This window comes from Thioalkalivibrio sp. ALJ4, from assembly GCF_000377225.1.
Lineage (GTDB): Bacteria > Pseudomonadota > Gammaproteobacteria > Ectothiorhodospirales > Ectothiorhodospiraceae > Thioalkalivibrio.
Genome location: NZ_KB897919.1, coordinates 267,130 through 323,692 on the forward strand (window position 1 = coordinate 267,130; position 56,563 = coordinate 323,692).

Here is a 56,563-nt window from a genome sequence, read left to right on the forward strand (position 1 = left end):
TCGTTCACCTCTCGGTGAACATGTTTGCCGTCTGGATGCTGGGAGTGCAGATCGAGAACGCCTGGGGTTCCAGGCCCTTCGCCCTGTACTTCCTCATCTGCGTGATCGGCGCAGGGCTGGTACAGCTTATGGTCACCGCCTATGGCGACAATGGGATGGTCTATCCCACTGTTGGGGCATCCGGCGGCGTGTTCGGGGTCTTGCTGGCGTTCGGGATGATGTTCCCCAACCAGCGGCTTTATCTGTTCTTCCTGCCGATCCCCATCAAGGCAAAGTACTTCGTCATCGCCTACGGCGCCCTGGAACTCTACCTGGGGATCTCGGGCACCCTCGCCGGTATTGCGCATTTCGCGCATCTGGGCGGGATGGCGTTCGGCTTCCTCGCCATCCAGTACTGGCGCGGAAGGCTTCCGATACGTCCGCGTCAGCGGAGGTTCTGGTGGTGAGGCTTCAGGAGGTGGTGGCGCGGGATTTCAGATAGGCGCCAAAGTCGTCCTTCAGCTCCGGGTGCATCAGCGCGAACTCCACAGTCGCCTCCAGATAACCCAGCTTGCTTCCACAGTCGAAGCGGCGACCTTCGAAATTAAGGGCAGTTACACGCTCTTCCTGAAGTAACTTGGCAATTGCGTCGGTCAGCTGGATTTCGCCCCCAGCACCGGGCTCCTGCTCGGCCAACAGCTCGAAGATGCGCGGGGTCAGGATATAGCGGCCCACGACCGCGACATTGGAGGGTGCGTCCGCCGGCTGCGGCTTCTCCACAATCCCGCGTACGTCCCAGGTGCGCGGGCCCGTTTGCACCGGATCAATGATGCCGTACTGATGGGTGCGGTCCGCCGGCACCTCTTCCACGCCCAGCACGCTGCATCCATGCTGGTTAAAGGCCTCGACCATCTGCTTCGTGGCACCGCCCTGCTCTTCTTCGATCAGGTCATCGGCCAGGATCACCGCAAAGGGCTCGTTGCGTACCACCGGCCGCGCGCAGGCTACCGCATGTCCCAGACCCAGTGCCTCGGCCTGACGCACGTACACACAGGTCACGTTGGACGGCACGATATTGCGCACCTTCTCCAGCATCTCCGTCTTGCCGCGCTCTTCCAGCTCCGTTTCAAGCTCGTAGGCCTTGTCGAAGTGATCGGGGATGGAACGCTTGTTGCGACCGGTCACGAACACCAGGGTCTCGATACCCGCACGCACGGCCTCCTCGGCCGCGTACTGTATAAGCGGCTTGTCGACAATGGGGAGCATCTCTTTGGGGTTGGCCTTGGTGGCCGGAAGAAAGCGGGTGCCCATGCCCGCGACAGGAAAAACAGCGGTGCGGATCGGTGGCGTATTCGGGTTCATCCTGACTCCAGGTGGGAAAAGACGACGGGGATCGGCCCCGTCGTCCTCGATCGGGCTACTCGACCTCGATACGGTCGAGATTCATCTCCACCGTGCGCTCGCCGACGCCGGATACGTCCGTCAGCGCCTGCACCGAGGCAAACGGACCGTGGGCCTCGCGATGCTCGACGATCGCCTCGGCCTTGACCTGGCCGATGTTGTCCAGCGTCGCGAGTTCATCCGCCGATGCCGAGTTCACATTCACCGGCGTCTGCCCGCCTGATGCCGTAACCAGCGCCAGCGGCAGCACGCACAAGGCGGCGAAGAACCAGCATTTCACACAGTAGATGGCATTTTTCATGTTAACTGCTCCATGTTGAGTGATAACCGGCGCAACCCTTGCGCCAAGGTCATCCTAACGGGATCAGTGGCTCTGGAAAACCCTCTCCAGGCGATGTGCGAAATCGGTCGCAGCTGCCGCCGGATCGACCGCCCGGGTAATGGGTCGCCCCACCACAATGGCGCTGGCACCGGCCTTGATCGCGTTCTCCGGTGTCATCACCCTGCGCTGATCGTCTCCTTCGGCCTCCGGAAGCCGGATTCCGGGGGTCACCAGCATCGGGCCAGAGCCCAGCTCCTCACGCAGCAGGCTTGCCTCCTGCGCAGAACACACCAGCCCCTCCAGCCCAGCCCGCGCGATGGCCAGATTGCCCAGCAGGCGCACCTGGGCCTCCGGGCTGCGCTGAACGCCAATCTCGCGCAGCGTGTGTGCGTCGCTGGAGGTCAGAACCGTAACCGCCAGAACGGCGGTGTGATCATTGACCTCGCGGACCGCTTCGTGCGCCGCCTGCATCATCTGCAAGCCACCACTGGCGTGCACATTTACCAGCCATACGCCGGTTCGCGCCGCTGCCCTGCAGGCGGCGGCCACTGTGTTGGGGATATCGTGAAACTTGAGATCGAGGAATACCCGAAAGCCGAGATCGTGCAGTCTGCCCAATAAATCGGGCCCGGCCACGACAAACAACTCGAACCCGACCTTCAGGGCGCACAATGACGGATCGAGACGCTGCGCCAGCTGGATGGCACCGTCGGCATCGGCAAAGTCGAGTGCCACGATCAGACGCGGGGCTGGGGACTGAACGACTGCTCGCATGGCTCTTCCTGATTAAATGGGTTTCAGCGCGTCCCTTCGCGGACCAGCGCATCTTCAGCCTCCTCGGTAGAGGCATCGAGTTCAAAATCCAGCCCCCGCAGGGTATCCCATCGGCGACAGCTCGGACATTGCCAGACGTGCGCTCGACCCTGGTAGCCACAGTTCATGCACTGGTACAGATGCTGGCTTCCGAGCTGATCCGAAAGCGCTTTCTCGAACGCGGCGAACTCCACACTGTATTCCTGCACCGCGGGGAGAATCTTCATCCAGCGCACGGCCTCGAGCAAGCCCGATGTCGGCACCGGGCGTTGCGAAAGGATCATCCCGAGTTCGGAGAGTGCGGCATCCAGCCGCCCGGTGCGACGGTACAACCGCATCAGTGCGATCCGCGCCACGGTGATACCGCGGCTGTTCGCCAGATCTTCCAGGGTTTGCTCCAGCTGCCCCAGGCGGTTCTCACCTGGCAGTGCCTGGTGCAGCCGCTCGAGGCGCGGCACGACCAGGGGTGCCAGCGGTGGCGTACGGGCCACGGCCTCACGGCCGCATGCAATCGCATCGGCGATGCGGTCTTCGCGTTCCGCGATCTCGGACTTGATCAGCAGTGCGCGCGACAGCCCAGGGACCAGCCCCTCTGCTTGTGCCGCTCGCTCGGCGGAGGTTGAGCGGTCACCTTGCTCCAGCGCAATAGTCGCCAACTCACAGTGATAATGCGCGATTCGAAGATGTTCATTCGGCACGTTATGCGCTTTCAGTCGTGTGCCGACCTCGATCGCGCGCTCCCATTCACGCTGGGTTTCATAGACATGCTGCAGGCCCTTCAGCGCCTGCACCGCCTGATGCGGCGAGTCCGCAAGTTCGCGGAAGACCGCCTCGGCCCGATCGAGAACGCCGGCTAGCAGAAAGTCCTGCCCGAGCTCGTTCAGCGCCTGGGCCCGCTGCTCGTCCTTCAGAGAAGGACGCGCCACCAGGTTCTGATGGATCCGGATCGCCCGATCGACCTCGCCTCGACGCCGGAACAGGCGTCCAAGAATCACATGGGTCTCAAAGGTTTCGTGGTCGACCTCCACCATCTCGATGAAGGCCTGCAAGGCATCATCGGTACGGTCGTCCAGCAGATATCGGACGCCCTCAAGGTAACGGTGAAGGGAAGGTTCCTGGTCCCCCGGGTCTTCCGGGTGGACGCGACGGGCTACCCACCAGCCGCTTGCCGCCGCCACGGGCAACAATAGCCAGAACCAGTCGTTGATCACAAGACGCCCCTTGGCCCGGACAACGCCGCCAGGTATACCCGTTTCCACACCCTGCAACATGACCCACGAGAAGGGCCTGGCCGACCAATCTTGTTACATCGGGTGATCAATAAACGAGCGTTCACGGGAGAGGAAACGAGCCATCCCCACCATATGGTCGATCGATTCTCGGACGTAGCGGAAGACATGGCGCGTCGTTTGTGCCTCAAGGCTAGCCTTCACCGGCTGCACTGTGCGCGTGGGCGAAATGGACTCCAGCGCGGGCATGCACAGTGATCCGCATTGCACTAATAAAACTCCCGCATCGGGGCCGTTCGCATCTGCTCGACCTCGGTCTTCAATGCGCGATTCTCCGCGCGCAGGTCCGCCACCTTCTGGTTCAGTCGGCGGATACGGAGAAGCAGAATGGCGGCCGTGACGACCACACCCACGAGCGCGGAAATGCCCAGCAGGACTACCAGGGGCGCTTGCACGTCTACCCATGGCAGGCTCAGGGTGACCTGGCCCTCGTTGAACACCACAAGAATACCGATCGCCGAAGAGATCAGGATCAGCAAGGCAAACGCGACTGCGTTGCGGACCTGCTGGCGCCGTCGATCGGACATGCCGATTACTCGTCGACAACCGCGGGGCTATTGACCCGCTCGCGCAGTTCCTTGCCGGGTTTGAAATGCGGGACATGCTTGCCCGGCAGTGCCACCCCTTCCCCGGTCTTGGGATTGCGTCCAAGACGCGGCGGGCGGAAATGCAGGGAGAAGCTGCCGAAGCCACGAATCTCGACTCGCTGACCATGCGCCAGGGCCTGACTCATCCGTTCCAGCAACGCCTTCACGCACATCTCGACATCCCGTGCGGGCAGGTGAGGCGATTTCTGGGCGAGGCTTTCGATCAATTCCGATTTGGTCATCTGACGCTCGTCACAGACAGAAGAAAGAGATCCGCAGTGTGCGGATAAAAAAACAGTCCACGGCATCCGTACGGACACCGTGGACTTTATTGTGACGGACTTAGTCGCTCTTGCCCATCTGTTCCTTCAGCAGATCGCCAAGGGAGGTCGTCGCACTGCCGCTCGCGGAGTAGTCGGAGACCATCTCGGCCTCTTCGGCGCGGTCCTTGGCCTTGATCGACAGGCTGATCGCACGGGTCTTCTTGTCCACACCCATGAACTTGGCCTCGACCTCTTCGCCAACGTTCAGCACGGTCCGCGCATCTTCCACACGGTCCTGGGAGATATCGGCCGCACGCAGGATGCCGTCGATACCGTCAGCCAGCTCGATCACGGCCGCCTTGGCGTCCACTTCCTTGACCGTACCCTTCACGATGCTGCCCTTGGTGTGCTCGGCCACGAAGTTGGAGAACGGATCGCGGTCCAGCTGCTTCAGACCCAGGGAGATACGCTCGCGCTCCGGATCCACCGACAGCACCACGGCCTCGACCTCGTCGCCCTTCTTGAAGTTGCGGATCGCCTCTTCACCGGCCTCGTGCCAGGACAGGTCGGACAGATGGATCAGGCCGTCGATGCCGCCATCCAGACCGACGAACACACCGAAGTCGGTGATCGACTTGATCTGGCCACGGACCTTCTCGCCACGGTTATGGTTAGCGGCGAAGTCGTCCCACGGGTTGGACTGGCACTGCTTCATACCCAGCGAGATGCGGCGGCGCTCTTCGTCCAGGTCCAGGATCATCACCTCGACCTCGTCGCCGATGGCCACGACCTTGCCCGGATTGACGTTCTTGTTGGTCCAGTCCATCTCGGACACGTGCACCAGGCCTTCCACGCCGTCTTCGATTTCCACGAAGCAGCCGTAGTCGGTAATGTTGGTGACCTTGCCGAAGATGCGGGTGCCGGTCGGGTAACGGCGGGTGATGTTCTCCCACGGATCCTCGCCCAGCTGCTTCAGGCCCAGCGAAACGCGCATGCGTTCGCGGTCGAACTTCAGCACCTTGACTTCGACTTCCTGGCCGATCTCGACCACGTCGGAGGGGTGCTTCACGCGCTTCCAGGCCATGTCGGTGATGTGCAGCAGGCCGTCGATGCCACCCAGATCCAGGAACGCACCGTAGTCGGTCAGGTTCTTCACAATGCCCTTCACGACCGCGCCTTCCTGCAGGTTCTTCAGCAGTTCTTCGCGCTCGGCGCTGTATTCCTGCTCGACCACGGCGCGGCGCGATACGACCACGTTATTGCGGCGGCGATCCAGCTTGATGAGCTTGAATTCCAGTTCCTTGCCTTCCAAGTACGCGGTATCGCGCACCGGACGTACATCCACGAGTGAACCGGGCAGGAACGCACGGATGTCTCCCAGCTCGACGGTGTACCCGCCCTTGACCTTGCCGGAGATCTTGCCGGTGACGTACTGCTCTTCTTCCATCGCACCTTCGAGACGATCCCAGGCCTTGGCGCGCTTGGCCTTCTCGCGCGACATGCGCGTCTCGCCGAAACCGTCTTCGGGGGTTTCGAGGGCCACTTCGACGACATCGCCGACCTTGACCTCGAGCTCGCCCTCGTCGTTCATGAACTGCTCGGTGGGGATGACCCCCTCGGACTTCAGGCCGGCATTGACCACGACCACATCCGGGGTGACCTCAATGACGGTGGCACTGAGGATGGCACCCGGCTGCATCTGGGTGTAGGCCATGCTCTCTTCGAGCAGTTGCGCGAAACTTTCACTCATGGATTTAAAAACCTGTGATTAAACAAACTCTTGGAGAAACTTCCTACAAGAGGGTTTGAACGTTAATGTACCCGCTTCGAGGCTATCCCTCGATTCGGGGGCTTTGTTCCGGGAGTACGTCCCGGAGGCGCTCCAGGATCATGTCCACCACGCTGACGATGTCGAGTTCCGTGGTATCCAGCACCCAGGCATCTTCGGCGGGCTTGAGGGGAGCCACGCTACGCTCGCGGTCACGGCGGTCGCGCGCCTCCATCTCATCCTGAAGGGCGGAAAGATTAGCACTAAGTCCTTGTTCCTTCAACTGCATGTAACGCCTGCGCGCCCGCTCCTCCGCCGAGGCCGTCAGGAAGATCTTGAGGTCCGCATCCGGGAACACCACGGTGCCCATGTCGCGCCCGTCCGCGACCAGCCCCGGGGCCTGAGCAAACCATCGCTGGCGATCGAGCAATGCCTCGCGTACAGCGGGCAGCGCGGCGACCTGCGAGGCATCGGAACCCGCCTGTTCGGTGCGCAGGAGCACGTCCACCGGCTGGCCCTCAAGCAGGGTCGTTACCCTTGCCGCATCGCCGTCGATCTCGAAGCTGACGTCCAGTGCGCCGGCCAGGCGTTCGAGTCCTTCGATATCGGTCAGCTCCACCCCATGCTGGCGCGCCGCAAGGCCCAGCAGTCGGTACAGGGCCCCACTGTCGAGCAGGTGCCAGCCCATCGCCGCGGCGACGCGCATGCACACCGTCCCCTTTCCGGCACCACCCGGGCCGTCAATGGCGAGCACCGGGATCGCCGCCGTCATGCCGCCTCCAGCGACAGACCGGCATTACGGGCAAGGTCCACGAAACCCGGGAACGATGTCGCCACATTGGCGCAGTCACGAATGCGAATCGGGCCACTGGCCCGCAGCCCGGCCATCGCGAACGACATCGCGATACGGTGGTCGCCATGGCTGTCGATCTCTCCGCCGGCGAAACCCTCGCCGCCCAGAATGCGAATGCCATCGCGCTGCACCGAGCACTGCACACCCAGCGCCTGAAGCCCATCGGCCATCACCTGAATGCGATCGCTCTCCTTGACCCGCAGTTCTTCCGCGCCCGTCAGGACCGTCTCGCCCTCGGCGCAGGCCGCGGCGACAAAGATGGCCGGGAATTCGTCGATCGCCAGCGGCACCAGCTCGGTCGGGATTTCGATCCCCTTCAGGCGCGTGGCATGTACCTCGATGTCGGCCACCGGCTCGCCGCCGGCTTCGCGTTCGTTCTCCACGCGGATATCCGCGCCCATCAGGCGCAGAATGTCGATCACACCGGTCCGGGTCGGATTGATGCCGACGTGTTCCAGGCGCATCTGCGAGCCCGTCGCGATGCTGGCGCCCACCAGGAAGAACGCGGCCGAGGAAATGTCCGCCGGGACATCCACCGAACTGGCCTGCAGGCGCCCGCCACCGGTCACACAGGCCTTGGGACCATCCCGGGTAACGACGCAGCCGAAGCCATTCAGCATCCGCTCGGTGTGGTCCCGGGTGGGCGCGGGCTCGGTCACACAGGTTTTCCCGTCTGCCCACAATCCCGCGAGCAGGATCGCGGACTTGACCTGTGCGCTGGCCACCTGCAGCACATGATCGGTGCCCCGCAGGGGTGCGCCGCCACGGATGCGCAAAGGCGGCGTACCGGCCTCACTGGTCTCGATCTGTGCACCCATGAGCGCCAGGGGCTCGGTGACCCGGCGCATGGGGCGACGCGTCAGGGATTCATCGCCGATGAGCTCGCTATCGAACGACTGCCCGGCGAGCACCCCGCAGAGCAGCCGCATGGCGGTCCCCGAATTACCCATGTCCAGCGGGCGATCCGGGGCCTGCAGGCCCTGCAGGCCCCGGCCCTGGATCACGACCTCGCCTGGCCCTTTGCGCTCGATCGGCACACCCATCGCGCGAAAGGCCTCCAGCGTCGCCAGGCAATCGGCCCCTTCGAGAAAGCCGGTGACACGCGTCTCGCCCTCGGCCAGCGCACCCAGCATGATCGAGCGATGGGAAATGGATTTGTCGCCCGGCACACGGGCGACACCGGAGAGCGTGCCCCCCGGCTGTACGGTAAAGGTGTTCATCTGTCAGGTATCCAGTTGTGCATCCGCCGGGTCACAAAAACGATCCCGGGTTTCCTTTGCGTGCCGAAAGCGCGTCTCGATCGCGGGCCCGTCCGCCGATTCGATCATCCCGCGTAACTGCTCCAGGTCACCCTGGTAGCGTTCGATCACCTCGAGGATGGCCGTGCGGTTGGCCAGGCAGATATCGCGCCAGACCACCGGGTCCGACGAGGCAATGCGGGTGAAATCGCGAAAGCCGCCCGCCGCATAATGAAAGATCTCGTCGCGCTCGCTCATGTCCGACAGTGACGCCACCAGCGTGTAGGCCAGCACGTGAGGCAGATGGCTCGTCGCCGCGAGCACCCGGTCGTGGTGGGCGGGTGTCATGAATTCCACCCGCGCACCAGTCGCCTGCCACATCTGTGCAATGCGATCGCTGGCCATCGGGTTGGTCGCATCCGCCGGGGTCAGGATCACCAGCCGGTCCCGAAAGAGGCTGGGGAATGCCGCCGCCACCCCGCTCTTCTCGGTCCCGGCAATGGGGTGACCGGGCACAAACTGGCGCGGCGTGGTGCCAAAGCCCTCGGTCACCGCGTCGATCACGGCCTGCTTGCTCGAGCCGACGTCCGTCAACGGGCTGTCGTCCGGCCAGCAGCCGGCCAGGTCGCGTGCCAGCGGGCCCATTGCCCCCAGCGGCACTGCCAGTACGCCGATATCCGCCCCTTCCGCGGCCTCCGCCACCGAGGTCGTCCAGCGGTCGATCACGCCCAGACGCTCGGCCTCGCGCAGGTTGTCCGCATTGCGCGAACAGCCCACGATCTCGCGTACCGCTCCCGCCTCGCGCAAGGCGAGCGCGAGCGAGCCACCAATCAGGCCAACCCCAAAGATGACCAGCCGCTCGATCATGCCAGGGCCCGATCCAGCGCCTGCAGGAAGCGTTCGTTGTCCTCGGCCGTGGAGACCGTTACCCGCAGATGCCCGGGCAGCCCGTAGTTCTCCACTGGACGGGTGATCACGCCTTCGAGTTGCAACGCCTCGTACACCGGCCCCGCATCACGCCCGGTGTCAAAGGTAATGAAGTTGCCCACCGACGGGATCACGCGCAGTCCCCGCTCGCGGAGACCTTCGTCAAGCTGCGCCAGCCCCTCGCGGTTGACGCGCACCGAACGCTCGATATGCGCGGAGTCCCCCAGTGCGGCAAGACCTGCGGCCTGTGCAACCGCATTCACATTGAACGGCTGGCGCACGCGATTAAGCAGTTCCGCGACCGCGGGCGAACTGACGGAATACCCCAGGCGCAGACCGGCAAGGCCCTGAATCTTTGAAAACGTGCGGGTCACGATGAGATTCGGATAGCGCGCGACCCACTGGGTGGTATCGGGATAGTCTTCCTGCTCGACGTACTCCGCATACGCCTCGTCGATCACGACCAGCGTAGTGGCCGGCATCGCTGCCACGAAAGCCTCGAGTGCTGCGCGCCCGACCCAGGTCCCGGTCGGGTTGTTCGGATTGGCCACGAACACCACCCGCACGGTGTCATCCACTGCTTTCTGCATCGCAGCCAGATCATGCCCGTATGGCTGTTTCAGGTCGGCCGCAGGCAGCGCTTCGACCACCCGGGCCTCGGCCCCCACCGCCTGGGTAACCAGCGGATACACGGCAAAGGCATGAGCCGAAAAGACCGCGGCCCGACCGGGCGCCAGCCACGCCCGCGCAATCAGCTCCAGGATCTCGTTGGACCCATTGCCGAGGGTAATGGCATCCGGTTCGACAGCATGCCGGGTGGCCAGCGCGGCCTTCAGTTCGAAGCCTGCCCCATCGGGATAGATGTGGGCCTCGCTCATCGCCGCGCGTGCGGCCTCCACCGCCTGGGGCGAGGGCCCCAATGGATTCTCGTTGGAGGCCATCTTGATCGCCTGCTGGATGCCCAGCTCCCGCTCGAGCGCCGCGATCGGCTTGCCGGGCTGATAGGGCGTGAGGCCCCGAACGCCATCCACGGCAAGCGCGGCGGCATCAAAACCACCCGGGTTCTGGTCGGACACGGGGTTGCGTGAAGCCATGGGATACCTCGGTTAGGGGAACACTAATTCATGCACGCGCTCGCGCTCGAGTCGCTTTTGCGTGCGAACAAGGCGCGGTGACTGCCGTGCAGTCATTCTGCACAAGGGAGCCGCAACGCCGTTCCCGCGCCCGCCTTTGATAACAACGGGCGGCCGAGCCGCTTGGGGTTGGTACCCCAGGTTCCCCGATCCTGCGTTGCGCCCCTTGCGGGTAGAACCACTACCCGCTGCGCACCGCGCCTTGTCTCGGGAAACCTGGGGTATCAACGCGAGCGTGTGCATGAGTCAGTGTTCCCCTCAGGTAGCGGCCTGAGGATAGCTCCCCAGCACCTTGACGGTATCGGCGGTCTGGCGCAGCTGCTCAAGACAATCCTGGATTGCCGGATCCTTCTGGTGGCCCACCAGATCCAGGAAAAACACATAGGTCCACTGGGTACAGCGCGAGGGCCGGGACTCGATCCGGGTCAGGCTGATGCCGGCCTCTGCGATCGGCTTGAGCAGTGCATACAGCGACCCTGGCCGGTTCGCGGTACTGAGCATGATTGAAGTCCGGTCCGCACCACTCGGCTCGGTGGACGCGGTGCCAATAATCAGGAAGCGCGTGGTGTTGTCCGCGCGATCCTCGACATGCTGCACCCGCAGTGGAACACCATAGTGCTCGGCGGCCACGCGGCTGGCGATCGCCGCGCTTTCCGGATCTTTCGCCGCGACCTCCGCCGCCCGCGCGTTGGAGGACACCGCCTCGCGCTCCGCGTGTGGGAGGTGGGTGTCCAGCCACTGCCGGCACTGGGCCAGCGCCTGGGCGTGCGCGCGGACACGGCGAACCTGGCTCAGGTCTTCGGCCTGCGCCAGAAGATGATGATGGATCGGCGTCACGGCCTCGCCGCAGATCTGCAGCGGCGAATCGAGGAAACAGTCCACGGTATGCGTGACCACGCCCTCGGAGCTGTTCTCGATCGGCACTACACCGAACTGCGCCCGCCCGGCTTCCACCGCGCCAAACACCTGATCGATCGAGGTCAGCGGGGTGGTCTCCACCGCATGACCAAAGTGCTTGCGTGCCGCCAGGTGGGTAAACGTACCCTCGGGGCCCAGATAGGCGACCGTCAGCGGGTGCTCGAGCGCCAGGCACTCGGACATGATCTCCCGGAACAGCCGGACCACGGCCTCGCCGGACAAGGGTCCGGGATTTTCCTCGCGCACGCGTCGCAGGATCTCGGCCTCGCGCTCCGGCCGGTAGAAGACCGGATTCGGCTCGAAGTCGCGCTTGACCCGCGCGACCGCCTCGGCGCAGCGTGCACGCTCGCTGAGAAGCTCCAGCAACTGCCCGTCCAGCGCGTCGATGCGGTTGCGCAAGGACCCGAGGTCTTCCGGCCCCGTAGCGGCTTTCGGCGATGGCCCCTTCTTCGTCACGATCTACAGCACCCGTGCGCGCAGCACGCCATCAATCTGCAGCAACGCATCCAGCGTGGACGGGTCGGGCTTGCCGTCCACGTCCAGAAGCGTATACGCGAGATCCCCACGGGAATCGTTCATCAGGTGCAGGATGTTCAGGTTGGATTCGCCCAGGACATGCGAGATGCGCGCCACGCGATCCGGGAGATTGCGGTTGACCACCGCGATGCGGGTGTCGCCCTTGCGGTCCAGCACCAGGGTCGGCAGGTTCACCGAATTGACCACATTGCCGTTCTCGAGATAGTCGCGCAGCTCGTCGGCGATCATCACCGCGCAGTTATCTTCCGACTCGGTCGTCGAAGCCCCCAGGTGCGGCAGCGTGATGACCCGCGGGTGGCCCAGCATGTTGGGCACCGGGAAGTCGGTAATGTAGGCGTGCAGCCGCTCGGCATCGAGCCCTTCGCGCACGGCCTCGTCATCGACGATGCCCTCGCGCGCCAGGTTCAGCACCATCGCGCCTGGATTCATACCAGCCAGCCCCTTGGCATTGACGATATGGCGAGTGTTCTCGGTCAACGGTACATGTACCGTCACCGCGTCGGCACCCTCCAGGGCAGCTTCCACGGAGCGCGCCCGCTCGATGTCCGAATCGAGGCGCCAGGCATTCTCGACCGTGACCTTGGGGTCGAAACCCACGACTTCCATGCCGAGGGCCTTGGCCGCATTAGCCACGCCGACACCGATGGCGCCCAGTCCCAGCACGGCGAGCTTGCGCCCGGGCAGTTCGAAGCCCGTGAACCGCTTCTTGCCGTGTTCGACCGCGGCCATGAAGTCGTCCTTGCTCGGGTCCAGCTCCTGCACATAGCCGGCCGCCGGGAGCAGATTGCGCGCGCCCAGCAGCAGGCCGGCGATCACCAGCTCCTTGACGGCATTGGCATTGGCCCCGGGCGCGTTGAATACCGCAACCCCACGGTCCGACAGCGCCGTGACCGGGATATTGTTCACCCCGCTGCCAGCCCGCCCGACGGCCAGCACGGACTCCGGGATATCGACATCGTGCAGATTGAACGAGCGCAGCATCAGCGCGTCGGGCTGATTGATGTCCGAGGCGACCTCGTAACGGTCCCGCGGGAAGCGATCCAGCCCGCGTATGGCGATATTGTTGTAGGTCTGTATGCGGTACATCCGGGTCCTCCGTGATCGGTTACCCCAGGGGGACACGCTCAGGCGTGGCGGTTCTCGAAGTCCGCCATGAACTCGATCAGCGCGTCCACAGCACTCTCCGGCACGGCGTTGTAGATGCTAGCGCGCATACCGCCCACCGAACGATGCCCTTTCAGCGACGACAGCCCGGCGGCATCGGCCTCGTTCAGGAACGTACCATCCAGCGAGTCGTCCGCGAGGATAAACGGCACGTTCATCCACGAACGCGCATCCGGCTCAACCGGGTTGCGATAAAACGCCGAGTTATCCACGAAATGATAGAGCTTCTCGGCCTTGCGCTGGTTGATCTCGGCCATCTTGTCCAGCCCGCCCTGCTCCAGAAGCCACTCGAAGACCAGTCCCGCCAAGTACCAGCCGAAGGTCGGCGGCGTGTTGTACATGGAGTCGTTTTTCGCCTGCAGCGTCCAGTCGACCACCGCCGGCAGATTCGGATTCGACTCTTTGTCCAGCAGGTCATTGCGAACAATCACCACGGTCAGCCCGGCGGGCCCGATGTTCTTCTGCGCGCCCGCGTAAATCACGCCAAATTTCGACACGTCGATCGGGCGCGAGAGGATGGTGGAGGACATGTCCGCCACCAGCGGCTTGCCCCCGACATCCGGGACCTCGTGAAACTCCACGCCACCGATCGTTTCGTTCGGGGTGTAGTGCACGTAGGCGGCATTCGGGTCCAGATTCCAGCTGTCGCGCGCCGGGATCGAGGCGTAGCCACTGGCCTGCGAGCTGGCGACGATGTTCACCGGCCCGAACTTCTGGGCTTCCTTGATCGCCTTGCCCGACCAGGCCCCGGTGTCGATGTAGTCCATCGGTTTTCCGCCCGAGTGCAGGTTCATTGGGATCGCCGCAAACTGGCCGGTCGCCCCACCCTGCAGGAACAGCACACTGTAGTCGTCCGGAATGTTCATCAGCTTGCGCAGGTCTTGCTCCGCCTTCTCGGCAACCTGCATGAACGGCTTGCCGCGATGGCTCATCTCCATAACCGACATCCCGGCGCCATGGAAATCGATCAGTTCTTCGCGTGCCCGTTCCAGGACCGCCTGCGGCAGCGCAGCCGGCCCCGCACTGAAGTTATGCACTCGGCTCATTCCGGATCTCCGTTGTCCATGGTGTTCTGCGTGGATTCGTCGTCCTCGCTGTCGCTGTCGTCGTCCAGGTCTTCATCCTCGCCCTGCAGCTTTTCGACCCGGGCCAGTTCCACCAGGCGCTCGCCCTCGTCCAGGCGGATCAGCCGCACACCCTGCGTATTGCGCCCGATCAGCGGGATCTGGTCCACCGGTGTACGCACCAGCGTACCGCCCGTGGTGATCAGCATCGCCTCGTCGTCTTCCAGCACGCGCGCGGCCCCGACCAGTGGCCCGTTGCGCCCCTCGGTCTGGATCCCGATCACGCCCTGGCCGCCACGACGGTGGACCGGGAATTCGTCGAAGCGAGTCCGCTTGCCGTAGCCGTTCTCGGTGGTCAGCAAGGCGGCACCCTCGGCGACATTGAGCAGCGCAATCACGCGATGATCCGATTCCATGCGCACGCCGCGCACACCGCAGGCGGTACGGCCCATCGGCCGCACGTCGTTCTCGGAGAAGCGCACTGCCTTGCCGGCCGTGGTAACGAGCATTACGTCCATCTGGCCATCGGTAAGCGAAACGTCCACCAGGTAATCGTCGTCGCGCAGATCCACCGCGATGATCCCGGTCGAGCGGCGGCGCGAGAAGTCGGTCAGCGGGGTTTTCTTGACCGTTCCGCGCGCGGTCACCATGAACACATAGTGGTCCGGGTCGTACTCGCGCACCGGCAGGATGGCGTTGATTCGCTCGTCCGCTTCCAGCGGCAGCAGATTCACGATCGGCTTGCCACGCGAGGCGCGCGAACCCTGCGGCAGTTCATAGACTTTCAGCCAGTAGACCCGCCCGCGGCTGGAGAAACACAGCACCGTGTCGTGCGTGTTCGCGACCAGCAACCGGTCGACAAAGTCCTCTTCCTTGAAGCTCGCGGCCGCCTTGCCGCGACCGCCTCGGCGTTGCGCGCGGTAGTCGGCCACCGGCTGGTACTTCACATAGCCGGCGTGGGAGAGCGTCACCACGACGTCTTCCTCGCCGATCAGGTCTTCCAGGGTGAGGTTCGCCTGGCGCTCGCGGATCTCGCTACGGCGTTCGTCGCCGAACTGCTCGGCCACGGCCAGCAGTTCGTTGCGGATCTCCTGCTGCAGGCGCTCCCCCGAACCGAGAATGTCGAGCAGGTCCTCGATCAAGTCGAGCAGCTCGCGGTATTCGTCGAGGATCTTGTCCTGTTCCAGCCCGGTCAGACGGTGCAGGCGCAGATCCAGAATCGCCTGCGCCTGGGCCTCGGACAGGCGATAGCCGTCGTCGCCCACGCCGTAGTCCTCTGCCAGATCCTCCGGACGCGAGGCGCTGGCCCCGGCCCGGTCGAGCATGTCGCTGACCACGCCCAGCGGCCAGCTGCGCGCCAGCAGGCCGGCCTTGGCCTCGGCCGGGTTGGGGGCGGCACGGATCAGTTCGATCACCGGGTCGATGTTGGCCAGCGCGATCGCCAGGCCTTCCAGGATATGGGCGCGCTCGCGCGCCTTGCGCAGGTCGAAGATCGTGCGGCGGGTAACCACCTCGCGGCGATGCCGCAGAAAGGACTCCAGCACCTGACGCAGATCCAGCACCTTCGGCTGGCCGTCAACCAGGGCGACGATGTTGATGCCGAAGACGTTCTGCATCTGCGTGTGCATGTACAGGTGGTTCAGGACCACCTCGGCCATCTCGCCGCGCTTGAGCTCGATGACCAGTCGCATGCCGTCCTTGTCCGACTCGTCGCGCAGCTCCGAGATGCCGTCGATGCGCTTTTCCTTGACCAGCTCGGCGATCTTCTCGGTCAGGCGGGCCTTGTTCACCTGGTACGGGAGTTCGGTGACGACGATCGCCTCGCGCTGTCCGCCCTCCAGCGGCTCGACATGCGAGCGCGCCCGGATCAGCACCCGGCCACGACCAGTGCGATAGGCCTCGCGCACGCCTTCCACGCCGTTGATGATCCCGGCCGTCGGGAAATCGGGGCCCGGCACGTGCTCCATCAGACCTTCGATGGATATCTCCGGGTCATCAATCAGCGCCACACAGGCGTTGATCACCTCGCGCAGGTTGTGCGGCGGGATGTTGGTCGCCATCCCCACCGCGATGCCGGCGGAGCCGTTGACCAGCAGGTTGGGAAACTTGCTCGGCAGTACCGCCGGCTCCGTCTCGGAGCCGTCGTAGTTGTCGATGAAGTCGACGGTTTCCTTGTCGATATCGGCCAGCAGCTCGGCCGCGATGCGCGCCATGCGCACCTCGGTATAACGCATGGCCGCCGGGGAATCACCGTCAATGGAGCCGAAGTTGCCCTGCCCGTCGGCCAGCATGTAGCGCATCGAGAACGGCTGCGCCATGCGCACGATGGCGTCGTAGACGGCGGAGTCACCATGCGGGTGGTATTTACCGATCACGTCACCGACCACGCGCGCCGACTTCTTGTACGGCTTGTTGTAGTCGTTGCCCAGCTCGCGCATCGCGTAGAGCACGCGGCGATGGACCGGCTTGAGGCCGTCACGGACATCGGGGAGGGCCCGGCCCACGATTACGCTCATCGCGTAATCGAGGTAGGACTGCTGCATCTCGTCTTCGAGATTGACCGGGAAGATTTCCTTGGCAAATTCAGCCATCGAGGGTTACGCCGTCCGTCTGAACAAGCTCGCGATCATACCACAGGGGTAACCACTGGGACCTAGCAAATGGGCCTGAAATCGCCCCTCCGTAGCTCTCAGCCGGGGTGTACCACTGTGAAACACCGTGATCCGGCGCTGTCAGCCCTCCACAACAGGCTCTCCAGCGACGGCTTTCCGCCGCAGGGCGGCCAGTTTGTCCCGATCCGGCGCCTCGACCACACCGTGCTCGGTCACGATCGCGTCGACCAGGTGCGCCGGCGTGACGTCGAACGCCGGGTTGTAGGCCCGGGCGCCGTCCGCGGCCACGCGCTTCCCGGCGAGCGCCAAAACCTCGCCTTCGGCGCGCTGCTCGATCGGGATACCCTCCCCGTCCGGCATGTCGAAGTCGATGGTCGACAACGGGGCCGCGACCATAAAGCGCACGCCGTGGGCACGGGCCAGGAGGGCCAGCCCATAGGTGCCGATCTTGTTCGCCACATCGCCGTTCGCCGCAATGCGGTCGGAACCCACGATCACCCAGCCGACGCGTCCGGAACGCAGCAGACTGGCGGCCGCCCCTTCGCACAGCAGCTGTACCGGGATACCGTCATGCACGAGTTCCCAGGCGGTCAGCCGGCTCCCCTGGAGCCACGGGCGGGTCTCGTCGGCAAAGACCTCGGTCACCCGACCCTCGTCCCAGGCCGCGCGAATCACCCCCAGGCCCGTGCCATAGCCCCCGGTGGCCAGCGAACCCGTATTGCAGTGGGTCAGCACCGCATGTCCCGGCTCAATCAAGGAAGCCCCGTGCCGCCCCATGCGACGGTTGCCCGCGATGTCGTCGTCCAGCATCTGCCGGGCCGCGGTCGTAGTCGCCTCTATGGCGGCCTCCGGATCCGGGGCGCCATCGACCTCCCGGGCCATGCGGTCCAGTGCCCAGAACAGATTCACCGCCGTGGGCCGCGAGGCCCGCAGGCGATCCATGTCCGCGGCCACGCGCTCGCGCCAGTCGTCCCGCCCCCGGGCTTTCTGGCAGGCCAGCACGACCCCGAACGCGGCCGTGATCCCGATGGCGGGCGCACCGCGCACGACCATGTCGCGTATCGCGGTCGCCACCTCGCCGGCATCGGTGTAGCACTGGCGCACGGCCTCGCCCGGCAACAGGCGCTGGTCGAGCAGATAGAGGTTGCCGTCTTCAAAGCGAATCGGGCGGATCGTGTCGGAGCGGTGTTCGGTCATGGCGTTATTCTATCAGGGCTCATTTCGGTCAGGGCTTATTGGATGCCAGAATCGCAGCCGCGGACGGCCTGTCGCCGGAGCACTGTCGAGTTGGGTACTGCTCGTGACCAGCGCCCCGCTGCGCCCAGTCTCGTACAGGGGAATACCGCTTAGCTCCAGCCGTTTCCGTGCCTCGTCGGGCAAACCGGCACCCTCGGCAGTCGTCGCAGCCCAAACCTGACCGGGCGGGAATTGCGCCAGCCAGTCGTCCTGCAGGGCGCGCGGGTTGGAAGTCCTCGGCGCTACCAGCAAGTCAACCGCAAATCCTGCGGTGCCCCGACGCATCACGGCCTCGCCGAGACCATCCACCCCGCCCATAACCAGCAGGGTCGCGTCCGCCCCCTCCACCTTCAGCACACAGGACGCGGACGAGTCGTCATTCCAGCCCGGCGGCGGATGGAGTACCTCGAAGCGCACACCGTCCCAGTTCCACTGATCCCCCTTTTCGCAACGTTCGTCAGTGCCATGGCTCACCGGGGTGCGCCGCAGCGTGCGCCTCACCGAGATCTGTTCCCGGACTGCCGCCACGCCGCCAGCGTGCCCGGCATGCTCGTGCGTCACCATCAGCGTGTCCAGGGAGCGGATGCCGCCCGCCCGCAAGGCCGGCACCACAATCCGGTCACCCGCGCTGAAGCCGCCCTCCCGGCCCGGACCCGCATCAATTAACAGCGCGTGTCGTCGGGTCTCGACGATGGTGGCCTGCCCGGCGCCAACGTCCAGGACCTGAACGCGCCACTGCCCGGCCGCAAAGTCCGGGCGCAACGGCGCGACCAGGGCGATCGCAGCCACTGCAATCCAGGGCGCCAATCGCCGGGCGAGCGGCTGCAAGGCCAGGAAAACAGCCACCCCGCCCAGCAGGGACGCGGCCACCGGCACATGGCGCTGGTCCACCAGGACAGGGATCCCTGCCAGTGCCTCGAGCGTCATCACCAGCAGTGCCAACAGGCCATCCGCAATGCCTAATAACAAGCCACCTGCGGCCGGCCACCCCCACGCGAGCAAGGAACCGACCAGCAACAACGGCAGGATCAGTAGCGTCACCATCGGCACCGCGACCAGGTTGGCCACGGGTGCGACCCAGGACCCCAGCTGGAACCAGGCCAGACTGAGCGGCAGCATCGCAATCGCCAGCACGACCTGGATGCGCAGGCCTTCGCGCCAACCGGTCGCCCCGACCCGACCCTGCAACAGCAGCAGGATCACGGCCACTGCGCCGAACGAGAACCAGAACCCCGGGGCCAGCACGCTCGGTGGGTGCACAATCAGCACCATGGCCGCGGCAAGGGCCAGGGCGCGCCAGGCAACACCCTCGCGACGCGACAGCACCGCAAGCGTGAACGCAATCAGCATCAGCAAAGCCCTTTGGGTCGGGATGCTGAAACCGGCGAGTACCGCATAGCCCGTGGCGGCCACCAGCCCGACCACACCCATGAACAGCCAGCGCCGCAGCCGTCTTATAACGGCCACCCCGGACCACAACCATCCGGCAATGCCGCCGGCAAACCCCGCCACCAGGGCCACATGCAACCCGGAAATCGCCATCAGGTGATTCGTCCCGGTGTGTAGAAAGGCCTGCCATTCACTCTCGGTCATGGCCTGACGATTGCCGATGACCAGCGCCTGCACCAGGCCCGGGTGACGCAAATCCGGTGCCGCGCGCTCCAGACGTGCCTGCATTGCGGCCCGAAGGCGGTGCATGATCACGCGGCCCCTGGCCCCCTCGTGCACGCCTGCCAGTGGGGTAACGGAACGCGCAACGGCGCTGCCGTGCATCCCCTCGCGGTAGAACCAGCCTGCGGCATCGAATCCCCCGGGGTTGCGGGGACCGTCGACACCACGCAATCGCAAGTCCAGCCGCAGCGAATCACCCACCTGTATCGCCGGCCGCGCGGGGAAGGTGCTCACCCACAACTCGCGGCCTGCAAGCTCCAGCCCCGGGCTGCCCTGCTCGATCTCCGACACCCCAACCCGGAACCGGCTGCGCCGCTCCCCGTGCTCCGGCAAACTGACCACCTGTGCCCGCACCGAGACCTCGGCTCCCGACCACTCGGGACCCACGACCTTGCCCGACCAGTCCGTCGCATGCGGGAGTGCCAGCCACACGGCCGCGAGCAACCCCAGCGAGGCTGCTGGCAACCACGTGAAAGGAGAACCTCGCCGAGCCGCCTGGACCCAGCCAAGTGCGACCAGCGCGCCAGCGACAGGCAGGAGCACTCTCAATGGACCTTCGAGCAAGACAGGCAGGACGGGGAGCTGGTGCAACCCCCAAATACCGGCGATCAGACCCAGCACCGCGACCATCATGGCGCACGGTCCCGTCCAGGAAGAGTTGGAATCCTCTCCCCAGGGCCCAGCCCTAGCAGGTAGGATGCACGCCCAGGATTGGGCCTGCGAGAGTCCGACAGATACCCACAGACATGGCGAAGCACATCATCAGAAGGCTGTTCCCCGGCATGGAGGGCGTGCGCGGCCATCGCGCACTCTCCCCACTGGGGCCGCGCCTGCGGTCTCCGGATCTGTGGCATCTGAACCGCCGCTCCGTGGCTGGTGCGTTTGCCGTTGGGCTGTTCGTGACCTTCCTGCCTATCCCTATGCAGATGCTGGTCGCCGCGATTGTCGCGCTGATTGTGCGCGTCAATCTGCCCATCTCGGTAATCCTGGTCTGGATCTCCAACCCGATCACCATGCCCCCCATGTTGTATATGGCCTATACCGTCGGCCGCAAGCTGCTGGGTGAGCCGCCCCGCGATGTCCATCTCGACTGGAGCTGGGAATGGTTCAGTACCGAGCTGCTGACCATCTGGCAGCCGCTACTGCTCGGCAGCCTGCTCTTCGCGACACTGGCCAGTCTCTCCGGATATCTGCTGGTGCGTGTGCTGTGGCGCGTGAATGTCGTACAGCGCCTGCGGACCCGTCGCGCGTTGCGGCGGTTACGCCAGGAGAGGAACAAGGAAAAGGAAAAAGCGGAAAAAGACGATTCGAGCTGACCGTCGGCGCACAACACACGGTGACTGTAAATCAGCAAGGCTTTGCCCGGCGCTCCCGAGCGGGCGGATCAGTCGTCGGCCAACTGGCCGTGGAAGTGCTCGCGCTCCAGGTGCCCCTTGACCAGCTGTACTGACCGATCCAGCTCGCGCGCCAGGGTGATGTCATGCGTCACCAGCGCCAGCGCAGTGCCGGTCGAACGGTTCATCTCGCGCAGCAGCGCGAACACATGCTGAGCGCGCTCCTGATCCAGGTTTCCGGTCGGCTCGTCGGCCAGGATCGCGGACGGCCGCGTTACCAGCGCCCGCGCGATCGCCACACGCTGGCGCTCGCCCCCCGACAGTTCGGCCGGTTTGTGCGCAACACGGTGCCCGAGGTCGACCTGGCCGAGCCAGTGTTCCGCCTCCTGCCGCGCTCGCCGGCTGGCGACCCCCCGGATCAGCAACGGCAGCGCGACATTCTCGACCGCCGTCAGCTCCGGCAACAGGTGGTGGAACTGATAGACGAAACCGAGGTGCTGGTTGCGCATGCGCCCCCGGCGCGCCTCGCCCATGCGCGACCACTCCTGCCCCAGCAGCCGGACCTCGCCCGCCGTGGGGCGATCCAGTCCCCCGAGCAGATGCAGCAGCGTACTCTTGCCGGAACCCGAGGCACCGATGATCGCCGTCTGGTCGCCCCGCTCCAGGCGAAAATCGACGCCCTGCAGCACGGCCACGTCCAGCTTGCCATCACGGAAACGCCGCTCGACCCCCATGGCCTCCAGTACAGGCACAGTCTCAGTCATGGCGCAGGGCCTCCGCCGGCTGTGTACGGGCCGCCCGCCAGGCCGGGAACAGCGTCGCCACGACGGTCAGCAAGAACGCAATCCCGCCCACCCGAAAGACATCGGATGCTTTCAGTTCCGACGGCAAGTCACTGATGTAGTAGACATCGGCCGCGAGAAACTCGATACCCATCGCGCGTTCGATAAAGGGCACCACGACATCGATATTGAGCGCCAGCGCGACACCGGCGACCGAGCCGAGCAGGATGCCGATCGCGCCGATCACCACCCCCTGGACCACGAACACCAGCATGACCCCCGAGGGGGACAGCCCAAGGGTGCGCAGTATCGCGATATCCCCCTGCTTGTCGGTCACCAGCATGATCAGCGTGGAAACAATATTGAAGGCCGCTACCGCGACGATCAGGGACAGGATGATGAACATCACCATCTTCTCGATCTGGATCGCGCGAAACAGGTTCGCGTGCTGGCGCGTCCAGTCGGACACCCGGAACAGCCCGTCAAGCTGACTGGCCACCTCGCGCGAGACCACACCCGCCCGCATCATGTCCGTCAGGCGCAGGCGCAGGCCGGTGACGCTCTCGCCGGTCTGGAAGACCGCCTGGGCGTCCTGCAGATGAATAAACGCAGTCCCGCGGTCGTACTCGTACATCCCGACCTCGAAGATCCCCGCCACCTCAAATCGTCGCATGCGCGGCATTACACCCGCTGGCGACACCGAGGCCTGTGGCGCCATCAGGATCAGAGAATCGCCTACCCTCACGCGCAGTTCCGCTGCCAGCTCGCGCCCCAGCACAATGCGGTAGGCACCGGGTTCGAGCTGCCCGAGCCGGCCCTGAGTCATGTGCTCGCCGATCCGCGCCACGCGCTCCTCGGCCTCCGGGTCCACCCCGCGGATCAGCGCACCGGAGATGTTCCCGGTGGCACTGAGCATCGCCTCGCCCTGGACATACGGAGCGACCGCCAGTACTCGCTCGTCGATCGTCTCGACCTGCTCCTTCAGCGACTCCCAGTTGCGCAAGCCACCATTCACGTCCTGGATGGTCGCATGCGACGCCATGCCCAGGATGCGATCGCGCAGCTCGCGTTCGAAGCCGTTCATGACCGAGAGCACGGTAATCAGCGCCATCACACCCAGCACCAGGCCGAGGATCGAGACGACCGAGATAAAGGAGATGAAGTGGTTACGCCGTTTGGCGCGCGTATAGCGCAGACCAATGGCGAGCGGGAGCGGGCGGAACATCGAGAAATCATGCCAGAGTTACACGGGCGCGCCTATCCCCGATGGCACAGACTTTCACGATGGGAGGCACAGCCAACAGGATGACGCTACCATGTGGTTTATCGTCCGCGAGCCATCGGAGATTTGTCTCATGCAAGGGAATCATGCAAAGCCAACGCTTACCCGTCCGCGCGGCCTGCTCGCCGTCGCTGCCGCGGCGGTCCTGGTCATGACCACGGCACTGACCCCATTGACCGTCAACGAGGCGCAGGCCGAGATCCTGCGGGGCACAAGCGGAGACTTCGAAGTGCAAACCCGTGAGGGGCTGCCAGCCCGTGGCCAGAGCCAGTCCGGGGTGCGCAGTCGTCATGGCGAGCCCAGCCAGCGCCATCCCACGGTCGGTGATCCGCCGATCACCCGCTGGGACTACAGCGATTTCTCTGTCGTGTTCGAGGGCGAATACGTGCTGCACAGCATCGTGCACGGCGAACAGACCCCGCGTCGGCCGTGACGGGCGGCGCATCTTCCCCCCATACCCGGCGTCTACCAGCAGAGTGGGAACCGCAGGCCGGTGTTCAGCTCACCTGGCCGCATAGCGGTACCGACTGGGCCGGAGAACTCGACCGGGTCCACCCTGTCTTTGCCACCCTCGCGGCTGCGATCAGCCGTTTCGAGCCGGTGGTGATCGTCGCCCGCGACCCGGAACACATCGAAGAGATCTCCGGATTTCTGGTCGAGGCCGCCATCCGCAACGACCGTCTGTGGTTCGCGCTGGCCGACTCCGACGACACCTGGGCTCGCGACCATGGCCCGATTACCGCTCTGGAAGGGCCGCAGCCCCGCCTGCTCGACTTCACCTTCAACGGCTGGGGCGGCAAATTCCCTGCAGAGCATGACAACGCGATCACCACTGCCCTGGCCCAGCAGGGCGTCTTCGGCCCGAACGTGCCGGAGCCCATCGCAATGGTGCTGGAGGGTGGCAGCATCGAGTCCGACGGCGACGGCACCCTCCTGACGACTGCCCAATGCCTGCTGCAGCCAACACGCAACCCGGATCTGGACAAGGCGGCGATCGAGCGCCGCCTGCACGAGCATCTGGGCACACAACGGGTCCTGTGGCTGGAACATGGCCACCTCGAAGGGGACGACACCGACAGCCACATCGACACCCTCGCCCGCTTCTGCAGCCCGGATACGATCGCCTATGTCCAGTGCGACGACCCCGATGATCCGCACCACGGCGAACTGGCGGCCATGGAGGAGGAACTCCGCTCGCTGCGCCAGGCCTCCGGCGCGCCCTACCGGCTGATTCCCCTGCCCTGGCCTCGCCCGCAGCGCGGCCCCGATGGCCAGCGCCTGCCGGCGACCTACGCAAACTTCCTGATCCTCAACGATGCCGTCCTGATGCCGGCCTACGACGACCCCGCCGATGCCATCGCGCTCGATCGCCTGACCGAGGCCTTTCCGGGGCGCGAAATCGTGGAAATCGACTGCCGGGCCATCATCCGTCAGGGTGGCAGCCTGCACTGCCTGACCATGCAATACCCCAAGGGCGCCCTTGGCATCCCGGAAGACTGATCTGTGATGACGACCGATACCCTTCCCGTGGCCCTGATCCAGCACCGCGATGCCGGGAGCGTCGAGGCCAACCTGGACGCGACCGCCCAGGCCGTAGCCGATGCCGCGGCGGGCGGGGCTCGCCTGGTCGTGCTGGCCGAGCTGCACACCGGCCCCTACTTCTGCCAGACCGAAGACCCGGGGGTCTTCGACCGCGCCGAGCCCATCCCCGGCCCGTCCACCAGGCGCCTGGGACAGATCGCCCGCGACAACGCCGTGGTGCTCGTGACCTCGCTGTTCGAGCGGCGCGCAGCCGGCGTTTACCACAACACCGCGATCGTCTTCGAGGCCGATGGCCGCCCGGCGGGCCTTTACCGCAAAATGCACATCCCGGACGACCCCGGGTATTACGAGAAGTACTACTTCACCCCGGGTGATACCGGCTTCGTCCCGATCGACACCTCGGTCGGCCGGCTGGGCGTGCTGGTCTGCTGGGACCAGTGGTATCCGGAGGCCGCGCGCATCATGGCCCTGTCCGGGGCGCAATGCCTGATCTACCCGACCGCCATTGGCTGGGACCCGCGCGACGAGGCGGACGAGCAGACCCGCCAGCGCGAGGCCTGGATCACCGTCCAGCGCGGCCACGCGGTCGCGAACAACCTGCCGGTCCTCGCCTGCAATCGCACCGGACACGAAATGGACCCGTCAGAGACCAGTCCCGGGGCCCGGTTCTGGGGCACCAGCTTCGTTGCGGGCCCGCAGGGCGAGTTCCTGGCGCAGGCGGGCGAGGATCAGCCCGAGACCCTCCGCGCCACCCTGGACCTGGGCCGCACCGAGGCGGTCCGCCGGATGTGGCCCTTCCTGCGCGACCGTCGCATCGACGCCTACAGCCCGATCCTCAAGCGCTACATCGACCGCACGGACTGACCGCTACCGGCTAATTCAGCGCCTTCCCGACGGGGTTCCGCCGCAAACAGGATCGAATCCGTATAATGCCGGCCCGTTTTCCCGGATTCTCGACACTGCATGTCCGAACAGCCGCGCAACCCGCTAAAACCCGGTCGCTTTCCCGGCGACGGATTCGAGATCTGGTCGGGGCTCAATACCTCGGCCGCGCCCCTGGCACTCGCACGCGCCGCCGCATCGGCCGAATGGCCGCTGCTGGTCGTCGTCGAGTCGAATGAGGCCGCGGACCGCTGGCAGGAAGAGTGGGACTTTTTCGGTGCCGGGCTCGACCTGCCAGTGATGCGTCTCCCCGACTGGGAGACCCTGCCGTTCGATGTCTTCTCCCCACACGAGGACATCATCTCCGAGCGGCTGCGCACGCTGTATCACCTCCCGTCGCTGGAGCGCGGGATCATCCTGATCCCGGTCTCCACGCTGATGCAGCGCCTGCCCCCGCGCGACTGGCTGACCACCCAGGGTCTCTCCCTGCGCAGTGCCCAGCGCCTGGACCGCATGCAGCTGCGGGAACGGCTGACCGAGGCGGGCTACAGCGCAGTCAACCAGGTGATCAGCCACGGCGAATTTGCCGCACGCGGGGAGATCCTCGATCTGTTCCCGATGGGCGCCGAGCAGCCGGTGCGCATCGAGTTTCTCGACGACGAGATCGATTCCCTGCGCCATTTCGACCCGGAGACCCAGCGCTCCACGGAAAAGGTCGAGCGCGTCGAGATCCTGCCCAGCCACGAGTTTCCGCTGAACGAGGATTCCATCCGCGCGTTCCGCACCCGCTACCGCGAGCAGTTCAGTGGCGATCCCAGTCGCCACCCGATCTACCGGGACATCAGCGAAGGCCTGGTTCCCCCGGGCATCGAAGCCTACCTGCCCCTGTTCTTCGAGGGCATGGACAGCGTATTCGACTACGCCCCTCAGGCTCGCGTCGTGCAGGCCGGCAATATCGCCGACGCCGCGCAGGAGTATGCCCGCGAGATCGCCGACCGCTTCGAGCAACTGAGCCACCAGGTGGAACGCCCCCTGCTGCCACCGGAGCGCCTCTATCTCGACGAGTCGGCCCTGAACGAGGCGCTGCGCGCCCGCGCCGGTATTGCCCTGGGCGGCGAGCCGCCGCAGCCGCTACCGGCAGACCGAGGCAGGACCGTGCCCTTCACCTGCGACGCCCTCCCCGAACTGGGAATGGAACACGGCAAGGATTCCCCCGCCGAACGCCTGAAGCGCTTTGTCGGGGAACAGGAGCGGGTCCTGCTCACCGCCGAGTCCGCCGGCCGGCGCGAGGCCCTGCTCACACTGCTGCGCGAACAGGATGTGCCGCACCACGCCGTCGATGACTGGGAGGCCTTCCTGGGGGGCGAGCCCGGCCTCAGCGTGACAGTCGGTGCGCTGAGCGAAGGGTTCCGACTGCCGGACGGGATCGTGCTCGTGCCGGAGTCCGCCATCCTCGGCGAACGCGCGCGGCAATCCCGCCGGCGCAACCGCCCCACCCGCGATGCCGATGCCGTCATCCAGAACCTCAGCGACCTGACAGTCGGGGCCCCGGTCGTCCACGAAGAACAGGGCGTGGGCCGCTACCTGGGCCTGCAGACGCTGGATTTCAGTGGCCAGCCGTCAGAGTTCCTGACACTGGAGTACGCCGATGGCGCCAAGCTCTATGTCCCGGTCTCCTCGCTGCACCTGATCAGCCGCTATACCGGAGCCGATGCAGAACACGCCCCACTCCACCGCCTGGGCAGCGAGCAGTGGAACCGCGCCCGCAGCAAGGCCGCCGAGAAGGCGCGCGATGTCGCCGCCGAGCTGCTGGAGGTCCACGCTCGGCGCGCCGCCAAGCAGGGGACGGCGTTTGCGACCGAGACCCCCGAGTATCACGCCTTTGCGGCTGCCTTCCCGTTCGAGGAAACCGCCGATCAGCTCCAGGCAATCGACGCGGTACTGACCGACATGGCTGACACGCGGCCGATGGACCGCGTGATCTGCGGCGATGTCGGCTTCGGCAAGACCGAGGTCGCGATGCGCGCCGCATTCGTCGCCGTGCAGAACAATCGCCAGGTGGCCGTGCTGGTCCCGACCACCCTGCTCGCCCAGCAGCACCACCAGAACTTCAGCGACCGCTTCGCCGACTGGCCCGTCCGCATCGAGTCCCTGTCGCGCTTTCGCAGTGCCAAGCAGCAGGCCGCCGTGCTGGAAGGGCTGAAGGAAGGCAAGGTCGATATCGTGATCGGCACGCACAAGCTGCTGCAGTCGAACCTGGACTTCTCCAACCTCGGGCTCGTGATCGTGGACGAGGAACAACGCTTTGGCGTGCGCCACAAGGAGGCGCTGAAGAGACTGCGCGCCGAGGTCGACATGCTGACCATGACCGCAACCCCGATCCCGCGCACGCTGAACATGGCCCTGTCCGGGCTGCGCGACCTCTCGGTGATCACCACCCCGCCGCGCGAACGCCTGGCAATCAAGACCTTCGTCAACGAGTGGAACGACGCGATCATCCAGGAGGCCTGCCTGCGCGAGATTCGCCGCGGTGGCCAGGTGTACTTCGTGCACAACGAGGTCAACACCATCGAACGCATGGCGGAACAGATTCGTGCGCTGCTGCCGGGCGCCCGCATCGGTATCGCCCACGGCCAGATGCGCGAACGCGAACTCGAACAGGTGATGCTCGACTTCTACCATCGGCGCTACAACATCCTGGTCTGCTCCACCATCATCGAGACCGGCATCGATGTACCCACCGCAAATACGATCGTGATGAATCGCGCGGACAAGCTGGGCCTCGCCCAGATGCACCAGCTGCGCGGCCGCGTCGGGCGCTCCCACCACCGGGCCTACGCCTACCTGGTCACGCCGCCGGAAAAAGCCATGTCGGCCGACGCGCGCAAGCGCCTGGAGGCGATCGCCTCGCTGGAGGATCTCGGCGTGGGCTTCACGCTCGCCAGCCACGACCTCGAGATCCGGGGCGCTGGCGAGTTGCTGGGTGACGAGCAAAGCGGCCAGATCCAGGAAGTCGGCTTCTCGATGTACAACGACCTGCTCAACCGCGCGGTCAACGCCCTGCGCTCCGGCAAGATGCCCGAACTGGAGACCCCGGAGACCCCCGGAACGGAGGTCGAGCTGGGGCTGCCCGCCCTGCTCCCGGATGCCTACGTGCCGGATGTGCACACACGCCTGATCCTCTACAAGCGCGTCAGCAGCGCCGAGAACAGCGATGCACTGCGCGAACTGGAGGTGGAACTGGTGGATCGTTTCGGCCTGCTGCCCGATCCGGCGAAGGCCCTGTTCGAGGCGGCCCGCCTGAGGCTCAAGCTGACGCCGCTGGGGATCCGCAAACTGGAACTGGGCCCGGCCGGCGGACGCTTCGTTTTTGGACCCAATCCCGAAATCGATATCGCCGCCCTGATCGAACTGGTGCAATCCGACCCGAATGCCTACAAACTGGATGGCCAGAAGGCTTTCCGCTTTTTTGCCGAAATGGAGACTCTGGAGGCCCGCTCTCAGGCCGTCCAGCGTCTGATCCATACCATCAGCCCGAAACAACAGGCCGCCTGAATGCCCGCCAACACCAATCGCCCCGACCCGAACCGCCGCAGGCTCGTCAGCAGCCTCGCCCTCCTGCCACTACTCGGGCTTGGGACAACGGCCACCGCCCAGGTCGGCCGCCGCTACCGCATCGAGCTGGTCATCTTCGAGCACACGACCGCGGAGAGCCGGCGCCTGCAGGAGGAGATCGCCTCCGTGCGCGAACCCAACCTGGCAGGATCCGAACTGGGTGGGCGCATCTATCAGGATTCTCGGCGCGGCTTCGAGTTGCAACGGGCGGCCAGTCGGGTCGAAGACTCCGGCACCGGGCGTGTGATCGCGCGTCTGGCCTGGGATCAGCTGGGCCGCGATCATAGCGCCACCCCCTGGCTCAAGGTGCAGCAGGGCCGCCGTCTTGGGGCCCGTCAGGCTGTGTTTGGCGATTCCACCACCGCAGCGCAGCCGATCGTAGTGGACGAAGACCGCTACGAACTGGAGGGCCGGCTACGGGTATGGGTCGGGCGTTTCCTCCACCTGGAGACCGACCTCGTCTATCACATCGACCGTGACGGGGCCGAACCGCTCGGGGTGGCCGTGCGCGGCCACCAGCGCATGAACTCCGGCAGCCAGCTCTTCTACCTGGACCACCCGGTCGTCGGGATCATCGCCCGCGTGACGCGGCTGGACAGCTAGTCCGGACTGAAACAGGCGTCACCCCGCCTGTTTTGCCGGCTCAGCGCCAGTTGGGCTTGGTCTCCATCGCCAGCCAGCTCTGCAGCGCCGACATGCCCAGGTCCTCGAACAGAAGCTGCAGGGCGCTGCGGCGCGGCTTGAAGGTCACCATTTTCTCAACACCAATCACGTCGCGTGCGACCGACTGATCCGTCCCCAGACCATCGATAAGGCCCAGATCCACCGCGCGTTGACCGGTCCAGATCAGGCCGTCGAACAGCTCCTCGTTTTCGGCCAGACGATCTCCCCGCCCCTGGCGGACCACATCGACGAACTGCTGGTGCAGCCCGTCCATCAGGTCATGGATATGGCTCACGTGACCCTCGTCGAGCGGCAGAAACGGATCCAGCAGGGCCTTGTTCTCCCCGGAGGTGAACAGCCGCCGTTCGACACCAATGTTCTCCAGCAGATCCACCACGCCAAAGCTGTCCAGGCGCACCCCGATCGAACCGACCATGCTGGCCTGGCTGGCGTAAATCTCGTCGGCCGCCACGGCGATGTAGTAGGCGGCCGAGGCCCCGATATCGGTGACGACCGCATAGACCGGGATGTCCTCGTGCTCGTCCTTCAGCCGCAGGATCTCGTCATGGATCGCGGCGGCCTGCACCGGACTCCCGCCCCCACTGTTGATGCGCAGCATCACGGCGCGAGTGCCATCCGCCTCGAACGCCCGTTTCAGGGTCTTGTTGAGCTCTTCGGCGTTGGCCCGAGCACTCGACGCGATCAGTCCGTCGACCTCGACAACGGCCACGTGCTCTTCGGGCTCGCGGTCGTCCTCGAACCAGGCGGTCAAGCCCATATCGCCGCCCCGCACCAGAACCAGCAGGGCGAACAGATAGATGAACAGCAGCAGCTTGAAGAAGATTCCCCAGCGCCGGGCACGCCGCTGTTCCACCACCTGGGCCTGGACCAGACGCTCCAGCGTCTCGCGCTCCCAGCCCGGCTTGTTCTCGTTCGACCAACCCATCGTTTGTCCTCAGTCCTCGGGAAGCGGCTCCGACTGCCGCAGGAGATCCAGCAGTTCCTTCAGGTCGCGGGCCACGGCCAGCGGGCGCTCGGCGCTCAGCCGGCGGTGATCGTGGACCCCATGTGTCACGGCCAGCGACGGGACGCCGGCGGCGCGAGCCATCTGCAGATCATAAACGCTATCACCGACCATCCGTGCCCGGGAACGTTCCACCCCGCAGCGTGCCATCACATGTTCCAGCATCACCGGACTGGGTTTCGACGGATGCTCGTCCCCGCAGGCCGTCGCGACAAAACGTCCCATGAGGCCGGCGGCTTCCAGGGCCTGGTCCAGCCCCGCCCGCGACTTGCCGGTCGCAACGCCCAGCAGCACGCCGCGTTCGTCAAGCCAGTCGAGCAAGGGCTCGACATGCGCGAACAGGGGCGTCTCTGGCGCATCGGTGGCGCCCAGATAGCACTGGCGATAGGTGGTGGCGAACGCCCCCACGAACGCAGAGTCGGCGCCCGGGAACAGTCTCTCTACCGCCGCCTCCACGCCCAAGCCAATAATATCGCGCAGCTCGCTTTCCGCGGGCGTCTCGCGCCCCAGGGCCGCACAGGCCCGCTGCAGGCAGTGAACAATCCGGCGTGGCGAATCCATCAGCGTCCCGTCCCAGTCGAATACGACCAGGCGCAAGGCATCCCCCTCCGGTGGCAGCAGTGTGCTCATCCGGACGCTTCGGGGCTTGCGAGCGCATCGAGGATCGACTGCAGCTCGTCCGGCAGCGGCGCGGAGTACACATGCGACTCGCCGGCCGAATCCTCGTACTGCAGGGCCTGGGCGTGCAGAAACAGGCGTTTCAGGCCTGCCCCGCGCAGTACCCGGTTTGCATCGGGCAATCCGTAGTCGTGATCGCCGCCAACGGGATGGCCAATCGCCTGGCCATGTACGCGGATTTGGTGGGTCCGTCCGGTACCGATCCGTACCTCGGCCAACTGAAAAGATCCAAAACGTTCCAGCGGCACGAACTGGCTGATCGCCGAGCGGGCACTCTCGGGGTCGGCATCCTCCCCCGCACGCATGCGGCGTTTCCCGTCCTGACCCCGACTGGAGGCAATCGGTTCGTCGCACACAATGGGCTGATCGTTGGGGAACGCCCCCACCAGCAGCGCCAGATAGCGCTTCTCCACACGCCCCTCGCGCAGCGCCGCGTGGAAGTCCTGCAATCCCGCGCGAGTCTTGGCCAGCAGCAGGCAGCCGCTGGTCTCGCGATCCAGCCGATGCCCCAGCTCCAGCTCGCAACCGGGACGCAGCTGGCGCATCGCCTCGATGATCCCGAAGGCCAGGCCGCTGCCGCCATGCACCGCAAGGCCCGAGGGCTTGTCGAGGACCAGGACCTGGTCGTCTTCATGCAAGATGGAGCGGCGCAGTCGGTCCAGGACCCCCGGGGGGATGTCCCGCTCGACGGCCTCGGGCCGGTCCAGGTCCGGCACGCGCACCTCCGAGCCGACACTCAGCCGCTGGGTCACCTTGGCACGGCGCCCATCGACCCGGATCGCCCCCTTGCGCACCAGGCGGTAGATCAGACTTTTGGGAACTCCCTTGAGCTCGCGCAGGAGGAAGTTATCCAGGCGCTGGCCATCCCCGCGCTCGGTGACCGAGAGCGTACGAGGCCCAGAGGGAGATTGCGGCTGACGGGGACGTGCTTTCATCGGGCGCGATCCTACCTCAGGCGCGCCATCCTAACCATGTACCCTGGCATTTCCGCGACGAAAAAACTTGCCCAATCGGGGGGTTATGCCCTACATTGGCGCACGGTACCTGCTGGCGGATATTGCGCCCGGGCGCCTCGAATTACCCGCCGATCTGGTCCTGCACAGTGCGACTACATGCGACCAGACGGCCATCGCCCAAAAGCGAACCTGTGACACTATTTCTTCTAACCCAGTCCTGTCTCCCCGGCCCCGCATCCCGCGGACGGCTGGTCCCGTGGCTATTGGTGAACACCTGGCTGGCGCGTTGGATTCCTCTTCGCGCCGCCATGGCGAGCATGCGTCTCGAAACGTCGACGTGCCGCCTCCGTTCCGCACCACACGGCCCCGGGCTTGTGACCGACGTACAGGACGACCGACCGAGTCCATTGCATGAAACGCATCCTGATCAATGCCACGCAGCCCGAAGAGCTGCGCGTGGCCATGGTCGACGGCCAGCGGCTGTACGACCTCGATATCGAACTGCCCTCGCGCGAGCGCAAGAAGGCCAACATCTACAAGGCCAAGATCACCCGCGTCGAGCCAAGCCTCGAAGCCGCGTTTGTTAATTTCGGCGCCGAGCGCCACGGCTTTCTCCCGTTCAAGGAGATCGCCCCCTCCGCGGTTGGCGCGCCGGCCGACAGCGACAAGCCCATCCGCGAGCTGCTAAAGGAAGGGACCCAGCTTCTCGTCCAGGTGGAGAAGGAAGAACGAGGCAACAAGGGTGCCGCGCTGACCACCTATATCAGCCTGGCCGGGCGCTACCTGGTCCTGATGCCAAACAATCCCAAGGCCGGTGGCGTCTCGCGACGCATTGAGGGCGAAGATCGAGCGGAACTGCGCGAGGCCCTGTCCGGCCTGACCATGCCCGATGGCATGGGCGTGATCGCCCGCACCGCCGGCGTAGGCCGCAGCACCGAAGAACTGCAATGGGACCTCGACTACATGACGGCCCTTTGGTCGGCCGTGACCGAGGCGGCGGAAAAGGCCAACGCCCCGGCGCTGATCCACCAGGAAAGCAACGTGATCATCCGCGCCCTGCGCGATCACATGCGCAATGACGTCGGCGAGGTGATCATCGACGACGAAGCCGTCTATCAGCAGGCGGAGGACTTCGTCCGACTGGTGATGCCGAACAGCCAGCGCAAGCTGAAGAAGTACGACGACCCCGTCCCGCTGTTCAACCGCTATCAGATCGAAAGTCAGATCGAGAGCGCCTTCGATCGCGACGTGCAGCTCCCCTCCGGCGGCGCCCTGGTCATCGACCATACCGAGGCCCTGATCTCCATCGACGTGAACTCCGCCCGCTCCACCAAGGGTGGCGATATCGAGGAGACCGCCTTCCACACCAATCTGGAAGCCGCTGAAGAGGTGGCGCGCCAGCTGCGCGTGCGAGATCTGGGCGGCCTGATCGTGATCGATTTCATCGACATGAGCGCCAACAAGCATCAGCGAGAAGTGGAAAACCGTCTCCGCGAAGCGCTCGAGCTCGATCGCGCGCGGGTCCAGGTGGGCCGCATCAGTCGCTTTGGGCTGCTGGAGATGTCGCGCCAGCGCCTGCGTTCGTCGCTCGGCGAGTCCAGCCAGATCACCTGCCCCCGCTGCCAGGGGCATGGCCAGGTGCGCAGCGTCGAGTCGCTAGCCCTGTCGATCCTGCGCCTGATCGAAGAAGAGGCGATGAAAGACCGCACCGGCCTCGTCCTGGCGCAGGTCCCGGTCGATGTCGGCACCTTCCTGCTGAACGAAAAACGTTCATCGATCAACGAGATCGAGGCACGCCATCGGGTCGATATCAGTATCGTCCCGAACCCGCAGTACCTGACACCGAAGTTCGAGGTCCAGCGCGTGCGCGGCGACGAACGCGAAGAGGTCGTCAGTGGCCGCGGATCGCACGAACTCGTGGAGTCCGTCGAAGAGGATGTCGACCCGCACGGCGAACGCCGCGGCAAAGTGGAGAAGCCCCTGGTCCAGGGTGTGAAGGTCAAGGCCCCGGCCCCGATGGCCGAGTCGCCCGCCCCTCAAACGCCCAGCGAGCCGGTGCAGCAACCCGGGTTCTTTACCCGCATCTGGTCCTCCCTGTTCCCCAATGCGGCCCGGACCCCGGAGCCTGAAGCAGAAGAGCAAGAGAAAGACGAGGGGCGCAAGCGCGGCAAAGGCGGGCAGCAGCGAGCCAGCCGCGGTAATGGAAGCAACCCTGGGGGCGGCTCCAACCGGCGCCGTGGCGCACGAGACGACGGCGGTGACAAGCGTGATGCAGCGAAGCCGTCAGGTAACGGCAAAGGCGAGCCCCGTCAGGACGCCAGCAGCGCCGGTAGTGAAGACGGCGGCAAAGGCGGCCGATCGCGACGGCGTGGTAGCGCCAGTGGTGGCGCCGGCACCAAGGCTCGCGAAACCGAACCCAAGGCCGCCAAACCGAAGGCGGAAGGGGGCGAGGCAGCCGCAACATCCGAGGAACCGGCATCGCCTTCCGGGAACGGCCCGTCCACTTCCGACGACGATAGCGGCAAGGGCCGTGCCCGTTCGCGCCGCTCGCGCCGGGGCGGGCGCCGTCGTGGCGGCCGCGGCCGCTCCGGAAGCGGTGACGACAGCTCGGGTAATGAAAACGCCGAGAACCAGGATGCCGGTACTTCGAAGGAAGGTGACAAGTCCGCCTCCTCGCCCCAGGACAGCGAGACCACCAGGAAGCCGGCCGTGCAGGACTCGGGCAAGGGCGACAGCCAGCCACCCAGCGGCGAGTCCAAACCGGCCGCTAGGGAAAAATCAGCCGAGAAGGACTCCGGCCAGGAAACCGGTGGCAAAAGCGAAAAGGCGCCTGAAGACAAAGGTGCGGTAAGCGACAAGCCTCAGGCCCAGGAGAAGCCAACCCGCGAGCCTGGCAAGGCGGAAAAAGGGTCGGAAGAGGCACCCAAGGCTGCCTCCGGCACACGTCGGGCAAAGGGAAGCGCTCAATCGTCCAAAACGGATGACGCGAAGGACAAGGGTGATTCTGGATCGCACACCGAGAATCGCCCTTCCGAAGCCGCCAAAACGGATGACAGCTCCGCATCAAAGCCGTCTCGTGGCAAGAAAAGCGATGCCAAGCCCACGCCCGAGAAGGCCGCACCCGCCGAGGCCAGCGGTTCTGCCCGGTCGGAGCCGGCCTCGGCACCCCCGACCGACAAGCCGGCCAGCAAGCCGGAACCGGCGGCTGAGTCTTCGAGCAGCCCGGACGACAAACCGCGCGATTGAGCTGGAAACCGGCCGATAACGTTTATCGCGTTATCGGCCGGCGGGAGAACGCCCCGGCCGCCTGACCAGGGTCTTCAGGAGACGCGCTCCAGCGCGTGTTCCCGGCAGATGTGGTCCAGCAGGCCGTCGCTGGCGGCCTCGACGAGATCCATCACATGAACGAAGCCATCCGGCCCGCCATAGTACGGGTCCGGTACTTCGCGCTCGGGATGGTCCTGGGCGAACTCCAGGAAACGGTGCAACCGCGCGCGGGCGCCATTCGGCTGGATCTGCTGGGCATTGCGATAGTTCGCCTCGTCCATCGTCAGGATGTAGTCGAACGTCTCGAAGTCGTCCGCCTCCAGCTGCCGCGCCCGCAACTGGTCGAGATCGTAGCCTCGGCGGCTCGCCTCCTCGCGGGCGCGCGGGTCCGGCCGTGCCCCAACGTGATAACCCGCCGTACCCGCCGAATCCACCTCGATGGCGGACTCCAGACCATGCGCGCGCACGCGTGCCTGGAAGACACCGTGAGCCATGGGCGAGCGGCAGATATTGCCCAGACAAACCATCAGCACTCGAATCTTTTGCATGCCTTCTTTTGTGTTCGCGAAATGAACACACAGCATAGCAAAGCCCCGCTCCGATGCCCGCCCGTAGGCGCGGCGGACGCGGTGTGCGATGCTGTTGGCATGCCTGCTGTGCGGGCAGCCGCTTCCCAAGCGACTCGGAGCACCGATGCCCGACTTTACCGGCCCTCGCCCAACCGGATTGCCCGCAGGCGGCCTTGATCGGGTAGCCCCGCGAGCGAGCGCGATGCCGACGCTTGAGACCGGCACCCGGCTGCAGGTCCAGATCGTCGGGCAACTGGCCGAACGGGGAGTTCAACTGCGTCCGCTGACGTCGTCCGGCGCGCAAAGCGTGGACACCCGCGCGCCCACCTTCAATGCCCAGCTCGCGACTCCACTACCCAACGCCCTGCTACCCGGCAACCAGTCCGGGCCACGCATCGCCCTCGCCGAGGTGACCCGCACAGAGCCGCGCCTGGAGGTGAGGCTGCTACCCCTGCCCTCTGGCACCACCCTGGCGACCGGTTCGCCCTCGCCCCCGGCGCCGACTTCACCATCGAATCCGTCGGTCGGCCAGCACGACGCCACGCAGTGGCTGTTGCGCGAGTTGCGCCACCAGATACCGGGGGCGCGAGGCCTGGCCGGTGGCATGCAAACGATTCAGAACACGCTGGCCACGGCCATAGCAGCCGGCGCGCCACCCACAGCAAGCGAAGCCCGACTGCTGCCGGCGATGAACCGCCTGATCGAACTGACACCTCCTGCCGTTCGCCTGACCAGCCCCGATAGCCTGAATCGCCATATCCAGCAGTCCGGCCTGTGGCTGGAGGCCATGCTCGCTCAGGGGGTTCGAACCAATACCTCTGGCACGGCCGCTCAGGATCTCAAGGCCCAGCTGCTGCGCGTCGCCGAACACCTGCGCCAATCGGCCGAGACCCGTTCCCCTCTGCCAACCCCCGCGGCTGCGACGCCGGCCCCACCCGCGCCCACCACGGCGGGCCTGCCTCCCACGGGGGCGCTGGCCGGGCTCATCGAAGGGATGCTGAAGCGCATTACCACGCTGCAACTGCATTCACTGCAGCCCAGCACGCAGGGAGACGACGAGTCGCACCCCCGCTGGTTCTTCGAGCTACCCTTTCGCAGCCCGCAAGGGCTTCACTCGCTGGCCGGCCAGTTGCAGCACGAGGCTGGCCGCCCCCCCGAACGCGCCGAGGGATGGACTCTTGTGCTGGATCTCGATTTGCAGGCCCTCGGCCCTACCCGTGTCGCCCTTGCGCTGCGCGATGACCGGGTATCCGTTCATTTCACCGCAGAACGCCCGGAAACCGCCCAACGCCTGCGCGCCGGCACGCCGGAACTCCATCAGCGCCTGGCCGGGCGTGACCTGACCGTCGGATCGCTCTCGGTGCGAGAAGGTCAGGTGGAGCCACAGGATCCGGCGAGCCTTACCTTGCGTGACGGGCTGCTGGACGAGCGCGCCTGAAGGCTTGAGATGAGCAAGCGACGCCCCCCTCACGATCACGACGAGCCGTACGTCGACCCCCGCGGCCCCCGCCGGCAGCAAGCGGTGGCACTGGAATGGGACCGGCAACGGGCGCCGCGTATCACCGCGAGCGGCAGTGGTGTCACCGCCGAGCAGATCCTGCGAATCGCCGAGGAACACGGGATTCCCCTGCACCAGGACCCGGGCCTGACCGAGGCGCTCGCACAGGTACCGCTGGGCGAAGAGGTCCCGGAGAGCCTTTATGTCGCGGTGGCCGAGGTCCTGGCGTTTGTATTTGTGCTTGCGGGCATCACACCCGAGGACCGCGAACAGGGATACCGCCGCGACGATTCAACATCGGGCGAGTGAAGACACAAGCAGTAGCAGGGACTAACGACGACCCGCAGAGCCGGGGGCGTGCAGACTGTACAGGAGGTCCAGCTCGGTGGTGGTCAGGCCGCACATCCGGCGGACTTCTTCGCGCTCACGGCCCTGCCGAATAAGCTCGATCGCCTGCTGATAGGCGCCATCATCGGCGTCACGGGCCCGCAGCTCGCTTTGCTGGTCGTTGAGGCGCTCCAGTGCGCGCTGCACCGCGGATTGCGCCTGGCTGTGGTTGACCACCCCCTGGGAGATGACCTTCATCGCCCCCTGCAGCGCCATCACCGAGGTCGCCTGACGCTGGTAGTCCTGGCGCAACGTCGCGAGCTGGCGCCGCAGGGTTAACACAAGCGAGACGGACAGCACTGCAACGACGGTCGCCACCAGGGCGATTGCCGCGACAATCCAAACCAGAATGCTTTCCCCCATCGACCCAATACTCCCAGCGACTCAGACTCGATTGTCGCGTGAAATGCACTGATACACCACCCGGGGCCGACTGGAGGGGTCCGTCAGGCGTAATCGTCGATCAAGCCCTTACGGGGGCGCTGGCGTCGGTCGCGCGGGGAACGCTGTTGCGCAGGCTTTACGGCCGGACGCAGCACGGGGTCCCGGTCGTGGTCATCACTGAGCGTCCGCCCGGGCACGGTCGTATGGACCGGGCGAACCGTGGAGTTCGTGGTCGGCGGCTGCACGGGGCGAACCGTACGATCCGGCTGCAGTTCATCCACCATCGCCCCACCTCCCCTCCGCATGCCGCGTTTCGGAGCCACTCTCAGGTTTGATCCTCTCCAATACGCGGCGGTTCCAGTTCGCCGAATGCCCCGCGGTTTCTACAGCTCCCGCAACTGGGCCCATTCCTCGTCAGACAGGAGCTTGTTCAGGTCGACCAGGATCGTGAGCCCCTGCTCCGTGCTCGTCACCCCCTGGATGAACCGCGAACTGTCGTCATTTCCGACTTCCGGCGCGGGCTCGACCGAATCCAGCGAGATCCGCACGACCTCCGAGACCGAGTCCACCAGGATGCCGACATTCTGGTTGTCGACATCGATGATCACGATGCGCGAGGCCTCGTCCGGCTCGCGGTCCTCCAGGCCCATACGGCGGCGCGCGTCGATCACGGTCACGACGTTGCCCCGCAGGTTGATAATGCCAAGGATATAGTCCGGCACACCGGGAACAGGCGCGATCTCGGTGACCTTCAGCACCTCCTGCACCTGCAGGACGTCAATCGCGTAGGTCTCCTCCGCGAGACTGAACGTCACATACGGGGCCGTATCGGCCTTGGCCATCGCTTCTACGTCTTGTGCGCTGCTCATGTCGTCCTCGTCGCTCGCGGACCCTGTTGCGGGCCCGGTGTTCGGTTCCTGAATACGTTATCGGCCGCGCTCGTCCCGGCTTGAGTCCGGAGTACCGCCCATTTCCCAGCTGCCCTGGTCCAGGGTCCGGTCGAGGGCCTCCAGGTCCAGCAGGGTGGCCATCTGTTCCCGCTCCACCCCGGCCAGCCAGGGCAGGCGCTTGCGGTGACTGCGCCAGCGCAGATTCTGAGGGTCGATCACGCGGGTCCCCTGAATCGAGCGGCAGGCCAACGCGAAGCGCGAACCGGCCAGGAACACGACATGGCGGGCTGTCTCCGGCTCATATTCCCGATCCTCGGGGGTCACCACGGCCGCGAGATCAATCAACTGCACTCGCCCCTGTTTGGTATCCGCCAGACCCAGATACCAGACGGAGTGGTTGGGCGTGGGGCGCACATCCAGATCCCCAAGCGGCGCAACGCCGCCGAGCGAGGCCAGCGGCGCCAGCAGGGTCAGATTCCCGGCCTCCAGCACCAGGGCGGAGAATCGCTCGGACGGACGCGGATACTCGTCACTCTCGACAATCGTGCGCGGAGGCACGGGGGGCGCGACCGCTTCGGCCACCACGGGGACCTCTGGTTCGTCTAACGGCTCCGGTTCAGCGGGCGCCGGTCTCGGTTCGAGGATATCCGGGCGCAGCAGGTGCGCCGGGGCGATCGGCGCCGGTTCGTCCAGCAGGCTGCCAAAATAGTCATGCAGGGCTTCAGGTTCGGCCTTGAGTGCCAGGTTGTCATCGCGCGAACGGTTCATCCCTTCTGCCTCCGGGTCCGGGCATGAGGCTGCGAAAGCTGCCCGCCAATCGCCTCCAGCAAGTCCGAGTACGCCAGTACGCCCCGGGCGTCCGGAATCATGAAGCACAGCGGCTGGCCTGCGCTCGACGCATCGCGAAACTTCGTATCGACCGGGATCACGCCGGGCCAGACCTCATCGCCATAAAGGCGGCGCAGCTCGGCCAACGCCTCGTGCGCGGCACGCGTGCGTCGATCGAACAGGGTGGGAATGATCCGGTACTGCAACTCGGCCTTGCGCGACTTCTGGACCATTTTCAGGGTATTGATCATGCGTTCCAGGCCCTTGAGGGCAAGGAACTCGGTCTGCACCGGGACCAGCAGCTCGTCACAGGCCGCCAGGGCATTGACCATCAACACGCCCAGCATGGGCGGGCAGTCCATCAGCACGTAGTCGTACTGGTCGGCGACCTGCTCCAGCGCCTGGCGCAGCACCAGGCCCATCCCGCTGCGCGTACCAAGCTGCCGGTCGAGTGTGGCCAGTGCCGTGCTGGCCGTCAGCAAGTCCAGCCCCAGGAACCGGGTCTCGCGGATCAACCCCCGCGGATCAGGACGCTTCCCCTCTGCGCACTGGCTGAACAGCTCGTACACACCGCGGGTGGCGGTCTCCGGGTCGTGGCCGAAATAGGCCGTCAGCGAGCCATGGGGGTCGACGTCGACCATCAGGACGCGCTGTTCCGGACCCGACAACAGGCCACTCAGGGTGACTGTGGTCGTGGTCTTGCCCACCCCGCCCTTCTGGTTGGCCACCGCCCAGATCTTCACTCGGTATCCCCCTCGTCCCCATCCATCGTTGGTGCACCCGGCGCGAGCGGAAGGTCTTCGCGCAATTGCTCGGGTTCCTGCGCCCCGTCTTCGCGCGGGCGCGCGCCGGGCAGGACCACGATGGCCACCCGCCGGTTTTCCGCCCGTCCTTGCTCGGTATCATTGCTCGCGACCGGACGATGCTCACCATATCCTAGGGCCACCAGATTCTTCGGCTCGATGCCCGCGTCTTCAAACACGCTCACCACGGCCGCGGCACGCCCCGAAGAAAGCTCCCAGTTGGAAGGATAGACCGCCGTCTGGATCGGGACATTGTCCGTATGGCCCTCCACGTGCACCCGCGACACCCGCGGCGCGAGGATCGCCCCGACCTCGTCCAGCAGGGCCCGGGCCTCGGGATTCAACGTAGCCGAACCGCTCCCGAACAACAGCCGACTGGTGATCTCGATTTCCAGCCAGTACGCCTCGCGGCTTACCCGGAGATCACCCTCCTCGATCAAGGGGGCCATCGCCATTTCCAGCTCGTCGGCGACCTCGGCCAGTGCCTCCAGGAACTCCTGCAGCTCGTCATCCGTACCCGCATCGTCCAGTAGCCCGGATAAGGCCATGTCGATGGGTGCTACACCGTCGTCAACGATGCCGGGCTGCACATCAATCGGAACCAGCGCGCGCATCTCGTCCAGGGACTGCTCACGCGACACCGTCGGTTCTCCCACCTGGATCGGATCGGTCTGCGCCGGTGCCCGGAAGGCGTCCACCAGCGACTCCGACAGCACACGATACTTGCCGTCATCCACCGAGGAGATCGCGTACATCACCACGAAAAACGCCAGCAGCAGCGTGACCAGGTCGCCATAGGGGATGGCCCAGGCCTCGTGATTCTCCGCTTCTTCTGGGCGTTTGCGCCGGGCCATCGCGACCTCACTCGTGGATGAAGCCGCTAAGCTTGCTTTCAATGTTGCGGGGGTTTTCGCCCTCGGCGATGGAGATCAGCCCCTCCATCAGCATCAACTGGTGCTGCGAGCGTTTCTGGATGATTGATTTCAGCTTGTTCGCCACCGGCAGGAACAACAGATTCGCCGACGCAATCCCGTAGATCGTGGCGACAAAGGCCGCGGCAATCCCCGCTCCCAGCTTGCTGGGGTCAGCCAGGTTCTGCATGACCGCCATCAGACCCATCACCGCGCCGACAATGCCAAGCGTCGGGGCGTAGACCCCCATGCTCTCGAATACCTTGGCCCCCTGGGTATCGAAATGCTCGCGGTTGTCCAGATCCGCCTCGAGGATCTGGCGGATGGTCTGCGGCTCGGAGCCATCCACCAGCAACTGCAGCCCCTTGCGCGCGAATTCGTCGGTCTCCTCGTCGGCCAGCGTCTCCAGACCCAGCAGCCCTTCCTTGCGTGCCACGTTGGACCACTCCACGATGCGAGCCAGCATCGCCTCGTTGTCGATCCGCGGCGGCTTGAATGCCCAGGGCAGAATGCGCATCCCGTGAAGAAACACCGCCATGCGCGCCTGCACCAGGGTTGCCCCCAGCGTCCCCAGGACCACGATCACAAACGCGGCCGCGTTCCAGAGTGCGCCCAGACCACTCCCCTTCGCGATACTCCCCCCGAGCACCGCGACGAGCCCCAGGGTGATCCCGATGAGGCTCAGGATATCCATCTAGCAGAACCCCTTGACCAGTGCCGGACCCACATCCGGCAACGGATACACCTGGTCCACGAGCCCGGCCTCTGCGACTGCAGCCGGCATCCCATACACCACCGAGGTGGCCGCGTCCTGTGCCCAGACCTGCGCCCCGGCGGTCTTCAAAGCCCGCGCACCTTCGCGGCCATCTGCGCCCATCCCGGTTAGCACCACGGCGAGCACCTGCCCGCGCAAGGCCTCGACCGCCGAGCTGAACGCGGCATCCACGCTGGGCTTGTAGATCGTGCCCAACGGGCTCTCGGCCACGCGCACCGTTGTCTGGCTGCCGCGCTCCAGCGTGGTTTGCAGACCGCCGGGGGCCAACAGGGCCACCCCAGGGCGCATGACATCGCCATCCTGTGCCTGCTTGACCCGAATTTGGCACATGGCGTCCAGGCGCTCCGCGAAGGCCGGCGTAAAGCTCGCAGGCATGTGCTGAATCAGCAAGATCGGCTGTGGGAAGTTCGCCGGCAGGGCCTTGAGCACTTCCTGCAAGGCCACCGGCCCCCCGGTGGACGTCCCGATCAGCACCGCGCGGACCTGCCGCAGCGGCACGGCGGGCCGACTGACCGGCGGGGCCTGTCGCTGTACCTCGGCCGCCTTGCGGTCGGACTCTTCACGACGCGCAGAAGGGCGGGCCTCGACCGCTGGTCGAACGCTCCCTGGCTGGCTGACCGAACGGGCCCGGCTGCGCGAAAGGCTGCGCACCCGCCGGCGCAGCAGCATGCGCGCGCTGTCCTCGTCGGACGCGATGTCGCTGAAGCGCTTCGGCAGAAAGTCCACCGCCCCTGCCTCAAGCGCATCCAGGGTCGCCTGGGCCCCCTCGGTGGTCAGACTCGAGAACATCAGTACCGGCCGGGGGTTCTCGGCCATGATCCGGCGCACCGCGGTGATGCCGTCCATCACGGGCATCTCGATATCCATGGTCACGACATCCGGGTCCAGTTCCTTGACCTTGCGAATCGCCTCCTCGCCGTTCTCCGCGCTGCCGACGACCTCGATCCCCGCGTCGGCGTCCAGAATTTCACTGATGCGACGGCGGAAAAACCCGGAGTCATCCACCACCAGTACCTTAACCGGCATCCTTAGCCCTCGATTGTTTGCGCAGGCCGCCGGGTGCGGCCCGCCGACGGGATCTTGTGCGTCAACAAACCCACGAGATCGGCGACATCCAGGATCAGCGCAATCCCTCCATCACCCGTGATGGTCGCGCCTGCCAGGCCCTTCACGCCCTGCAGGTTCTGTCCCAGCGGCTTGATCACCACCTCTTCCTGGCCCACCAGATCATCGACGACCAGCCCTACCTTGCGATCCGCGGTATGCACCACGACCACATGCGATTCCGGTTTGGCTTCGGGGATGAATCCCGGCTTCAACCACCGCTTGAGATAGTGAACCGGAAGCGCCTGATTTCTTACGACAATGACCTCCTGGTCATCCACGTAATGGGTCTTGGTCAGATCCAGGTCCAGGATCTCCGAGACAGACGCCAGCGGGATCGCGAATCGCCGCCCGTCGAGGATGACCATCAATGCAGGGAGAATCGCCAGGGTCAGCGGCAGCTTCACCCGCAGCGTGGTCCCGACACCGATCTCGGAATCGATCTCGATGGTGCCGTTAAGCTGCGAGATCTTCGTCTTGACGACGTCCATCCCCACCCCGCGACCGGACACATCCGAGATCTCGGTCTTGGTGGAGAACCCGGCCATGAAGATGACGTTGAAGGCCTCGCGATCGGTCATCCGCTCGGCCATCGCGGGTTCCATCAGACCCTTCTCGACGACCTTGCGCCGCAGGGCCTGCGGATCCATGCCACCCCCATCGTCCTTGATCAGCAAGGCGATGTGATCGCCTTCCTGAGCCGCGCCAAGCACCACCGTCCCCTTGCGCGGTTTGCCGGCCTTCTCGCGCACCTCCGGAGTCTCGATCCCATGATCCACGGCGTTGCGCACCAGATGCACCAGCGGATCGGACAGGGCCTCGACCAGGTTCTTGTCGAGGTCGGTGTCCTCGCCGAAGATCTCCAGCTCGATCTCCTTCCCCAGGCTGCGCGACAGATCGCGGATCACGCGCGGGAAGCGATTGAAGACCTTATTGACCGGTTGCATGCGGGTCTTCATCACCGACGTCTGAAGATCCGACGTGACCAGCGCCAGCGAACTAATGGCCTTGCCCAGCTCGTCGTCCACATGCTGGGTTCGCAACATGCTCAGGCGGTTGCGCACGAGCACCAGCTCCCCGACCAGATTCATAATCTCGTCGAGACGTTCGGTGTTCACACGGACCGAGGCCTCGCCCTGAGGGGCCTGCCGGGCGCCGGCCGCCGCGGCCGCAGGCGAAGACGCCTGTGGCTTGGCTTCGGGAGCCGGCGGTTCCTGTGTCGCGCCAGCGGCTTCGGGCTGCACGCTCGGCTCTTCATGCGGGGACGACTCAGTCACAGCGGGTGCCGGCGCTGCAGTGGCGGGAGGCCCATCACCTCGCGCCTGCAACTCGTCCAGCAGGTTCTCGAACTCATCGTCGGAAATCAGGTCCTCGCCGTCGTCCCCTGGCCCGGCTGCATCCGAATCGGTGCCGGGCAACCCGGCGTCCTCAGTCGACGGGGTAGCGGAGTCCTGGGCCGCCTGCGGCGAACCATCGCCGTGCAGCGAATCCAGCAGGGCCTCGAACTCGTCATCGGTAATCTCGTCATCGGCACCGACCAGCCCCGACTCATCCCCTCCAGCCTTCGCAGTGGCTTCCACCTCGGCGGGGGGTGCCGGTTCCGGCTCCGGTTCGGGGGGCACGTCTGGCGTCGCGATTGCGGCGGGTTCGGAATTGCCGGCCACGTCTTCATTCTTGGCCATCCGCCGCAGGTCTTCGACGAGATCGGCCTCCGCGGGCGTCGGATCGACCCCGGAGCGGAGGTCGCCAAACATCACGTTCAACGTATCGAGGACCCGCAGCATGGTATCCATCAGGTGACCGTCGACCTGACGTTCCCCATTGCGCAGGAGATTAAACACATCCTCTGCGTGATGGCAGACGGTCACCAGCGGATCCAGGCTCAGAAAGCCCGCGCCACCCTTGATCGTGTGAAAGCTGCGAAATACCGCGTTCAACAGATCCCGGTCATCGGGATGCTGTTCCAGGTCGATCAGCTGCTCGTTGAGTCCTTCGAGCAGTTCCCCGGCCTCGATCAGGAAGTCCTGAAGGATTTCGTCGTTGGGGTCGATGGCCATTCGGTCTCTCCGTTCCGGTGAGGCTTGCCGTTGAGGGGTGGGCGCCGGGAAGCCGCCGATTCAGGGATCAGCGGGCTACCTAGAAGCCCAGGCTGGACAACAGATCGTCCACCTCGTCTTGTCCTTGAACGACATCCTGGCCGGAATCTTGAGTCTTCGGCACTGCTGGCCCGTGTCCACGCCGATCGCCCTCACGCCGCTCGGCATCGTCATCCAGCGTCTTCTCCGCAGCCTCGACCGTCTCCATACGCCCACTGGACAGCCGAATCAGCGTGACCAGGTTCTCCTCCAGGTCGGTCACGAGCTGAATCACGCGCCGGATCACCTGCCCGGTAATATCCTGGTAGCTCTGCGCCATCAGAACCTCCGACAGCAAGCGGCGCAGCTCTTCGGTATCGTCGTTGGCCTGAGCAAAAAACTCGTCCAGCTCACGAGCGAACTCCCGGAACTCGTCGACCGAGAGTTGCCGATTGCGAAAACGGGTCCACTTCTCCGTCAGTTGGCCGGCCTGCTGGCTGAACGATTCGGCAATGGGGAGACTCGTCTCGATCGCGGTCAGGGTCTCGTGCGCGGCCTTCTCGGTCATCGTGACCACATAATTGAGACGCTCGCGGGCATCCGGGATCTCGGCCTGGGTCAACTCGACCAGCCGCGAATCCCCCCGGAAGCTTTGCAAGGCCTCGTGCAGGTCGCGCGTAAGTTTTCCGAGCTCGTCGAAGAGTTCGCGGTCGTAGGGGCGCGCCAGATCCTGGATCAACGCGCGCGCGGCCACCTCATCCCCCGCCTCCAGAACCTGCACGAGCTCCCGCGCGCGAGCGATTTGCTGCTCACTGATCGATTGTTCTTGGTCTGTCATCCAAAGCCCCTTGCTCGCTCCCCATCCCGAACGTGATGACCGGGATCGATCCCCCGGCCATCCATTTGTCTGGACCAGGAGACTTCGACACCGAATCCCAAACTAGCCTTGGGATTCAATGCGTTCGAATATTTTGTCGATCTTTTCCTTGAGGGTTTCCGCAGTAAAGGGCTTCACCACGTAGCCGTTCACGCCCGCCTCGGCCGCCTCGACGATCTGATCCCGCTTGGCCTCCGCCGTCACCATCAGCACCGGCATCGTCTTCAGCTTCTCGTCGGCACGCACCGCCCGCAGCAGGTCGATGCCCGGCATATTGGGCATGTTCCAGTCGGTAATCAGAAAATCGAAGTCGCCGTTCTGGAGCATCGGCAATGCCGTGCTGCCGTCATCGGCCTCTTGGGTGTTGTTGAAGCCAAGATCACGCAACAGGTTCTTGATGATCCGTCGCATCGTGGAGAAGTCGTCCACGATGAGAATTTTCATTCCCTTGTCCACAGGTCACTCCGGGATAAATGATTCATATGAGTACTAGAGCTTGGCCTTCAGAATAACTGCAAAGCCTCGCCGTCTTCGAGCCAGGAGCCCAGGCGCGCGCGCAGTCGGATAACGGCCTGACTGCGGATCTGGCTGACGCGCGACTCGGTCACCCCGAGTACCGCGCCAATCTCGCGCAGGTTGAGCTCCTCGATGTAATAAAGCGACAACACCAGACGTTCGCGTTCGGGCAAATCGCCGAGCGCGGCGGCCAGCTCCTCGCGAAACTCCCCGGCCTCGATCGTGCGCGAGGGCGAGGCCTCCTGCCCCTCGATCACCCGGTCCGCATCACCATCGGTGCCGCCCAGATCATCCAGCGCGAACAGATGGGCGCCGGCATGGTCCTGCAGCATCGAGTAGTACTCGTCGATCGGGACCTCGAGTTCCTCGGCCACCTCGACCCCGCGCGCCGCACGTCCCTCCCTGGCCTCGACCGTCTGGATCGCCTCGGCGATCTTGCGGCTGTTGCGGTGCACCGATCTCGGGGTCCAGTCACTGCGGCGTAACTCGTCGATCATCGCGCCACGGATGCGAATCCCGGCGTAGGTCGCAAACGTCGCGCCCTGCCCGCCCTCGAATTGCCGCGCGGCCTCCAGCAGGCCAATCATGCCGGCCTGGATCAGGTCATCGACCTGGACCGAGGAAGGGAGGCGAGCCATCAGATGGTGCGCGATGCGGTGCACCAGCTCGATATGTTCCGCGACGCGCTGCTCGTGGCCGGCTGCGGCCACGTTCTCGTATCCGTGGAGGCGATTACGCGTCGCCATCATGCGCTCTGCAGCATCCGTTCGACGAAAAACCCGACACCACCATCGGCACCACGGGCCACCGGCCAGCGGTCGACCGCACGGGCGAGTTCGGTAAAGGCCTTGGCCGCCGGGCTGCCCGGATATTGCTGCACGACCGGTGCCCGTTTCTGGACGGCCTTGCGCAGATGCTCGTCCATCGGGATGTACCCGGCGAGATCCAGGATGACTTCCGGCAGGTAGTTGTCGCAAACCGTGGTGAGTTTCTGCAACAAGCGCTCGGCGCCCGCGCGGTCCTGGACCATATTCGTGACCAGCCGGAAACGCCGCATGCCATGATCTCGATGCAGCACCTTGATCAAGGCATAGGCATCGGTGATGGACGCCGGCTCGTCGCAGACGACGACCAGGGTCTCCTGGACCGCTCGACAGAAGGTCGTGACGGATTCCTGCAGGCCCGCTGCCGTATCCACCACCAGCACATCCAGCGGCTTGGAATAGGCGCTGAATGCCTGGATCAAACCGTTGTGCTCGAGCTGCGTGAGATTCGCCATCGCCGCGATCCCCGAGGCCGACGGGATGACCTTGATCCCCTCCGGGCCCTCGATCAGCACATCCTGGAGGTCGTCCACCTGTCCGGTCACCAGGTCATGCAGGGTGCGCTCGGGTCGCAGTCCGAGCAGCACATCGGCATTGGCCAGCCCCAGGTCGGCATCAAACAGCATGACCTCGCGGCCCAGCCGCGCGAGCGCCACGGACAGGTTGACCGACACATTGGTCTTGCCGACGCCGCCCTTGCCGGAGGCAACCGCAATGACCTTCAACGGCTGATTAGTGCGTGGCATAGCGTCCTTTCCCCACCGGATGGATCATCTCCAGAACGCCCGCATCCTGAGTACGGCGCGGCGACGGCGCATTGCGGCCGGCATTCGAGAACTCCGCCAGGCTTGCATCGGTCCATCGTTCATCGCGGGAGGATCGACGCGCGGGGCCGCGCTCTTCGCCGAGCGCCCGCCGGGTCAGATCGCCCGTCTCGACCCGGTGGAAGTCTTCGGCAATCCGCTGTCCATCGCTAACAAACGTGAGCCCAAGGTGTTGATCGAGCAATACCGACAACGTCTCCCCCAACTGTTCGGCTTCGTCGAGTTTGGTCAGCACCAGCGCCGATGGCTCCGTCTTCCGGAACGCATCCAGCACCCTTCGCAGCGCCGCCGCCTGAGTGGTCGCGGAGACGACCAGCCAGCTCTCGCGCCGGACACGGTCCGGCCAGCCGGCAAACAGCGACTCGTCGCCCACCGCGGAAGGTGCCTGCCCGGCGGTGTCGACCAGAATCAGATGCCCATCCTCTGCTCGCGCGGTCATGTCGCGCAACTCGCGCGGGCTCTGCAGCACCCGCAATGACACGCCCGCCATCTGCGCGAACGCCTGCAGCTGGCGCGTGGCCCCAATGCGCTGGGTGTCCAGTGTGACCAGCGTAACCGAATCCGCACCCATACGACGGATTTGACGCAAGGCAATGCGTGCGAGTGTAGTGGTCTTGCCCACCCCCGTAGGCCCCACCAGGGCCAGCACGCCACCTTCATCCAGGATGTCCGGATGGCGGGTCGCGATCGCCCCGGAAAGGCGTGCGCGCAGCCTCTCCCAGGCCTGCTCCACCGTGCTGTCGTCGAGAATACTCCCGGCGAGACTGCGCGCCAGTGACTCGCTGAACCCACGGTCCATCAGACGCGCCTTGCACTCCGCCGCCAGCGGATGCCGCGCCGCCCACTGTGCGGCCTCGTTGTCGCTGTGCTGGCGGGTGAGCAGGCTGCGCAGATCCCGCAGCTCCTGGCGCATCGCGGCGAGCTCGGGGTCCGCGGGCCAGGCCGAGCCCGAGCCCGGGCTCGGACGCGAGGCGGATGCCGGCGCCTCACGCGGGGCATGGACCGCGTTCACCGCAGCCTGCTGCTCGCGCTCGGAGACCCCCGCATCGCCATCTTCCAGCGCCGCGACAACCTCCAGCCAACCATCGACACGGCGGCTCGACAGGATCACGGCATCCTCGCCCTGCTGTTCACGCACCTGCCGCATCGCATCGCGCATGTCGCGTGCCCGGTACCGTCTCACATTCATCGCTGTTCTCCCGCTCCGCTCAAGGAAAACACTGATCAGTGTTTCCCTCTCGTATCCGATCGCTACTGTTCGTCTCAGGCACCTGTGGGCGTTGCCTGCCGGGCCGAGTCTTCCTGGCCCACCGTGGCCACCACGCGGATCCGCCGGTTATCGGGGATCTCGGTAAAGGCCAGCACCGCCAGGCTGCGCACGGCTCCGCGGAGCCACCCGGCAATCCAGGAGCGGATCTCCGGGGCCACCACCAGGATGGCCGGCTGCCCGCTGGCTTCCTGGCGCTGGGCCGCCTCGGACACCGACCGCTGCAGGCGTTCCGCCAGGCCCGGTTCCAGCCCCACGGTCTCGCCATTACTGCCCTGAAGAGACTTATGCAAAAGCTGTTCCAACGAGGGATCGAGCGCGATCAATGGCAGCTCATCGTCCGGTCCCACAAGGTCCTGCACGATCGAGCGCGACAGCGAGACACGCACGGCCGCGGTCAAAACGCCGGGATCCTGACTCTTCACGCCCTCCTCTGCCAGGGTTTCGGCGATCGTGCGCAGGTCGCGGATCGAGACCTGCTCGGCCAGCAGGTTCTGCAGGACCTTCAGGATTACCGACAGCGAGAGTGTCTTCGGCACCAGATTCTCGACCAGCTTCGGCGAATGCCGTGCCAGCTGGTCCAGCAGATGCTGGGCCTCTTCGTGACCAATCAGGCGATGGGCGTTCTCGCGGAAGACCTGCGACAGATGCGTGGCGATCACGGTGGAACAGTCGACCACGGTGTAGCCGGCGCCCTGCGCCTGATCGCGATCCGCCGGATCGATCCACAAGGCGTCCAGATTGAAGGTCGGATCCTTGGTCGGCGTGCCCGGAACGGTGCCGAACACCTCGCCCGGATTGATCGCCAGCTCGCGATCGGGGAAGACCTCGGCCTCCGCCACCGTGACACCCAGCAGGGAGATGCGATAGGCATTCGGACTCAGTTCCAGGTTGTCGCGGATATGGACCGGTTGCAGCAGGAACCCCAGCTCCTGGGAGAGCTTGCGGCGCACACCCTTGATCCGACCCATCAGCTGACCGTCCTGAGTGCGATCCACCAGCGGGATCAGACGATAGCCGACTTCCAGGGAGACGAGGTCGATCGGCGGCACGTCGTCCCAGGTGAGATCGCGATTTTCCGGACTGGTGTCCGCCGCTTCGTCAGGCACGCGCTCCACATCCACGGCCTGCTCGCGCTCGCGCCGCTGCATCAGGTAGGCCGAGCCAATGGCCAGCGAGGCGAGACCCAGGAACACGGCATTGGGCATACCCGGCACCAGCCCCAGCGCGGCGATCACGCCACCTGCCACGTACAGCACGCGCGGGTTCGAGAACATCTGCCCGAACACCTGCTGGCCCATGTCCTGGGTGCTGGAGACACGGGTCACGATGATCGCGGTGGCCGAGGACAGCACCAGCGACGGGATCTGCGCGACCAGACCATCGCCAATGGTCAGCAGCACGTAGTTCGTCGCGGCGTCGCCCATCGACATGCCGTGCTGCAGCGTGCCGATGGTCAGGCCGCCAATGATGTTCACGAACAGGATGAGAATCCCGGCGATTGCGTCCCCGCGCACGAACTTCGAGGCACCGTCCATCGAGCCGTAGAAGTCCGCCTCGCTGGCGATCTCCTCGCGGCGCTTGCGCGCCTCTTCCTGGGTCAGAATTCCGGCATTCAGGTCGGCGTCGATCGCCATCTGCTTGCCCGGCATGGAATCCAGGGTGAACCGGGCGCTGACCTCGGAGACACGCCCCGCGCCCTTGGTCACCACCACGAAGTTGATGATGATCAGGATGGCGAACACCACCAGACCGACGGTGTAGTTGCCGCCCACGACGAAATCGCCAAAGGCCTGGATGACCTGGCCCGCGGCGTCAGTGCCGGTATGCCCCTCCAGCAGGATCACGCGCGTGGAGGCCACGTTCAGCGCCAGGCGCAGCAATGTGGCGACCAGCAGCACGGTCGGGAAGACTGCGAACTCCAGCGGCCGCGGCGTGTAGACCGCGACCATGATCACGACCAGCGACAGCGCGATGTTGAAGGTGAACAGGACGTCCAGGGCGATGGGCGGCAGCGGCAGCACCATCATCGAGAGCATCGCGATCAGCAGGATCGGCGCCCCCAGGCCCCACTTGCCGACAGTCCCCAGGCGGTCGAAGAAGGCCATTAGCGGTTCCTCCGACGGCCGCGCGGCTGCTGCGGATCGAGATAGTCTTCCGGCACCGGCAGGTCATCCGGCATCGCGACGTCTGCATCCGCGCGCTTCAGCTGATAGACGTAGGCGAGGATGCGCGCGACTGCGACGAACAGCCCGTTCGGGATCTCCTGGTTCAGGTCCGTGGTGAAGTAGATTGCACGCGCCACCCGGGGTGCCTCGACGCGAATGATTTTGTGTTCGTCCGCGACCGCGCGGATCGACGCCGCGACCTCGTCCACGCCCTTCGCCACGAGCTTCGGCGCAGCCATGCGCGAGGCCTCGTAGGTAATCGCTACCGCGTAGTGGGTCGGGTTGGTGATGACCACGTCGGCCTTCGGGACTTCCTCCATCATCCGGCGCTGCGCCATCTCCTGCTGCAGCTGCCGGATCTTCTGCTTGACCTCCGGCTTGCCGTCGGTCTCCTTGTACTCGTCCTTCAGCTCCTGGCGCGTCATGCGCAGCTGCTTCTGGTGGTTCCACATCTGAAACGGCGCGTCGATCGCGGCCACCAGGATCAGTGCGGCCGAGACCGCCACGAACGTCCCCAGCGCCAGCTGCGCCGCGTGCGCGATCGCTTGCTCAAGGGGCTCGTAGCCGAGCATCAGCAGGCGATCCGAAAAGGTCCACAACACCGACATCGCGACACCCGCGATGAGCACGAACTTGGCGAAGGTCTTGCCAAACTCCATCAAACCCTGCCACGAAAAAATGCGCTTGAGACCCTTGAGCGGGTTCAGCTTGGAGGCCTTGGGTTTCGCCGCCTGCCAGGAGAAGTTGGCGCCGCCGATCAGGATGGGCGCCAGTACCGCCGCGACCATCAGCACGCCAAAAAGCGGCAGCAGCGTGCGCAACGTCATGAAGATCTGTTCCGACAGATACGGCAGCAGCAGCGAGCTGTCATAGGCCAGATCACGCTCGATGTCGAAGCGCCCGGCCGTCTGTTCGGCCAGCTGCCCGCCCATCGTCGGCCCGAAGAACGTCATGAACCCGCCGGCCGCCATCAGTACGAGGAAGGTCGACAGCTCCCGCGAACGCGGGACCTGACCCTTCTCCTTCGCCTCGCGCAGGCGTTTCGGAGTCGGCTGTTCGGTTTTCTCTTGTCCGCTCTCGTTCTCGGCCATCCTAGAACCCCAGCATCGCTTGCATCAGGCCAAAACCTTCGAACAACAGATCCCCAAGCCGCTCCGGCAACCCGGGCATGGTCAGCATCAGCAGGATGAAGCCCATCAGGATCATCATCGGAAAGCCCACCGCGAAGATGTTCAGCTGCGGCGAGGCCCGGGTAATCACCCCCATCGACAGGTTGACCAGCAGCAGCGAGGCCACCGCCGGGATCGCAACCAGCACGGCCCCCTGGAACATGACACTGCCAAACGCGATCAGCGACGCCAGCGCCTCGGCATCCAGCCCCGAGGGGGCGACCGGCAGCGTCTCGAAGCTGGTCAGAAGCAGCTCGAGCGCGATCAGATGCCCATTCATTGCCAGGAAGATCAACGTGGCCATGATCACGAAGATCGTGGAGACCACCGGCACCTGCACGCCCTGTGCCGGATCCACGATCGAGGCGAAACCAAGACCCATCGACAGTGCGATCACCTCGCCGGCCTGCGTCAGTGCGGAAAAGACCATCTGCAGGATGAAGCCCATCACCAGACCGATCAGGATCTGGTGCACGGTCACCACTACCCCCTCGATGCTGATCGGGTCCACCGCCGGCAGCGCCGGCCCCTGCATGGCCACGAAGATCGCCAGCACCAGGGCAAACAGGATGCGCACCGTCGCGGTGAGCTGATCACCGCCGAACACCGGCATCACCAGGAGCATCGCCCCAATGCGGGCAAACGGCCACATGACCGCCCCCACCCACACGAGGATCTGCTCCATGGCGAGGTTCACGGCTGCCTACCCCACCATGCCCGGCGCGGCATCATAGAGTCGCTCCGTGTATTCGATGATCAGCGCCAGCATCCAGTGCCCGGAGATCAGCAAGGCGGCAAACATCGCCAGCAGCTTGGGGATGAAGGACAGCGTCATCTCCTGGATCTGGGTCGCGGCCTGCAGCATCCCGATCGCCAGGCCCACGGCCAGGGCCGTCAGCAGCGGCGGCGCGGCCAGCAGGACCACGACCGTGAGCGTCTCGCGCCCGACATCAACCACCATTTCGGGTGTCATCGCGTATCCCCCTAAACGAAGAAGCTGGTGGCAAGCGTGTTCATCATCAGCGCCCAGCCATCGACGAGGACGAACAGCATCACCTTGAACGGCAGCGAGATGATCAGCGGCGACAGCATGACCATCCCCATCGACATCAGGACGGACGCCACCACCAGGTCGATAATCAGGAACGGAATCAGGATCAGGAATCCGATCTGGAAGGCCGTCTTCAGTTCGCTGGTTACGAAAGCCGGCACCAGCAGGCGCAACGGGATGTCATCAGCGTCATCGAATCCGTCGATGCCGTTGATCTCGGCAAACATGCGGATATCGCTCTCGCGGGTGTGCGCGAGCATGAACTCGCGAAGGGGCTGCACACCGGCCTGCAGGACTTCTTCGGTCCCCATCTCCTCGTTCATGTACGGGACCACGGCGCTCTCGTAGATCTCGTCGAATACGGGTGCCATCACGAACAGGGTGAGGAAGAACGCCAGGCCAATGAGGATCTGGTTCGAGGGGGTCTGCGTCGTCCCCAGCCCCTGGCGCAGGATCGCCAGCACCACGAGGATGCGGGTAAATGCCGTCATCATGATCAGCGCCGCCGGCAACAACGTCAGCAGCGTCATCAGCAGCAGGATCTGCAGGGTGACGGAATAGGTCTCGCCGCCCTCGCCGTCGGTGGTCACCGTCAGCGCCTCGATCCCCTCGCCGCCGAACTGACCCCAGGCCAGCCCCGGAAGCAGCAACAGCGCCAGCGCCAGAACGGCGCGCGGCAGGTACCTGAGCCGACCCGCCATCACGACCGCTCGCCTCCCGCCTCGCGCCGACCCGAGACGGCTCGGCGCAGCGCACTGGAGAAGTCAGGCGTCGTTGCCTCCTCGACGCTGACCGGCTCCCGCAGCGTGTGCAGGGTCCGCATCCCCGAGGGTGCGACCCCGATCAGGACCTGCTCCTCCCCTACCTGGACCAGCATCAGGCGCTCGCGCGTCCCCACCGAGCGCACCGCCACCAGCTCGATGGTCTGCGAACCCCGGCTCAGGCCACCCTGTGTCCGGCGAAGAATCCAGCCCAGAACGACGATCGCGATGATCACGATGACCAGCCCGCCGATCATCTGCGTCAGGTGGGCGGCGGCCGAGATCCCGCCGTTCGCCTCCTCGGCGAGGCCAATCGCAGGCCAGAGCCCCCCTGTGCCGGTCAGTCCGAGGACTGCCAGCCAATGTGCAAATCGTAGTTTCATCAGTTACTTGAGCTTGCGAATGCGTTCACTGGGGCTGATCACGTCAGTCAGCCGTATGCCGAACTTCTCGTTGACCACGACCACCTCGCCATGCGCGATGAGCGTCCCGTTCACGAGCACATCCAACGCCTCCCCCGCGAGTCGGTCGAGCTCCACCACCGACCCCTGGTTCAACTGCAGCAGATTGCGAATGGGGATGCGGCTGCGACCGATCTCCATCGAGATGGTGACCGGCACATCCAGCACCATCTGCAGATTAATGTCCTCGGCCGACATGCCGGCCGACGCCGCCAGTTCCTCCGGCTTCAGAGGTTCGGCCTCCGGATCGGGCTTGTGCTTGCGCTCCCTTTTCTCCGCTCCCATCAGGGGATCGGCCGATTCACTTCCGCTACTGCTGGCCTGGGCCTGATTCAACAGCTCGTCCGGATCGGCGGCCGGCTCACCGTCGGTGTCCTTCTGCTCGGCCAGCGCTGCGGCCCATTCGTCCGCCAGGGCGTCCTGGTCCTCTTCGGATTCCCCTTCGGCTGCCTCCGTGGTCACGTCACTGTCCTCACTGGAAGCCAGGCTCTCGTCGTCTTTCTTGTTGTCTTCGGTGTCTGCCATGGGTGCAGCCCTCTATCGCTTGATAATGCGATCCGTCACCTGGATCGCATTCTTGCCATCGGATACGCCAAACTTCCCACGAAACAGCGGGATATC

56 protein-coding genes (2 of these 56 running past the window's edge) are annotated in these 56,563 nt (G+C 65.3%); 10 read left to right on the plus strand and 46 right to left on the minus strand.

Annotated elements, in window-relative coordinates; translation table 11 throughout:
- On the plus strand, positions 1-446 hold the 3' portion of the coding sequence (locus C936_RS0110765; protein WP_018174341.1) for a rhomboid family intramembrane serine protease. It extends 241 nt beyond the left edge of the window; only the last 446 of its 687 coding nucleotides appear in the window; its start codon lies off the left edge, out of view; it ends in the stop codon at positions 444-446.
- 4 nt (positions 447-450) lie between these two features.
- On the opposite strand, the gene galU is transcribed toward C936_RS0110765, so the two are convergent.
- From galU to C936_RS0110855, 18 genes are all read right to left on the minus strand, one after another.
- Positions 451-1,341, minus strand: coding sequence for a UTP--glucose-1-phosphate uridylyltransferase GalU (gene galU, locus C936_RS0110770; RefSeq protein ID WP_018174340.1), 891 nt, complete (start codon positions 1,339-1,341; stop codon positions 451-453).
- A 55-nt stretch (positions 1,342-1,396) separates the two neighbouring features.
- Positions 1,397-1,681 (minus strand): ComEA family DNA-binding protein, encoded by a 285-nt coding sequence (locus tag C936_RS0110775; RefSeq protein WP_012982617.1) that lies wholly within the window; start codon positions 1,679-1,681, stop codon positions 1,397-1,399.
- 63 nt (positions 1,682-1,744) lie between these two features.
- Positions 1,745-2,476: an orotidine-5'-phosphate decarboxylase gene (pyrF, locus tag C936_RS0110780; RefSeq protein ID WP_018174339.1), complete on the minus strand. Its 732-nt coding sequence runs from the start codon at positions 2,474-2,476 to the stop codon at positions 1,745-1,747.
- A gap of 23 nt (positions 2,477-2,499) precedes the next feature.
- Entirely contained in the window at positions 2,500-3,726 is a 1,227-nt protein-coding gene (locus C936_RS0110785; protein ID WP_012982615.1) for a tetratricopeptide repeat protein, read from the minus strand.
- 93 nt (positions 3,727-3,819) lie between these two features.
- Positions 3,820-3,993, minus strand: coding sequence for a hypothetical protein (locus C936_RS15040; protein WP_012982614.1), 174 nt, complete (start codon positions 3,991-3,993; stop codon positions 3,820-3,822).
- A gap of 20 nt (positions 3,994-4,013) precedes the next feature.
- Positions 4,014-4,331: a lipopolysaccharide assembly protein LapA domain-containing protein gene (locus tag C936_RS0110795; RefSeq protein ID WP_018174338.1), complete on the minus strand. Its 318-nt coding sequence runs from the start codon at positions 4,329-4,331 to the stop codon at positions 4,014-4,016.
- 5 nt (positions 4,332-4,336) lie between these two features.
- Positions 4,337-4,699 (minus strand): integration host factor subunit beta, encoded by a 363-nt coding sequence (locus tag C936_RS0110800; RefSeq protein ID WP_255325696.1) that lies wholly within the window; start codon positions 4,697-4,699, stop codon positions 4,337-4,339.
- 34 nt (positions 4,700-4,733) lie between these two features.
- The gene (gene rpsA, locus C936_RS0110805; RefSeq protein ID WP_018174337.1) at positions 4,734-6,404 is read right to left on the minus strand and encodes a 30S ribosomal protein S1; all 1,671 of its coding nucleotides are present in this window, start codon (positions 6,402-6,404) and stop codon (positions 4,734-4,736) included.
- Between the two features lie 82 nt (positions 6,405-6,486).
- A complete protein-coding gene (cmk, locus tag C936_RS0110810) occupies positions 6,487-7,194 on the minus strand; it encodes a (d)CMP kinase (protein ID WP_012982610.1) in 708 nt (235 codons plus the stop codon).
- Positions 7,191-8,495, minus strand: coding sequence for a 3-phosphoshikimate 1-carboxyvinyltransferase (gene aroA, locus C936_RS0110815; RefSeq protein WP_012982609.1), 1,305 nt, complete (start codon positions 8,493-8,495; stop codon positions 7,191-7,193). Before aroA ends, cmk begins: the two co-directional genes overlap by 4 nt.
- Before the next feature lie 3 nt (positions 8,496-8,498).
- Positions 8,499-9,380 (minus strand): prephenate dehydrogenase/arogenate dehydrogenase family protein, encoded by an 882-nt coding sequence (locus C936_RS0110820; RefSeq protein ID WP_012982608.1) that lies wholly within the window; start codon positions 9,378-9,380, stop codon positions 8,499-8,501.
- On the minus strand, positions 9,377-10,534 hold the full coding sequence (gene hisC / locus C936_RS0110825; protein WP_018174336.1) for a histidinol-phosphate transaminase: 1,158 nt from the start codon (positions 10,532-10,534) through the stop codon (positions 9,377-9,379). Before hisC ends, C936_RS0110820 begins: the two co-directional genes overlap by 4 nt.
- A 297-nt stretch (positions 10,535-10,831) precedes the next feature.
- Positions 10,832-11,890: a prephenate dehydratase gene (pheA, locus tag C936_RS0110830; RefSeq protein ID WP_018174335.1), complete on the minus strand. Its 1,059-nt coding sequence runs from the start codon at positions 11,888-11,890 to the stop codon at positions 10,832-10,834.
- A 60-nt stretch (positions 11,891-11,950) separates the two neighbouring features.
- Positions 11,951-13,114, minus strand: a complete 1,164-nt coding sequence (locus C936_RS0110835; protein ID WP_018174334.1) for a 3-phosphoglycerate dehydrogenase family protein — start codon at positions 13,112-13,114, stop codon at positions 11,951-11,953.
- 38 nt (positions 13,115-13,152) lie between these two features.
- Entirely contained in the window at positions 13,153-14,238 is a 1,086-nt protein-coding gene (serC, locus tag C936_RS0110840) for a 3-phosphoserine/phosphohydroxythreonine transaminase (RefSeq protein ID WP_018139263.1), read from the minus strand.
- A complete protein-coding gene (gyrA, locus tag C936_RS0110845) occupies positions 14,235-16,847 on the minus strand; it encodes a DNA gyrase subunit A (RefSeq protein ID WP_018174333.1) in 2,613 nt (870 codons plus the stop codon). Before gyrA ends, serC begins: the two co-directional genes overlap by 4 nt.
- A 141-nt stretch (positions 16,848-16,988) precedes the next feature.
- A complete protein-coding gene (gene mtnA / locus C936_RS0110850; RefSeq protein WP_018174332.1) occupies positions 16,989-18,065 on the minus strand; it encodes an S-methyl-5-thioribose-1-phosphate isomerase in 1,077 nt (358 codons plus the stop codon).
- Positions 18,066-18,077: 12 nt separating this feature from the next.
- Entirely contained in the window at positions 18,078-20,408 is a 2,331-nt protein-coding gene (locus tag C936_RS0110855) for a DNA internalization-related competence protein ComEC/Rec2 (protein WP_018649524.1), read from the minus strand.
- 113 nt (positions 20,409-20,521) lie between these two features.
- On the opposite strand from C936_RS0110855, the gene C936_RS0110860 reads away from it, so the two are divergent.
- Positions 20,522-21,091 (plus strand): DUF2062 domain-containing protein, encoded by a 570-nt coding sequence (locus tag C936_RS0110860; protein ID WP_018139259.1) that lies wholly within the window; start codon positions 20,522-20,524, stop codon positions 21,089-21,091.
- A 68-nt stretch (positions 21,092-21,159) separates the two neighbouring features.
- Here the strand turns inward: C936_RS0110860 and C936_RS0110865 are convergent, their stop codons facing one another.
- Positions 21,160-21,873, minus strand: a complete 714-nt coding sequence (locus C936_RS0110865) for an ABC transporter ATP-binding protein (protein WP_026278836.1) — start codon at positions 21,871-21,873, stop codon at positions 21,160-21,162.
- On the minus strand, positions 21,866-23,116 hold the full coding sequence (locus tag C936_RS0110870) for a lipoprotein-releasing ABC transporter permease subunit (protein WP_012982598.1): 1,251 nt from the start codon (positions 23,114-23,116) through the stop codon (positions 21,866-21,868). The genes C936_RS0110865 and C936_RS0110870 overlap by 8 nt, the downstream gene beginning before the upstream one ends.
- A gap of 91 nt (positions 23,117-23,207) precedes the next feature.
- Here C936_RS0110870 and C936_RS0110875 point away from each other — a divergent pair, with 91 nt between their 5' ends.
- The 5 genes from C936_RS0110875 (at position 23,208) to C936_RS0110895 (ending at position 29,815) form a co-directional block, all read left to right on the plus strand.
- Positions 23,208-23,606: a hypothetical protein gene (locus tag C936_RS0110875; RefSeq protein ID WP_018139256.1), complete on the plus strand. Its 399-nt coding sequence runs from the start codon at positions 23,208-23,210 to the stop codon at positions 23,604-23,606.
- Complete coding sequence (locus C936_RS0110880) at positions 23,603-24,673, plus strand: agmatine/peptidylarginine deiminase (RefSeq protein WP_038038758.1); 1,071 nt, start codon at positions 23,603-23,605, stop codon at positions 24,671-24,673. Before C936_RS0110875 ends, C936_RS0110880 begins: the two co-directional genes overlap by 4 nt.
- Positions 24,674-24,679: 6 nt before the next feature.
- Entirely contained in the window at positions 24,680-25,579 is a 900-nt protein-coding gene (locus C936_RS0110885) for a carbon-nitrogen hydrolase (RefSeq protein WP_018174328.1), read from the plus strand.
- 99 nt (positions 25,580-25,678) lie between these two features.
- A complete protein-coding gene (gene mfd / locus C936_RS0110890; RefSeq protein ID WP_018174327.1) occupies positions 25,679-29,152 on the plus strand; it encodes a transcription-repair coupling factor in 3,474 nt (1,157 codons plus the stop codon).
- On the plus strand, positions 29,153-29,815 hold the full coding sequence (locus C936_RS0110895) for a CsiV family protein (protein WP_018139252.1): 663 nt from the start codon (positions 29,153-29,155) through the stop codon (positions 29,813-29,815). It begins immediately after the preceding gene.
- Positions 29,816-29,855: 40 nt separating this feature from the next.
- Here C936_RS0110895 and C936_RS0110900 read toward each other — a convergent pair whose 3' ends face one another.
- Genes C936_RS0110900 through C936_RS0110910 form a run of 3 tightly spaced genes read right to left on the minus strand, consistent with a single transcriptional unit; the run spans position 29,856 to position 32,512 of the window.
- Entirely contained in the window at positions 29,856-30,821 is a 966-nt protein-coding gene (locus tag C936_RS0110900; protein WP_012982592.1) for a S49 family peptidase, read from the minus strand.
- A gap of 9 nt (positions 30,822-30,830) precedes the next feature.
- On the minus strand, positions 30,831-31,529 hold the full coding sequence (locus C936_RS0110905) for an HAD family hydrolase (RefSeq protein WP_012982591.1): 699 nt from the start codon (positions 31,527-31,529) through the stop codon (positions 30,831-30,833).
- Positions 31,526-32,512: an RluA family pseudouridine synthase gene (locus C936_RS0110910; RefSeq protein WP_018174326.1), complete on the minus strand. Its 987-nt coding sequence runs from the start codon at positions 32,510-32,512 to the stop codon at positions 31,526-31,528. Before C936_RS0110910 ends, C936_RS0110905 begins: the two co-directional genes overlap by 4 nt.
- A 432-nt stretch (positions 32,513-32,944) precedes the next feature.
- Between C936_RS0110910 and C936_RS0110915 the strand changes: the two genes are divergently transcribed.
- On the plus strand, positions 32,945-35,779 hold the full coding sequence (locus C936_RS0110915; RefSeq protein ID WP_018649525.1) for an Rne/Rng family ribonuclease: 2,835 nt from the start codon (positions 32,945-32,947) through the stop codon (positions 35,777-35,779).
- Positions 35,780-35,853: 74 nt separating this feature from the next.
- On the opposite strand, the gene C936_RS0110920 is transcribed toward C936_RS0110915, so the two are convergent.
- Positions 35,854-36,348, minus strand: coding sequence for a low molecular weight protein-tyrosine-phosphatase (locus C936_RS0110920; RefSeq protein WP_018174324.1), 495 nt, complete (start codon positions 36,346-36,348; stop codon positions 35,854-35,856).
- A 223-nt stretch (positions 36,349-36,571) separates the two neighbouring features.
- Between C936_RS0110920 and C936_RS0110925 the strand changes: the two genes are divergently transcribed.
- Positions 36,572-37,807: a flagellar hook-length control protein FliK gene (locus tag C936_RS0110925; protein ID WP_018174323.1), complete on the plus strand. Its 1,236-nt coding sequence runs from the start codon at positions 36,572-36,574 to the stop codon at positions 37,805-37,807.
- A 9-nt stretch (positions 37,808-37,816) separates the two neighbouring features.
- On the plus strand, positions 37,817-38,176 hold the full coding sequence (locus C936_RS0110930) for an EscU/YscU/HrcU family type III secretion system export apparatus switch protein (RefSeq protein WP_018174322.1): 360 nt from the start codon (positions 37,817-37,819) through the stop codon (positions 38,174-38,176).
- 21 nt (positions 38,177-38,197) lie between these two features.
- On the opposite strand, the gene C936_RS0110935 is transcribed toward C936_RS0110930, so the two are convergent.
- The 22 genes from C936_RS0110935 to fliM form a co-directional block, all read right to left on the minus strand.
- Positions 38,198-38,617 (minus strand): DUF2802 domain-containing protein, encoded by a 420-nt coding sequence (locus C936_RS0110935; RefSeq protein WP_018174321.1) that lies wholly within the window; start codon positions 38,615-38,617, stop codon positions 38,198-38,200.
- An 83-nt stretch (positions 38,618-38,700) separates the two neighbouring features.
- On the minus strand, positions 38,701-38,922 hold the full coding sequence (locus C936_RS0110940) for a hypothetical protein (protein WP_018174320.1): 222 nt from the start codon (positions 38,920-38,922) through the stop codon (positions 38,701-38,703).
- Between the two features lie 99 nt (positions 38,923-39,021).
- Positions 39,022-39,480 carry a chemotaxis protein CheW gene (locus C936_RS0110945; RefSeq protein WP_018139245.1) on the minus strand — a complete coding sequence of 153 codons (459 nt, stop codon included), beginning with the start codon at positions 39,478-39,480 and terminating at the stop codon, positions 39,022-39,024.
- Positions 39,481-39,564: 84 nt separating this feature from the next.
- Entirely contained in the window at positions 39,565-40,296 is a 732-nt protein-coding gene (locus C936_RS0110950; RefSeq protein WP_018174319.1) for a chemotaxis protein CheW, read from the minus strand.
- Positions 40,293-41,099, minus strand: coding sequence for a ParA family protein (locus C936_RS0110955; RefSeq protein ID WP_018174318.1), 807 nt, complete (start codon positions 41,097-41,099; stop codon positions 40,293-40,295). The genes C936_RS0110950 and C936_RS0110955 overlap by 4 nt, the downstream gene beginning before the upstream one ends.
- A complete protein-coding gene (gene motD / locus C936_RS0110960) occupies positions 41,096-42,013 on the minus strand; it encodes a flagellar motor protein MotD (protein WP_018174317.1) in 918 nt (305 codons plus the stop codon). The genes C936_RS0110955 and motD overlap by 4 nt, the downstream gene beginning before the upstream one ends.
- Before the next feature lie 7 nt (positions 42,014-42,020).
- Positions 42,021-42,764 carry a flagellar motor protein gene (locus C936_RS0110965; RefSeq protein WP_018139241.1) on the minus strand — a complete coding sequence of 248 codons (744 nt, stop codon included), beginning with the start codon at positions 42,762-42,764 and terminating at the stop codon, positions 42,021-42,023.
- On the minus strand, positions 42,765-43,871 hold the full coding sequence (locus C936_RS0110970) for a chemotaxis response regulator protein-glutamate methylesterase (RefSeq protein WP_018174316.1): 1,107 nt from the start codon (positions 43,869-43,871) through the stop codon (positions 42,765-42,767).
- Positions 43,872-43,873: 2 nt separating this feature from the next.
- Positions 43,874-46,006, minus strand: coding sequence for a chemotaxis protein CheA (locus C936_RS0110975; protein ID WP_018174315.1), 2,133 nt, complete (start codon positions 46,004-46,006; stop codon positions 43,874-43,876).
- 79 nt (positions 46,007-46,085) lie between these two features.
- Positions 46,086-46,862 (minus strand): protein phosphatase CheZ, encoded by a 777-nt coding sequence (locus tag C936_RS0110980; protein WP_018174314.1) that lies wholly within the window; start codon positions 46,860-46,862, stop codon positions 46,086-46,088.
- Positions 46,863-46,964: 102 nt separating this feature from the next.
- Positions 46,965-47,345: a chemotaxis response regulator CheY gene (cheY, locus tag C936_RS0110985; protein WP_018139237.1), complete on the minus strand. Its 381-nt coding sequence runs from the start codon at positions 47,343-47,345 to the stop codon at positions 46,965-46,967.
- Positions 47,346-47,404: 59 nt separating this feature from the next.
- Positions 47,405-48,166 (minus strand): RNA polymerase sigma factor FliA, encoded by a 762-nt coding sequence (locus C936_RS0110990; RefSeq protein ID WP_018139236.1) that lies wholly within the window; start codon positions 48,164-48,166, stop codon positions 47,405-47,407.
- Positions 48,163-48,987 carry a MinD/ParA family protein gene (locus tag C936_RS0110995; RefSeq protein ID WP_018862904.1) on the minus strand — a complete coding sequence of 275 codons (825 nt, stop codon included), beginning with the start codon at positions 48,985-48,987 and terminating at the stop codon, positions 48,163-48,165. Before C936_RS0110995 ends, C936_RS0110990 begins: the two co-directional genes overlap by 4 nt.
- Complete coding sequence (gene flhF / locus C936_RS0111000) at positions 48,974-50,224, minus strand: flagellar biosynthesis protein FlhF (RefSeq protein WP_018139234.1); 1,251 nt, start codon at positions 50,222-50,224, stop codon at positions 48,974-48,976. Before flhF ends, C936_RS0110995 begins: the two co-directional genes overlap by 14 nt.
- A gap of 104 nt (positions 50,225-50,328) precedes the next feature.
- A complete protein-coding gene (gene flhA / locus C936_RS0111005; RefSeq protein ID WP_018174312.1) occupies positions 50,329-52,440 on the minus strand; it encodes a flagellar biosynthesis protein FlhA in 2,112 nt (703 codons plus the stop codon).
- Positions 52,440-53,591 (minus strand): flagellar biosynthesis protein FlhB, encoded by a 1,152-nt coding sequence (gene flhB / locus C936_RS0111010; RefSeq protein ID WP_018174311.1) that lies wholly within the window; start codon positions 53,589-53,591, stop codon positions 52,440-52,442. Before flhB ends, flhA begins: the two co-directional genes overlap by 1 nt.
- A 1-nt stretch (position 53,592) precedes the next feature.
- Positions 53,593-54,354: a flagellar biosynthetic protein FliR gene (fliR, locus tag C936_RS0111015; RefSeq protein ID WP_018174310.1), complete on the minus strand. Its 762-nt coding sequence runs from the start codon at positions 54,352-54,354 to the stop codon at positions 53,593-53,595.
- Positions 54,355-54,372: 18 nt separating this feature from the next.
- Positions 54,373-54,642: a flagellar biosynthesis protein FliQ gene (gene fliQ / locus C936_RS0111020; RefSeq protein ID WP_012982568.1), complete on the minus strand. Its 270-nt coding sequence runs from the start codon at positions 54,640-54,642 to the stop codon at positions 54,373-54,375.
- Positions 54,643-54,653: 11 nt separating this feature from the next.
- A complete protein-coding gene (gene fliP, locus C936_RS0111025) occupies positions 54,654-55,421 on the minus strand; it encodes a flagellar type III secretion system pore protein FliP (protein WP_018139231.1) in 768 nt (255 codons plus the stop codon).
- Positions 55,421-55,864, minus strand: a complete 444-nt coding sequence (fliO, locus tag C936_RS0111030) for a flagellar biosynthetic protein FliO (RefSeq protein WP_018139230.1) — start codon at positions 55,862-55,864, stop codon at positions 55,421-55,423. The genes fliP and fliO overlap by 1 nt, the downstream gene beginning before the upstream one ends.
- A gap of 3 nt (positions 55,865-55,867) precedes the next feature.
- Entirely contained in the window at positions 55,868-56,467 is a 600-nt protein-coding gene (gene fliN, locus C936_RS0111035) for a flagellar motor switch protein FliN (protein WP_018139229.1), read from the minus strand.
- Between the two features lie 12 nt (positions 56,468-56,479).
- Positions 56,480-56,563 carry the end of a flagellar motor switch protein FliM gene (gene fliM / locus C936_RS0111040; RefSeq protein ID WP_018174309.1) on the minus strand. The gene runs 891 nt beyond the window's last position, so only the last 84 of its 975 coding nucleotides appear in the window; the start codon falls outside the window, past its right edge — the gene reads right to left on this strand; its stop codon occupies positions 56,480-56,482.

Bases quoted from the DNA above. Each gene is read 5' to 3' on its own strand.
- motD (WP_018174317.1), bottom strand. From the start codon at position 42,013: ATGGCCCGGCGCAAACGCCCAGAAGAAGCGGAGAATCACGAGGCCTGG.
- C936_RS0110930 (WP_018174322.1), top strand. From the start codon at position 37,817: ATGAGCAAGCGACGCCCCCCTCACGATCACGACGAGCCGTACGTCGAC.
- C936_RS0110800 (WP_255325696.1), bottom strand. From the start codon at position 4,699: ATGCCGTGGACTGTTTTTTTATCCGCACACTGCGGATCTCTTTCTTCT.
- C936_RS15040 (WP_012982614.1), bottom strand. From the start codon at position 3,993: ATGCCCGCGCTGGAGTCCATTTCGCCCACGCGCACAGTGCAGCCGGTG.
- C936_RS0110900 (WP_012982592.1), bottom strand. From the start codon at position 30,821: ATGGGTTGGTCGAACGAGAACAAGCCGGGCTGGGAGCGCGAGACGCTG.
- C936_RS0110945 (WP_018139245.1), bottom strand. From the start codon at position 39,480: ATGGCCAAGGCCGATACGGCCCCGTATGTGACGTTCAGTCTCGCGGAG.
- C936_RS0110865 (WP_026278836.1), bottom strand. From the start codon at position 21,873: ATGACTGAGACTGTGCCTGTACTGGAGGCCATGGGGGTCGAGCGGCGT.
- fliO (WP_018139230.1), bottom strand. From the start codon at position 55,864: ATGAAACTACGATTTGCACATTGGCTGGCAGTCCTCGGACTGACCGGC.
- C936_RS0110895 (WP_018139252.1), top strand. From the start codon at position 29,153: ATGCCCGCCAACACCAATCGCCCCGACCCGAACCGCCGCAGGCTCGTC.
- C936_RS0110925 (WP_018174323.1), top strand. From the start codon at position 36,572: ATGCCGACGCTTGAGACCGGCACCCGGCTGCAGGTCCAGATCGTCGGG.
- fliR (WP_018174310.1), bottom strand. From the start codon at position 54,354: ATGGAGCAGATCCTCGTGTGGGTGGGGGCGGTCATGTGGCCGTTTGCC.
- C936_RS0110975 (WP_018174315.1), bottom strand. From the start codon at position 46,006: ATGGCCATCGACCCCAACGACGAAATCCTTCAGGACTTCCTGATCGAG.
- aroA (WP_012982609.1), bottom strand. From the start codon at position 8,495: ATGAACACCTTTACCGTACAGCCGGGGGGCACGCTCTCCGGTGTCGCC.
- C936_RS0110990 (WP_018139236.1), bottom strand. From the start codon at position 48,166: ATGATGGCGACGCGTAATCGCCTCCACGGATACGAGAACGTGGCCGCA.
- fliQ (WP_012982568.1), bottom strand. From the start codon at position 54,642: ATGACACCCGAAATGGTGGTTGATGTCGGGCGCGAGACGCTCACGGTC.
- cmk (WP_012982610.1), bottom strand. From the start codon at position 7,194: ATGACGGCGGCGATCCCGGTGCTCGCCATTGACGGCCCGGGTGGTGCC.
- C936_RS0110875 (WP_018139256.1), top strand. From the start codon at position 23,208: ATGTGGTTTATCGTCCGCGAGCCATCGGAGATTTGTCTCATGCAAGGG.
- C936_RS0110965 (WP_018139241.1), bottom strand. From the start codon at position 42,764: ATGGATATCCTGAGCCTCATCGGGATCACCCTGGGGCTCGTCGCGGTG.
- flhB (WP_018174311.1), bottom strand. From the start codon at position 53,591: ATGGCCGAGAACGAGAGCGGACAAGAGAAAACCGAACAGCCGACTCCG.
- C936_RS0110905 (WP_012982591.1), bottom strand. From the start codon at position 31,529: ATGAGCACACTGCTGCCACCGGAGGGGGATGCCTTGCGCCTGGTCGTA.
- rpsA (WP_018174337.1), bottom strand. From the start codon at position 6,404: ATGAGTGAAAGTTTCGCGCAACTGCTCGAAGAGAGCATGGCCTACACC.
- fliN (WP_018139229.1), bottom strand. From the start codon at position 56,467: ATGGCAGACACCGAAGACAACAAGAAAGACGACGAGAGCCTGGCTTCC.
- C936_RS0110995 (WP_018862904.1), bottom strand. From the start codon at position 48,987: ATGCCACGCACTAATCAGCCGTTGAAGGTCATTGCGGTTGCCTCCGGC.
- C936_RS0110860 (WP_018139259.1), top strand. From the start codon at position 20,522: ATGGCGAAGCACATCATCAGAAGGCTGTTCCCCGGCATGGAGGGCGTG.
- C936_RS0110950 (WP_018174319.1), bottom strand. From the start codon at position 40,296: ATGAACCGTTCGCGCGATGACAACCTGGCACTCAAGGCCGAACCTGAA.
- galU (WP_018174340.1), bottom strand. From the start codon at position 1,341: ATGAACCCGAATACGCCACCGATCCGCACCGCTGTTTTTCCTGTCGCG.
- gyrA (WP_018174333.1), bottom strand. From the start codon at position 16,847: ATGGCTGAATTTGCCAAGGAAATCTTCCCGGTCAATCTCGAAGACGAG.
- C936_RS0110920 (WP_018174324.1), bottom strand. From the start codon at position 36,348: ATGCAAAAGATTCGAGTGCTGATGGTTTGTCTGGGCAATATCTGCCGC.
- C936_RS0110910 (WP_018174326.1), bottom strand. From the start codon at position 32,512: ATGAAAGCACGTCCCCGTCAGCCGCAATCTCCCTCTGGGCCTCGTACG.
- C936_RS0110835 (WP_018174334.1), bottom strand. From the start codon at position 13,114: ATGTACCGCATACAGACCTACAACAATATCGCCATACGCGGGCTGGAT.
- C936_RS0110870 (WP_012982598.1), bottom strand. From the start codon at position 23,116: ATGTTCCGCCCGCTCCCGCTCGCCATTGGTCTGCGCTATACGCGCGCC.
- C936_RS0110820 (WP_012982608.1), bottom strand. From the start codon at position 9,380: ATGATCGAGCGGCTGGTCATCTTTGGGGTTGGCCTGATTGGTGGCTCG.
- C936_RS0110970 (WP_018174316.1), bottom strand. From the start codon at position 43,871: ATGCCGGTTAAGGTACTGGTGGTGGATGACTCCGGGTTTTTCCGCCGT.
- C936_RS0110980 (WP_018174314.1), bottom strand. From the start codon at position 46,862: ATGACAGACCAAGAACAATCGATCAGTGAGCAGCAAATCGCTCGCGCG.
- flhF (WP_018139234.1), bottom strand. From the start codon at position 50,224: ATGCGCGATGCGATGCGGCAGGTGCGTGAACAGCAGGGCGAGGATGCC.
- mtnA (WP_018174332.1), bottom strand. From the start codon at position 18,065: ATGACCGAACACCGCTCCGACACGATCCGCCCGATTCGCTTTGAAGAC.
- serC (WP_018139263.1), bottom strand. From the start codon at position 14,238: ATGAGCCGAGTGCATAACTTCAGTGCGGGGCCGGCTGCGCTGCCGCAG.
- fliP (WP_018139231.1), bottom strand. From the start codon at position 55,421: ATGGCGGGTCGGCTCAGGTACCTGCCGCGCGCCGTTCTGGCGCTGGCG.
- hisC (WP_018174336.1), bottom strand. From the start codon at position 10,534: ATGGCTTCACGCAACCCCGTGTCCGACCAGAACCCGGGTGGTTTTGAT.
- C936_RS0110940 (WP_018174320.1), bottom strand. From the start codon at position 38,922: ATGGTGGATGAACTGCAGCCGGATCGTACGGTTCGCCCCGTGCAGCCG.
- C936_RS0110775 (WP_012982617.1), bottom strand. From the start codon at position 1,681: ATGAAAAATGCCATCTACTGTGTGAAATGCTGGTTCTTCGCCGCCTTG.
- C936_RS0110855 (WP_018649524.1), bottom strand. From the start codon at position 20,408: ATGATGGTCGCGGTGCTGGGTCTGATCGCCGGTATTTGGGGGTTGCAC.
- mfd (WP_018174327.1), top strand. From the start codon at position 25,679: ATGTCCGAACAGCCGCGCAACCCGCTAAAACCCGGTCGCTTTCCCGGC.
- flhA (WP_018174312.1), bottom strand. From the start codon at position 52,440: ATGGCCTTCTTCGACCGCCTGGGGACTGTCGGCAAGTGGGGCCTGGGG.
- C936_RS0110885 (WP_018174328.1), top strand. From the start codon at position 24,680: ATGACGACCGATACCCTTCCCGTGGCCCTGATCCAGCACCGCGATGCC.
- pyrF (WP_018174339.1), bottom strand. From the start codon at position 2,476: ATGCGAGCAGTCGTTCAGTCCCCAGCCCCGCGTCTGATCGTGGCACTC.
- C936_RS0110935 (WP_018174321.1), bottom strand. From the start codon at position 38,617: ATGGGGGAAAGCATTCTGGTTTGGATTGTCGCGGCAATCGCCCTGGTG.
- cheY (WP_018139237.1), bottom strand. From the start codon at position 47,345: ATGAAAATTCTCATCGTGGACGACTTCTCCACGATGCGACGGATCATC.
- C936_RS0110795 (WP_018174338.1), bottom strand. From the start codon at position 4,331: ATGTCCGATCGACGGCGCCAGCAGGTCCGCAACGCAGTCGCGTTTGCC.
- C936_RS0110915 (WP_018649525.1), top strand. From the start codon at position 32,945: ATGAAACGCATCCTGATCAATGCCACGCAGCCCGAAGAGCTGCGCGTG.